Raw genomic sequence first — 57,671 nt, 5'->3', positions numbered from 1 at the left:
CGCCAATGGAATCCCAGAAACGGCGCAGCGCTTCGATACCCTCAAGACCCACCTCTTCATCGGATCTGCCGGCAGCATCAATGCCAAATACATTAACAGCCAGCTGACGGAACCGGGCAGGGTTCGTGCTGAGATTATATTTCATCCAGTGCGGGAAGAGAATCGCCAATCCGCCGCCATGTGGAATATCGTATACAGCCGATACGGCATGCTCAATATTGTGGGTTGCCCAGTCTCCCGCAAATCCCATGCTTACCATTCCGTTCAGTGCCATCGTGCCGCAATACATAATTGTCTCGCGCAGTTCGTAGTTGTTCAAGTCTTCAACCAGCTTCGGCGCAGTGGCAATTACTGTGCGAAGCAGCGCCTCACAGAACCCGTCCTGCACCAGTGTATTACCGTCAGTATGGAAATAATGCTCCAGTACGTGGGACATGATATCCACCATCCCGTAAACGGTCTGGTCACGCGGCAGAGTGAAGGTATTCTCCGGATCAAGAATCGAGAAAGCCGGGAAGGCGTGAATACTGCCCCAACCCATTTTTTCTTGGGTGACTTCATTGGTGATCACGGAACCATTGTTCATTTCCGAGCCTGTAGCAGCCATAGTGAGCACGGTTCCCAGCGGAAGCGCCCCCTGCGGAGCGGCCTTGCGCTCTACAAAGTCCCACATATCCCCGTCATATTTCGCACCCACTGCAACCGCCTTGGCACAGTCCAGCACGCTTCCTCCGCCTACGGCGAGGATCAGATCAATAGCATTCTCACGGCACAAGGCTACACCCTTATGTACAGTGGACAGACGCGGATTCGGTTCTACACCGGACAATTCCGTAACTACTGCACCAATGGCCTTCAGCTCGTTGAGTACATTCTCGTACAGACCGCTGCGCTTAATGCTGCCGCCGCCATACATTAGCAGTACATTCTTACCGTATTTGGGCACTTCCGTCTGAAGTGCACTTATAGTACCTTGTCCAAAAATCAACTTGGTAGGATTATAAAATTCAAACTTGCGCATAAGGATGAACCTCCGTTTAGTTCAGGAATGTGATGCAATATTCTATTATAGACCTCTGATCGGCAGCATTCAAATCAGCTCCTGGCGAACAGCCGCTCTGCGCAAATAAATGCCCCCTTGCCAAGCGGCAGGGGACACTCAAAGGGTAGAGCTATTGGATTAACAGGAGCCGTGCAGGATCACCGGAAGCCAAGGCTGTTGGCAAAGCGGTGGAACGCCGCCTGACCTTCCGCGGTACGTTTGTACACACCGGCATGCTCAAGAATATGGGTAAACTTGATGCCGACCTCATTTTGCACCATCTTGACTGCTTCTTCACGGTCCATGGCCGTGCCAAATCGGACGGCCAGTTCCTCAATCCATGAAGCATGCTGTGCCAGCGCATGATCTGCCTGGGACCGCACAGCTTCCAGCAGAGCCGTATCCCCCGCCAGGATACCGGCAATGGCATCGAGTTCTTCCTTCAGGCGGCCTGGAAGAATCGCGAGACCCATAACTTCGATCAGCCCGATATTTTCTTTTTTGATATGGTGCATTTCCCGGTGCGGGTGAAAAATCCCTTCAGGATATGCCTCACTGGTCCGGTTGTTGCGCAGCACCAGATCCATTTCAAAACCGCCGTCCTCTGCCCGGCGCACGATAGGTGTAACGGTATTATGCCGCGTCTGCTCCCCGTCCACCTCGCTTGAGGCCAGTATTTCAGCTGCAGGATCACTATAGGTTTGCCAGGCCTCATAGATCGAATTCCCGCATTCCAGCAGCACTGCCGGATCTGCACCCTGCAATCGCAGTACCGACATCGGCCATTTCACAATGCTGAGGCTTACACCCGGATAAGCATCATGAGTAAAGGTAGCCTCCTTCGGCGCCTTCTGGATCGGAAAGGTGTGGCGGCCGCCCTGGAAATGATCATGGGTCAGAATCGATCCGCCGACAATCGGCAGATCCGCATTGGAACCGATGAAGTAATGCGGGAAGGTTTCCACGAAGCTCAGTAGACGCTTAAGCGTATCCTTAGTCAGCTTCATCGGCACATGGTCGTGATGGAACACGATGCAGTGCTCGTTGTAGTAGACGTAAGGCGAATACTGGAGGAACCATTTCTCATTATTCAGCTTCAGCGGAATCACACGCAGATTCTGCCGGGGCGGATGATTGAGCCTTCCGGCGTAACCGACATTCTCGCGGCATAGCAGGCATTTTGGATAGACCGGAGGAGGAAGCAGCCGGGCCATGGCAATTTCCTTCGGGTTTTTCTCCGGCTTGGACAGATTAATCGTCATTTCGATGTCACCGTACGGAGATTCCTGCAGCCAGAACACATTTTTGGAGATCCGGTCCATGCGGATATAATTGGAATCTATGCTTAACTTGTAAAAACGGTCCGTCGCCGCCTGAATGCCCTTTTCAGCTGTGAGGCTGTAGAATTCGGCATTTACCTCGGAAGGACGGGCCATGAGGAGGCCCATGATCTTGGCATCCAACAGGTCGCGGTACGTATCCGAATTTTCAGGAATCAGGCCTACTTCAAAGCCATAGTCAATCAGAACATCCAGCGGGGCTTGCGGACTCTCCAGCGGAGCTTCTGCGAATTCGGCAGCATACGGCTCGCTGAAGCCAAACTGATCCAGCAGTTCATTGCGGCTGTAGTCCACATCTGCGGGCTGAATCAGCTGCTTGTGGATGGCAAACCCTACCAGCTGCTCGATCGCATATAGCGCTTTTTCCACAGATGGAGCGGAATTATTATCGTTATTCATTTCAATTCTCCTTCATGTGCTGTAGCTTATTCCCCGTACCCTTGCGGATTGGCCGAATGCCAGTTCCAGGCGCTTTGAATGATCCCCTCGACATCGGCATGCTGCGGGTTCCAGCCAAGCACAGAGCGGGCTTTGTCGGAGGAAGCTACCAGTACAGCCGGATCTCCGGCGCGGCGTTCCTGAATTACCACCGGAATATCAAGGCCGGTTACCTTTTTCGCAGTTTCAATGACCTGCTTGACGGAGAAGCCCAGCCCGTTGCCCAGGTTGAAAATATTGCTGGCGCTGCCGCTGCGCAGATAGTTGACGGCCCGTACATGGGCATCGGCCAGATCGCTGACATGGATATAGTCGCGCACACAGGTTCCGTCCTCAGTCGGGTAATCGTCACCGAATACCGCAATGCTCTCGCGCTGCTTCAGTGCGGTTTGCAGCACCAGCGGAATGAGGTGGCTCTCCGGACGGTGGTCTTCGCCGATCTTGCCGCTGGCATGTGCACCTGCAGCGTTGAAGTAGCGCAGCGCCACATATTTGATGCCCAGCACCTTGTCAAACCAGGACATCATCCGTTCCATGGTCAGCTTGGTTTCGCCGTATACATTGGCCGGCTCGGTGCGGTCGGTTTCCTCAATCGGCACTTTTTCCGGTTCGCCATAGGTTGCTGCAGTCGAAGAGAAGACGATTTTGTCCACACCGGCATGCTGCATCGCTTCCAGAAGGCACTGTGTACCGTAAACGTTGTTGTCGTAGTATTTAACCGGGTCCTTCATGCTCTCGCCAACCAGCGAGCTTGCAGCAAAGTGGATGACAGCATCGATCTTATTTTCCGAAAAGAGCTTGGAGAGTGTTACCTTGTCACGCAGGTCGCCCTCATACAGCTTGCCGCCCAGAAGCGCCTCACGGTGTCCTGTCAGCAGATTATCGATCACCACTACCTCTTCGCCACGGTCCAGCAGCTCTGCTACTGTATGGGAACCGATATACCCTGCTCCGCCTGTTACCAGAATCGCCATCTTACTTCACTCCTTTCAGTTCTTCTACGCCATTGCCGATTCCGCATACATAGAACTCGCCGGTCAAGCCGGTTCTGTTCTTGTAGGCTTCTCCTACTTCACGGATAAACCGTTCTACATCATCTTCATGCACCAGCGATACAGTACAGCCGCCAAAGCCTGCACCGGTCATGCGTGAGCCGAGCGTACCCGGAATCTTCTGTGCTTCTTCCACCATGACATCCAGCTCTTCGCAGCTGACTTCATAGAGGTCGCGGAGCGAGACATGGGAGTCATTCATATATAAACCGAACTGCTTCAGGTCGTTGTTCTTCAGCACTTCCACGGAATCGAGCACACGCTGATTCTCTTCCACTACATGGCGGGCGCGGCGTCTTACGGTTTCATCGGTGATTTTGTCCTTATGAATTTCGAATTGTTCAGGTTTCATCTCTGCCAGGTAAGACAGGGAAGGAACCTCCTGCTTCAAAATTGCCAAGGCCTCATCACACTGGCTGCGACGCTCATTGTATTTGGAGTCCACCAGGCCTCTCTTCTTGTTCGTGTTGCCAATCACCAGCTTGTAGGCGCCGGTTACAAAAGGAATCAGGCTGTATTCCAAGGTATCGCACATGAGCAGAATCGCCTGGTCACGCTTGCCGTTGGCAACGGCGAACTGATCCATAATTCCTGAATTCACACCTACGTACTGATTCTCCGCGCGTTGGGACAACAAAGCGATTTCTACAGTATCCGTATCTCCGCCAAGCAGCGTCAGGAAGGCAAACCCGGTGACCACTTCGATGGAAGCCGAAGAGGACAGGCCTGAGCCGTTCGGAATTTCGCCGTGGAACAGAAGGTCGTAGCCTGCGGATACCGGAAGATCTTTTTTGGCCAGCTCCACCATCACACCGACCGGGTAGTCTACCCATTGGCCAGTTTTAGCTTTGCCGATTTCACTGTAGTCAATCGAGGCCTCATATGGGAAATTCGTCGATGCGAACTGAACCTTGCCATCCTTGCGCGGACGCACAATCAGTGTGGTTCCGAAGTCCAGTGCTGCGGGAAACACGTAACCTCCATTGTAGTCCAAATGCTCACCGATGAGGTTTACACGCCCCGGAGCATAGAATACACGCGCCTCCTCTGTGCTCTCTCCATACTTCTCGATAAATTTGACTTTCAGATCCTGTATGCTCATTAATGCCACTCCATCCTTTCGCTGCTTCTTGTTTTAACTTTTGGAAATCGTATTGCTTCGTTTATGCTTACATTATAATAAAATCAGACTTGCCCTGATAATGCAATCATGTGTGTAATGTATGGACAAATGTGACTTCCCGTAAAAGAAGCGATATAATCAAAAGTATGATTATGCTTCTTATTCACCCGCCCTTAGGGCTATGATAGCGCTAACGGGGGAAAGGCGGTTCCAGTGTGGAACATACTTATTCCGTAGGATCAAATCCGGTGGTTTACGACAATCAGCACTTACATGTGCTTTTTGCCGGCGAGAGCCAGACGCTCCCGCTGCATCAGGCCGGCCCCAAAATCTATGATTACTTCCTGCTGCATTTCATCGAATCCGGCTTCGGAACCTTCCGGACGGAAGAGCGGAAATACGAGCTGGGACCGGGAGACTGCTTCCTGATTCATCCCGGACAGCTGGTCAGCTATCTCTCTGACGAAGATCAGCCCTGGCGTTACCGCTGGGCTGCATTCACCGGCACGGACGCAGACGCGCTCGTGCTGCAGGCCGGCTTCACTCCGCAGAAGCCGGTCCTGTCCACCGTCGAAGGCAGTACCTTTCCCGGCGCACTGGCCGGGATGATGCGCGCCTTCTATGCGGGCAAAGAGAGCGCCCATCTGACCTCGCTGGGCTATCTATACCTGATTGTCGGCGAAGCAGCCGGGCTGCATCTCTCCTCCTCCCGGCTTCCCGGCGCGGAATCCCAGGTGAAGCGCACCGTGAAGCAAATGATCCACTACATGGCCGCCCAGTACGCCCATCCCGTCTCCATAGAGCAGATGTGCGCCAGCCTTGGCTACAACCGCGCCTATCTCTCACGCATCTTCAAGCAGGAAACGGGCCTCTCGCCCGTTACTTATCTGCTCAAGCTGCGCATCGAGAAATCACGACAGCTCCTGCGCGAGCGCCCGGAGCTGTCCGTCGAGCAGGTTGCCGCCTCGGTCGGACTGACGGACGCTCTGTACTTCTCCCGCCAGTTCAAACGCCTCTGTGCCCAGTCGCCCACCTCTTACCGTATTACAACGGCAAGGCATGGAGAGAAGAAATAGGCTGTTAATATTCTGAACTTAGAACAACTATATGTCCTTTGGGTAAGGCCGGAGCTTGCAGACAAGAGCCTGCGAGATGGTAGGCCGCCGAATGGCGCACTGTTGGCCGCTGGGTGGCGCACTGTTAGGCCGCCGGGCCGCCGGATGGCGCACGTTAGGCCGCTGGGTGGCGCACGTTAGGCCGCTGGGTGGCGCACTGTTAGGCCGCTGGGTGGCACACTGTTAGGCCGCCGGGTGGGATGATGTAGGCTGCTGGATGGAACGCGGTAGGCACTGGATAGCGCACAGTAGCCCCCCGGATGGCGCGTAGTAGGCAATGATTGCGCACCAGTAATCCCCCCGATGGCGCGTAGTAGGCAATGATTGCGCACAGTAATCCCCCTGATGGCGCAACAGCAGGTACTGGATGCGCACAGTAATTCCCCAGATGGCGCGCAGCAGAAGTTTGAATCGATCCGGTGCTGGATTTCAGCACTCATCGGCTGCATCCTGCACCCGATGAGTGCTATGTTGGAATTTGTATCACTAATCTGCAGAATTCTAGCTCATACAGACGCTTAGTGGATTTTGTACACCTATTTTGAGCCAAATGAAGATGATTATCCGATATGGAGCAGATTAGGTCTACTTATTCCTACTAATGGCGCTTAAATCGCCAAATGTCTAGAATCAGGTCTACTTTTTCCACTTCACTCACGGATCATCAGCTGTTCTCCGAATGGGTAACCATCCCTTAGAATTGAATACGAGATGCTGTTATTCGAATCGGCAAGCCGCAGCAAGTGCCACTCATCCGCTTGCAGCAAAAGCCCGTTTCCAATCAGGAAGCGGGCTTTTGCTATGTGAGTGCAGATGATTATAAAAGCGGCTGTTCTCAGGACTCGCTGTCCGTCTTCAGGATCGTCTCGATCCGGTCCAGCTCCTCTTGTGAGAACTCGCCATGCGATAATGCGGCAATGTTCTCCTCGATCTGGCTGACCCGGCTTGCGCCGATCAGCGCGGAAGTGACTCTCCCGCCGCGCAGGGTCCAGAGCAGTGCGAACTGCGCCAGGGACAGGCCGCGCGAGACGGCAAGCTGATTGAGCGCGTGGATCTTGCGAAGCACTTCGGGTGTAATCCGGCTTTCGTTCAGAAATACGGACGGACCTGCTGCCCGGGAATCATCTGGAATGCCGTTCAGATATTTATTAGTCAAAAGGCCCTGTGCGAGCGGGGTGAAGGCGATGCTGCCGACACCGTGCTCCTCCAGCACGTCCTGCAGGCCGCCTTCGATCCAGCGGTCAAGCATAGAATAACGGGGCTGATGGATCAGCAGCGGTGTGCCGAGTTTTTTGAGAATACGGACGGCCTCCACGGTCTGCTCCGCTGTGTAGTTAGACAACCCCACATACAGCGCTTTGCCGGAACGGACAGCAGTATCCAGCGCACCCATCGTCTCTTCCATCGGCGTCTCCGGGTCAGGACGGTGCGAATAAAAAATATCCACATAATCCAGCCCCAGCCGCTTCAGGCTCTGATCGAGGCTCGCCAGCATATATTTGCGTGAACCCCAGTCCCCATAGGGACCCGGCCACATATAATACCCCGCTTTGGTTGAAATAATCAACTCATCGCGGTATGGCGCCAGATCGCGAGCGAGCACCCTGCCAAACATCTCCTCTGCGGACCCCGCAGGCGGGCCGTAGTTATTGGCCAGATCAAAGTGGGTAATTCCAAGATCGAACGACCGGGTGATCATGTCCCGGCCATTCTCATAGGCATTGATCCCGCCGAAGTTATGCCAGAGTCCCAGTGAAATTGCCGGAAGCTTGAGGCCGGTTTTGCCTGTACGGTTATAACGCATCACTTCATACCGTTCTTCGCTAGCCACATATACCATTATCCATCCCTGCCTCTCGTTTCGCTGATGTCGTGCTATACAAGATGAACTTGAGAATGGATAACGATCATTGCGGAATTGCCTTAAATAATAAGGCATTCCGCCGCAATGATAGGCCCAACATTCTCAAGTTCACGTTCTTTCCCTTATTTTAAACCTCCCGGGATCAATGTAATCTCCCAGGATCATGCAGCATGGATTACAGCGACCGTATTGCATTTGCTGAGAGCTACAGCAACTTCTGTAATCTGCCCATCACTTCGCCGATGCGATCGGTCAAGATCAGGTCTGCCTTATGATCATACGGGGTCGGCTCTCCGTTCAGCAGCACTGTGTGCCGGCCACGGAAATAAGTAATCAGGCTGGCAGCCGGCTGCACAGTAAGCGAAGTACCTCCGATGATAATCAGATCTGCAGCCGCGATGGCCGCGACAGATTCCATAAGGACATCATGATCCAGCTCCTCTTCATAGAGCACCACATCCGGCTTGATGATCCCGCCGCAGGCCGGGCAGCGCGGAACGGTGTCCGTTATTGCAAGCACCTGGTCCAGCCCATACGGAAGCGAGCAATCCATACAATGGTTGCGGTGAATGGAACCATGCAGCTCCAGCACGCGCCGGCTTCCGGCAAGCTGATGTAGACCGTCGATGTTTTGCGTGATGACAGCTTTAAGCTTCCCACCGCGCTCCAGTTCCGCCAGCAGCAGATGCGCACCGTTCGGCTTCGCTTCCGGATGAATCATTTTACTGCGGTAGAAGTCAAAAAAAATGTCCGGAGAGGACATAAAAAAGCTGCGGCTCAGCATCACCTCCGGCGGATAAGGCGAATTGTGCTGCTCCCTATACAGACCTGCCGCCGAGCGGAAGTCTGGAATCCCGCTTTCTGTGGATGTTCCGGCGCCCCCAAAAAAAACGATGTTACCGCTGTCCTTGATCCAGGAAACCAGTGTCTGCAATGAATCCATAAGTCTGCACGCATCCTTTCTATATAAAGCTCAGATTGTGAGGCGAAGCTGATGAAACCCGGAGATAACGGTATCTGCATCCAGTAAATGAGCGGTGCTCCCAGCTGGGGATATGCCAACGGACAGCCTCAGGCCTGCCCCTTTGCCGAGCTGCATGTCGGCATTGCTGTCACCGATAATTACCGTTTCCGCAGGCTTGAGGCCCAGCTCCCGGCAGGCGGTCTCCGCCATTTCAGGCGCAGGCTTACCGTGGGTCACACGGTCTCTCGTAACCACAGTGTCAAAATAACCCGTGATCCCCATCCATTCCAGCTGCTCTCCGGTGGTGGAAGAACCGTCGGAGGTGACTACGCCAAGCTTCAATGAAGCTGCCGCACATTGCTGCAGGAAAGGCAGCAGATCCGGCAGCGGCTGTGCCGACTTGCGGCGGCGCATCTCGTTCATCGCTTCCTTGCCGATGGCCGTTACACGGGCCAGGGCTTCATTCCAGGGCACTCCAGCTGAATACAGCTGCCACGCCAGAATGCCGCCCGTCTCCTCTGCGGTCGCCATTGACAACGGTCCGGCAGGATCATATCCGATCACTTTCCCCGCGGCGTCATGGACCGTGCCCAGCACCTTGGCGATGCCTGAGCCCAGGCGGTTTTCTTTTCCAATAAGTGCGAGTTGATTCTCCAGTCCTTCCAGCATCAGGTCTGCCCAGGTTCCCCAGGTAGCGAGTAGATCAAGCAGGGTACCATCCTTATCGAACAATATACCCTTGCAGGGTACAGCTAACTCATTTACATGCAGTATAGCCATTCTTCGGCTCCTTTCCTGTGGACAGGATATGGGTTAACGCAGATTGCCGAGCCAATCCAGCACTGACCGTGCGGTAAGCGTCTGCTGCTCATCCTCTGAGATGGTGGCTTCCCCGTCACCCTTCTGTTTGCCGTAGCTTCCGAATTGGGCATGATTTCCGCCTTTGACCGAATAATATACGGTATTGCTTGGCAGATAGGAACGTCCTTTATTGTAGCTAGCCTGATCGACCACTTGATCCTCGGTGCCCAGAACCGACAAAACGGATAACGTTGTATCTTTCAGACTGCCTTTCTCATCGGGATAGGAGGCCAGAAAATACACGCCCTTCAACTGGTCTGCATGCTCTGCCGCAAAACGTGAAGCCATAACCCCGCCCAGCGAATGCCCGCCCAGCACAAAGGACAGCTTCGGATGCACTCGGATGATCTCTTCGGCGGCATCGCTCTTGATCACTGCAAGATTCAGCGGCATTTTGGCGATGTAGAAGGGATGCCCTGCGGCGGCGATTTTTTGGGCCAGGGGAGCATAAGCCTCCGCTTTAACCAGCGCACCCGGATAGAAAATCACAGCCGTTCCAAGCGTGACGGAAGGCTCAAACGAAATCCAGTTATCATTTTGCTCCACGTTGACACCACCTGCGGAGATCAGTGCATTCTCAGCCCTTATGTCCGGTGTGTAAGGTGTCAGATATCTCCATACCCATATACCCGCCGCAACCAGAATGATAAGAATCCCTAATAGAACGCGGCGCTTGGTTATTTTTTTTCTCAATGGTGTTCACTCCCGATTACTGCATACAGAAAATTATAGTGGAATCAAGGAAATCAAACAACCTTCAAGACATCGCCACAATTATCCGCTATGATAACGCTTACTATAGATAGTATTGTGATGTATTTCACAATTGTTTTTACAAAAATCTTGTATTTTAAAATTAAAGTAATTTGCTAAACGCAACCATTGGAGGTTAGTTCATGGCAGGGGAAAGCTCGCTTGCAGCACGCGGAGAAACCTTTTTTCTCAACTTGCGCTTCATGCTTATTGTTACCGTATTTGCCGGCAATGCGATTGAGCCTCTGATTGGTACCCTTAGCGGAATGCACAGCCTGTATTTGTGGATTTTCAGCTTCCATATGCCGCTGTTCGTACTTGTAACAGGCTACTTTGCCGGAAAAAGCCTCACTGGAGCCGCTGGCCGCAAGGTTCTGCTTCAAATTGGACTACAATACCTCATTTTTCAGACTTTGTATTCAGCGCTGGATGTTTCCGTCTTCCGCGTATCCAATATTCACCACTCCTTCTTCGCTCCTTATCTGCTGCTCTGGTTTCTTGCTAGTCATGCCTGCTGGCGTCTCCTGATGCTCGGCATTGGCAGATGGAGCAAAGCCGCACAAATCATTTTCGCCGTTTCGGCTGGTGTCGCGGTCGGCTATTTGCAGCTTGACGGTGTCTGGTTCAGCATCAGCCGTACCTTTGTCTATCTGCCGTTTTTCGTCATTGGCTATCATTTCTCCTTCGAGGCGCTGGCCCGGATCTATACCAAAGCTGTCAAAATCGCTGCCGCTGCCGCATCTGTACTGCTGCTCCTGATTCTGGGCATGCTCGGTTCACAACTCCCGCTGGGCTGGCTGTACGGCAGCATGACCTATATGCAGCTTGATGCTCCTGAATGGTATGCGGGAGTGTACCGGCTGGGAATGTACGGACTGCAGCTTGCCGCTTCCCTCGCTTTTCTGGGATGGGTGCCTTACCGGCTGAGCCGGATGACGGACTGGGGCCGCCGCACCCTCTATGTCTTCCTGCTGCACGGTTTTGTGGTCCGGCTTGCTGCTGTGTCAGGGATTTACACGTATCTTGGCAATGCCGCCGGAGCTTCGGCCCTGCTGCTCTGTGCTGTCTCCTTCACGGTTCTTCTGGCCCAGCCAGCAGTCAGACGCGTGCTTCATCCCCTGGTCGAGCCTTCTGTAGACTGGATGATCACCCTGCAGCGTGCAGCCCTGCGCCGGTCACTGTAACATAATTCCAAATAAGCCTTTCCCCTCCGGGATGGGCTTTTTTTCACGTCCTGCAAGAGAGTCTCCTCTCGACAAACTTCACATTGTCCGGTAGAAAAATGAGGCCTTTTGTGATAGACTCTCTAATAACGTTCGTATTATATCCGCTGATATTTTATAGAAACGGCTTCGCCCTCCTTCTGTTTCCGCAAGAAGCTGGACCCCGTTCCTTCTATAAACCGCAGATACGCAGCTTTTGGGATTGTAATGCGTTAATGCGACACTATATCCGGTTTACATTTAATTAGGAGGGGAATATCATCATGGCAGACAAGAAAATGCGTTCAGACATGATCAAAAAGGGCTTTGACCGCGCTCCGCACCGTAGTCTTCTGCGGGCAGCAGGCGTAAAAGAGGAGGATTTCGGCAAGCCGTTTATCGCGGTCTGCAACTCCTATATCGATATCGTTCCCGGCCACGTGCATTTGCAGGAATTCGGCAAAATCGTCAAGGAAGCCATCCGTGAAGCCGGCGGTGTTCCTTTTGAATTTAATACAATCGGCGTCGATGACGGTATCGCGATGGGACATATCGGGATGCGTTATTCCCTGCCAAGCCGCGAGATCATCGCCGATTCCCTGGAAACTGTTGTTTCCGCACACTGGTTCGACGGCATGGTCTGCATTCCCAACTGTGATAAAATCACCCCGGGCATGATGATGGGCGCGCTGCGTGTGAATATCCCGACCATCTTTGTCAGTGGCGGTCCAATGAAGGCCGGCGTAGACAGCAAGGGTAAAAAGCTCTCCCTCACTTCCGTATTTGAAGGCGTCGGCGCTCACCAGGTCGGCAAAATCAACGATGCTGAGCTGCTTGAACTTGAACAATACGGCTGTCCGACCTGCGGCTCCTGTTCCGGGATGTTCACAGCGAACTCCATGAACTGTCTGGCTGAAGCGATGGGCCTCGCCCTTCCGGGTAACGGCACAATCCTCGCCGTAGCAGAAGAACGCAGAGCCTTCGTACGCAAATCAGCGACCCAACTGATGGAGCTGATCAAGCTGGATCTGAAACCGCGGGATATCGTAACCAAGGAATCTCTCGACAATGCCTTTGCACTGGATATGGCGATGGGCGGTTCCACCAATACTGTGCTTCACACGCTGGCACTCGCTCAGGAAGCTGAAATTGATTATCCGCTGGAACGTATCAATGAGGTTGCCAACCGCGTCCCTTACCTGGCCAAGCTGGCTCCGGCATCTGATATCTTCATCGAGGATGTGGACCGGGCAGGCGGCGTAAGCGCCGTGCTGAACGAGCTGCTCAAGAAACCGGGGGCAATCTTCGGAGATTGCATGACGGTTACCGGCAAAACACTGGCTGAAAATGTCACAGGGCATGAGATCCAGGATACGAGTGTCATTCATACGCTGGACAATCCTTATTCCGTAGTAGGCGGTCTGTCTGTCCTCTACGGCAATCTTGCTCCTGAAGGTTCGATCATCAAAGTCGGTGCTGTAGATGCTTCTGTTGGCGGCTACCATAAAGGTCCCGCTATCTGCTTCGATTCTCAGGAAGAGGCGCTCGAAGGTATCGCCAACGGTAAGGTCAAGGAAGGGCACGTGGTTGTTATCCGTTATGAAGGTCCTAAGGGCGGACCAGGCATGCCGGAAATGCTCGCTCCAACCTCACAGATCGTCGGTATGGGTCTTGGCGCTAAGGTAGGCCTGATCACCGATGGCCGCTTCTCAGGTGCTTCGCGCGGAATCAGCATCGGGCATATCTCGCCAGAAGCCGCTGAAGGCGGACCGATTGCCTTTGTTGAAGACGGCGACATCATCGAGCTGGACCTCAACAACCGCAAGATCGAGCTGCTGGTTGATGAAGAAGTGCTGGCTGTCCGCCGCACCGGCTGGAAAGGCTTTGAGCCGAAGGTGAAAACCGGATATCTGGCCCGCTACTCCAAGCTGGTTACCAATGCCAGCAAGGGCGGCGTACTGAAGATCTAATTGGCTGGGCAATCTTCACAGGCCGCTAATATTTCCGTGCGGAAGAACCAAGACTTGGGAGTTCAAGGGCTTCGAAGTTCTCCGGGCTGAGACACTGTCCAGGAGAATCGACGGTAGCGCTGCTTCCCCTGAAAGCTCCACAACAACGGCATTTCTGCCGTTGTTGTGGAGCTTTCTTGTTGTGGCGGGCCAAACAACGGCATTTCTGCCGTTGTTACGGCGCTTTCCCGCTGCGGCGGGCCAAACAACGGCATTTCTGCCGTTGTTACGGCGCTTTCCCGCTGCGGCGCTGCCGAACAGATTACTTATGCTGTCATCCATGCTTCTTCCAACAGCAGACAGCAAGCCGGCTATCCGTTGCGGCTGATGACCCCTCTCCTAAGCAAGCTATGGCTAATTCCATTCAGTATCGTGCCCAACAAATTCGCCTGGCACCACTCCCAGCCGCCTAACACTACTTAACCCCAGCTTAGCTAACCATAAAAAGAAATATCCATTGCAATAAATCACCAGAACTCAAATGACCGCGGTATATCATGTAGAAACGGCTACGCTGTCCTTTTAAAAGCTTATGCTTCCGAAGCAATGATACTGTGTTTCGCTTTCAGGTATCCGTTACTGCGAGATCATGTATAGCTTGAAGCATATCAATCCTGTATATTTATTAAAAAACTCCCGTGACTATATCAGTCACAGGAGCTTGTTATTGAATAATTGCTATTTCATTATATTACAAGTTGCTAATGTACAACCGTGGCTGCGGGAAGCTCGGCTTCCAGGGTCATCTCTTCTTCCCTTATCCGCTCTCGCGGCTTGGCTTGTTTCTGCGGACGCTGCTGATTCATCTGGTCCAGCAGCTGGGAGACGGGCATTAGCATCATTTTGGGAACCAGTACCTCGCTCCGTTCCTTAAGCCTTGCCCCGCCTGCAGGATGAATGACACTCAGCAGAATACTCAGGTAGAACTTGGTTGACCGGGCAAACCAGCCGTTTGGCAGATCCAGCACCATAAACCCGAATTTCTCCGGCCCGCGGTTAATCATACTGACACCATATAGCGCTTTCGCTTCAGCGAGGTCCACATCTGCAGCAATCCGCTGCGCAAGCACCGGCATATCCTTCTCCATACGGCGGATCATGCGGATCGCCAGCTGGGCCGAGGAACGGGAATGCATACCGAGCTCAAACAACTGCCTGTTGTCGATATGCAGCTCTATCACCTTATCGCCTTTACTTAGCCGCTCCCCGCCTTCCATCTGCACGGGTCCACCCTGATATTTGCGTATGCGATAATGCAGGAACGGATCCGCCGGAGAGATGGTCTTCAGCCGGAACATCAGTTGGAAAAGCTGTTCCCATGCCAGCCACAAGCCGACAATCAGTCTTTTGCCAAAGGAAATCCGCTGAATCGGAGAACTCTGTCCCCGCTTGATCATGTCGTCGATCCGAATGCTGCGCAGCCCGCGCCGTTCCGCCTCCTGAAGCATCCGTTCCAGGGCAATCAGCATGTGTTCAGGCGCTTTCGGATCCGCACCAAGCGTAGTGCCGCAATCATGCAGCAGCATGACTTCGCCCGGATTCAGCTTGCTGATCAGCTTCTCCGTCAACCGGTCCGCACCAAGCTTCTCTTTCCAATCACCGAACATGGCTGACCACAGCACGATCTGAACCTGGCGGCGTTTGGAAAAATCAAACAAATTGACAATTCCCCAAGGCGGACGGTAATAGGTGCTCCGTTCACCGGTAATGCTGTAAATGATATCGTCGGTGCGCTGGATTTGTCGCTTCACCGTAGGCGGACGCATGAGCCAGTTAGTCTTGTGCACGTAGTTATGAATTCCGATCAAATGCCCTTCCTCATGCATGCGCCTGATAATTTCCGGATTGCTCTCAGCATGGGAACCAACAACAAAAAATGTAGCTTTAGCCCCGTAACGCTTCAGCAAATCAAGCAAAACCGGGGTATACTGCGGGTCTGGCCCGTCATCAAAGGTAAGGGCAAATTCAGTGCGGCCGGTCCCTTTGCGAAAGACACGATATCCAAATATCCGGCTGATCATACCAGGGATAAATGCATAGAAGGATGAAATGTAAAATAACCAGAGCAGCAAAGTCTGCATGTAAATTCCCCGCTTTTCCAGAGTTGACTTTGGCTCGCCTACGTCTGCAAGCAGATTCTGTGATACGGCCAAGTAGAGTAAAGTATGCCTCACGGTTTTTAGGTGGGCAGAGCCCCACGAAAAAACGTTACCCCCTATTTTAACACAGGTATCAAAGAAATAGACGCTTTTTTGTTAAAATCGTGTACAATGAATTCAAGTTAAATTTGTAAATTTATCTAAAAAGGAGTCGTTTATACCTATGCTGCCTCTGTACAAAAAATATTGGCGCACCTTCTTCGACATCGGTCTGGTCGTACTGACAGTGTATCTTGTAATGCTGGCTTTCAGTATGCTTTACCGCTTAGCAGCGCCTGTATTCTTATCCTTTTTCGTATTTCTGCTGATCGAGCCGCTGGCCCGTTTCCTTAACCGCAGGGGAATAGCCAAATCGTTCGCCTCCGCCATTTCGGTGATCTTGTTCCTGATTGTACTGCTGGGCGTATTGTTCGGCGCCGGACTTCTCATTACGATGCAAGCGCTACAGTTCCAGGATGATCTGCCCCGATATACATATATAGTCCAGCAGCAGTTTGCTGAGACAACCACTTATTTGCAGCACAAGGTGGATGCGCTCCCACCAGATCTTACTAACAAAATCAACGGTTATTTCAAAGAGGCAACCAATGTTCTTTCGGGCTGGCTGGTGATCTTTCTTAAATATATGATCGGAGTTCTCGGCTCCTTCTCATCATTTATGGCTAATTTCGGCATTGCCATTATTTTAGCATTCTTTCTCAGCATGGAGATTAAAGACTGGCGCAAAATCGCACATGACAAAATGCCGAAGACCTTTAAGACCGCTTTCGCCTTTTTGCAGGGCAATGTCTTCAAAGCTATCGGCTCCTATCTCAAAGCACAGCTGATTCTGATCAGCATTACTTTCGTGATTGTTCTGGCCGGACTCTTTATTCTGAGGAGTGGCAATGAAATCACCATGGCACTGGTCTGTGCCGTGTTCGATGTGCTTCCGCTGCTAGGGGTATCAACGATTCTGATTCCCTGGATTGTATATTTGTTCATTGTCGGAAATACTTCGCTTGCCATTGGGCTGCTTGTGCTGCTTGTAGTAGTTCTGATTGTGCGGCAGCTGCTGGAGCCCAAGATCACAGGTAACTCCATTGGTGTATCTTCGGCGTTCCTGATGCTGTCGTTCGTGATTCTGTCCAGCTCTCTCTTCGGATTCGCGGGCTTGATCCTCTCACCGATCCTGCTCATTCTGCTCAAGGAGCTGTTACAGCAGGGGTATCTCCAGCGCTGGATCTTCCTGCCGCAGGAAGAGTTCATCGTCTCGCCATTTGCTGCTTCCGGTGAGCCATCGACACCGGGAGGAGCAACGGTTTCAGGGGAAGGAGCTCAGGCTCCCGCGGATTCCGACAGGAGCTCAAACACTTGACCGAACAGCCGGGTGGCGGCATGCGGACTCCCTGGAGCCACATCCTCTACCAGCGCGGATACAGCATATCTGGGATGGCCAACCGGGCCATAACCGATGAACCATTGGTTATTGCGGGCCACACCTTCCACCAATGTCTGGGCTGTCCCTGACTTGCCTGCTACGGGCCACTTCGTGCCCAGCAGGCTTTTACCCGTTCCATCTGTTACAACCTTGCGCATTAGGGAGAGAAGCACACGGGCTGTCGATGGTGAGATTCTGCCTTGCAGACCCGGAGACAGATGCGACGGCAGCTCCTGAAGCGTTTGTCCGTTGGCAAATGCTACCCGCTGCAAAATACGCGGTGCCCGCACTTCGCCACCATGCAGCAGCGTAACTAACAGGTTAGCTGCCTGCAGCGGTGTAACCCGGACATCGCGCTGGCCGATCGCTGTCTGCACCCTGGCACCCCCGTCATCCGGCAGCAGGGTGGTGAAGATGCTTCCGGGCTGCTCTCCGGACAATGGACGGAGGAGCGGCAGGCCGAGCGTATTCTCCGCTTGCCAGCTGATATCCCTGCCTAGTCCCAGGGCAAGGGCTGCGGACTCCAGCTGCGCCCCGTTCAGGCGCTCAGCCAGCGAAGCAAATACGGTATTGCAGGACACGGCGAACCCTTGCGCCAGAGTAAGGGAGCCATGTCCTTTGCCATTCCGGCAGGAGAGTCCATATTTCCCGTAATGTCCTGAGCAATAGAACCTCTCTTCGGGCGAGGTTACTCCAGCCTCGAGTGCCGCAGCAGCTGTAACTATTTTGAAGATTGAGCCAGGCACCGCCGCCTGCAGCGCACGGTTATTCCACTCTCCGCCCTCAGGCGAGATGTGCCCCGGATTATAGAAGGGGAACGACACCATAGCCTCAATATCCCCGTTTTTTGTATCCAGCACAACCACTGCGCCTTCCTTAATTCCGGATTTCACAACCAGCTTCTCAATGCCTTCCTGAAGCTGCTTATCTATCGTTGTATACAAGGACAATGGATAATACGGATTCCCCGGCGCCTTCACCTTCAGGGGACTACCCGGAAGACGGTTCCCCCGCGCATCCACCTGCGCATACACCTCGGTATGGCCCACTCCCTGCAGCAGGGGTTCCAGTGTCTTCTCCAGCCCGTCGGTCCCCGTCATTGGAATTCTTAACCCCGTTGTTGATTTTTCCAACTGGGCTGCCGAAGCTTCTGACATGTACCCCAGCCATTGGCGCCCTGTCTCTTCTCCTTCATACCTGCGGGCAAAGGGCAGCGCCCGTACACCTCCAATGGCAAGTGATTCCACGGTTTCAGCCTGTCCCGGGGTCAGCTCCAGCGGATTCTTACCGCTGCCGGACGGCCAGAGCAGCGGTTCTTTTAGCCCTCTGCGCCTTGCTTGAAGCTGCTCGTAGGTCACACCCAGTACAGTGGCAAGAAGCTTCAGTTGTTCCTTACCCGCGGCGCTGACCGCCGCTGCTTCGCCCTCTTCCTGCGGAAAAAAAGCTGCAGTCCATACGGTTTCACCCGCCAGCGGCTGCCCACTGCGGTCATACAGACGGCCACGGCCGCTGTCCAGCACCATCTCCCGTTCACTTTGAATGGCAGCCATTTGAGCCATAGTGTATTCCGCTCCCGGAACTTTACGGTCCTTAAGCAGCAGTTGGACCCATGCAAGCCTTAGAATCAACACCCCCAACAGAATACACAGGATGAGCGAACTCCAAATAATACGTTTATGAGCAAGCTTGTGCAAAGCCATTCCTCCTGATGTTTGTTGACTCACTAAGAACTTCATGGTATTTATTATGCCCATATGGCGGATATATTACCTGGAACGGTCACAATGCTTCAGCCAAATCTCTCCTTTCGTATAGACATACCTCTTCGGCCTCCTGCACGCGGAAAGACGCCTCTTCCCAATTGGAAAGAGGCGTCTTCTCCTTGATATATTCTGTTAAAGGCATCAGCCCCCGGCCTTTGCACCTTACCTACACATTAAACTTCGAGAGTCTTTCTTTCAGCATACTTGAGGCGAGCTCCAGCTTGCCGGAGAGGTCGACGAGATAATCGCTGACACTTTGCTGCTCCCCGCTAAGGGAAGCCACCTCCTGTGAGGCTGCTGAGGATTGCTCAGCAAAAGAGCTGACATTGCTAATCGTCTCCGACAGCACATGCTGGGATTGATTCAATCCATCAATGGATGCTCCTACAGATTCCAGCCGGGTAATGAAATGGTTCATCTGGCTTTGAACCGTTACAAAGATGTCGCTCGTGTTCCGGACTGAAATGGTCTGCTCCTCGAAGAGCGGCGCTACCTCCGATAGTGCAGCTACCGTCTCATTCATATCCGACATGATTTTGTCGGTAATTTCAGCTACCATGGCAATGGAGCGCTTGGACTGTTCCGACAGCTGGCGGATTTCATCGGCCACCACTGTGAATCCTTTGCCTGCTTCACCTGCACGAGCTGCTTCTATTGAAGCGTTCAGCGACAGAATATTGGTCTGCTGTGTGATGCTCTGCATGACATCCAGAACTCTAATGACCGAAGAAGCGGTATCCTTCAGTTCGTTGACCTTTACGACGAGCTTATCGGTCATATCGCCTGTTGTCTGCGTTTTGGTAAGCAGTTCCTGAAGCTTCCCAACACCTTCCTGACTGGATTGTCCCACATCATGTGCGGTGCTCCCCATCTCGTGGGCCGCAGATAACACCACATCCATCCGCCCGGAGATCTGTGCGGTCATCTCATTGCCGCGGTCTGCTTCCAGTGCAAGGCTTCCGGCTCCACCGGCAATCTGTTCCGTCGCCGCCGCAATGTCCCTGGCCGACGCAGCCGTCTTCCGCGAAGCGCTGCCCAGCGCATCCGCCGTTTCCAGCACCTCACGCGCCGTCTCGTTGGTATGCACTACCAGCTCAGTGATCCGCTCCATCATCAAATTAAAGGAGCCCGACAGTTGGCCGATTTCATCGCGGGAAGACACTGCCGTCCGGACCCGCAGATCACCTTCCGCACCTTTGAACATCAGGTCCTTAAGCCGGGATAGCGGAAGGGATACCATTCTGACCATCCACAATCCAATCAGAATTGCAATGAACGCAGCGGCTGCAACTGCGATGTAGGTCGTAGACAGAATACGGCCTGCATCCTTAACCAGATTCTCTGAAGGTACAACGCCGAGCACTCTCCATCCTGAGCTCTGCAGCGTGCCATAGACTGCCAGAATGGATTTGCCTTTTTCATCTTCAGTCGGCAAAGATCCTGAGGCTTCGGTCAGCCCCTTGAACAAAGTTCCTCCCAAGCGCAGATAGGAATCCGCCTGCTCCTGGGAAGAGGCGATCAGCTCGTCTTTGGTTGTCAGCAGTTGAATGTAGGAATCCATCCCAAGGTTAACCTTTTTCATATGCTTGTCCAATTCTCCAGTACTGATATCGGCAACCGCAATATAGCCCGTTCCTTCCGAATCCGCTGCGATGGACTTGGCTAAATGAAATACACCCGAAGTATCCCCCTGCTTCAACCCTTCCGTTACAAACAGGCTTTGGGGCTTCTCTTTCAACTGCTTGAACCAGGAAGCCTTCCTGATCCCATCCATAAATGTATTATCCTTAGTTCCGGTCGCAGATACAGGAAGTTCCTCATTAAGCGGGATCAGGTAGACCGCCTGGACTCCTTTGACCGAAGACATCCAGCGGTTCAACTCGTTATTGATCCGTTCCGTCGGATTCTGCTGCTCCGCACTGCTGTCCATGCTCGCACTTCCCTGGCTGACTGCATCCTGAATATCCCTGCTGTAAAAAAGCTGACCCAGACTGTCTTCAAATCGCATTAGGATAACATCCAGCTTCTCTGCCGTTTGCTCGACGGTCTGCTGATTGGATGCCAAGGCGTTGTTCTCTATGGTTCGTTTGGCTACAGAGTATGAGGTGTATCCAAGGGATAATACAATCCCCATCGTTGCAATGAAAAACACGAGAAAGAGCCGCACCCCTAGCGACTTGGAGGGGTGCAGCCGAGTCAGAAATCCTTTGCTGCCTGCTGCTGGTTTACTCAAAAAATCACCGCCAGATCTACGATATTCTTGCACGGATTCCCGTTACAAGGTCATGAAGGTCTGTAGCGTCCGATCGGCAAGATATGGAAGATACTCATGACCGTATTCATGATATACCATCAGGTCTTTTGTTGCTGTGATTTTATTGTATGCTGCGAATTGTGTAGAAGGTGGACAGATCGTATCCACCAGTCCGGTTACCCACAACACTTTGGCTTGAATGCGGCTTGCCAGATTCTGAATGTCGATGTACCCGAGCCGGTTGAAAACCTCTTCCTCCCGTTCATGATGCGGATCAAAAAAGCGGAAATAATAGTTAATCTCTTCATAGGCGGAAGTCGTAATATCCAGCTCCCATGCCCGTTTATAATCGGAAAGGAACGGATAGACCGGAACAGCCAGCTTAATCCGTGGTTCAAGGGCAGCACAGGCTACAGTAAGCCCGCCGCCTTGGGACAGGCCGAATGCACCAACCCGTGCCGGGTCTACTTCGGGCATATTCATTAGAATCCGTGCCGTCTGGGCGGTATCCAGGAACACGTTCCGGTAATAGAGCTTGTCCGGACTCGGATCATCGATTCCGCGGATGATATGGCCGCGGATGGTTGTGCCTTGGACCGTAAGGTTGTCCTCGGACAAGCCGCCTTGTCCGCGGCAATCCATAGCAAGTACACTAATGCCGTGTGCGGCGTAGGTAACCTTTTCCATCCAATCGCCACTATCGCAAGAATAGCCGTGGAACATGACCACGCCTGGTCCTTTCACTTGTTCCGATTTCTTCGGTCTCACGTATTTGCAATGCACTTTGGCACCGCCCACTCCGGTAAAATACAGATGGAAGCATTCCGCCAGCTCGCTGGTAAACTCCGCAGGTACCAGTTCGTAATCCAGCGTCTGAGCATCGAGATCAGCCAGGGCACGTTCCCAGAATGAATCGAAGTCGGCAGGCTTCGGGCTGGAGCCTTCGTAGGCTTTTAGTTGGGGCAGGGATCTTTCGGACATAAGAAATCCTCCTTAGGGTTGGATTGAATTGTGTTGGCAAAAAGTAAGCGGGGGGTGGGGGAGTGTACGGCGTAACTTCGGGGAATGTTGGTTCCGATCGCTGTTGTTCCCGGATTTCCTGATTTGTACCGCTAGGCGGTAGAAATCCGGGAACAAAGGCGAACGCTTGCGCTTCTCCACTCAACATTCCCCTCCGTTACTCCCCACTCCCCCCCCTTCTCCACCACAGGGTTTGCAAGAACAAGTTAAATCCAATAAGTCGGATTTAACAAAAAAGATTAAACCTTATAAAGACTAAACCTTTAAAACCAAATACGTTGAAAAACCCATTAAGCATGGGTTTTTGGATCGTGCAGCAACGTGGCGGCCACGGAGGTGGCCGCCACTGGCTGCAAAGGCGTAGCTGCAAAGGCAATGTTTAGATCTTGCCCAAACCGGCGTCGTCGCCGACTTCCTCATGGGTTTCGATCACGTAGTTGACGATTTCTTCAACAGTGGTGTAAGCAACGCCTACATAGGTGTCTGCTGCGCCATAATAGATGGCGATCCGGCCGGTTTCAGCATCATTCAGGGTGGCGCAAGGGAAGAGCACGTTGTTCACGAAGCCTCTTTCTTCATACCATTCCTCCGGTGTCAGCACAAAGTTCTTGGAGCGGTATTTGACCTTGGATGGCTCATCCTTGTCCAGGATGACTGCACCCATACTGTATACGAGACCGTTGCAGGTTCCAGTAACGCCGTGATAGAACATCAGCCAGCCTTCGGTGGTCTCGATAGGGGCAGGGCCGCCGCCGATTTTGGTACTCTGCCACCAGCCTTGACCGCCTTTGGTCATGACATGGCGGTGTTTACCCCAGTATACAAAGTCAGGGCTTTCGCTCAGGAACACATCGCCAAAAGGCGTATGACCGCTGTCGCTCGGACGGGACAGCATGACGAAGTTGCCGTTTATTTTTCTTGGGAACAGTACGCCATTGCGGTTGAACGGCAGGAACGGATTTTCCAGGCTGACGAAAGTTTTGAAATCCTGGGTTTTGGCCACACCGATCGCGGCACCGTAGAAATCCGTACACCAGATGATGTAATAGGTATCTTCGACTTTGACCAGACGCGGGTCGTATGCATAACGAGGCATGTACGGATTGCCTGCTTCATCTATAAACTGAATCGGTGCATCGTCGATTTTCCAGTCCAGGCCGTCTGCACTGTGACCCATGCGCAGATGAGGACGGGTAGTATTATCCTCTACACGGAATACCCCCAGAAAGCTGCCATCATAGGCAATAACCGCACTGTTGAAAATACGTGCCACGCCTTTTGCCGGGTTGCGTTTGATCACCGGATTATCACTGTGTCTCCATACCGGACTATCATTGCCTGCCGGTCTGTCCTGCCAAGGTATATTCGGAATATTCTGACTGGCGATCAACTTAACTTCTTTCATAAGTACAATTCCCTCCGTGAGCGCAGCGGTGCTGCGAATAATTTAAATGAAGAACCGATTTTATTTTACCGACCCTTGGGCAAAACCGTTGTAAATGTACTTCTGCAAAGCAATGAAGGCTATCAGTGTAGGGATAATGGCGATCATAATAGCGGCGCAGATAACCTCCCACTGTGAACCATATGGACCTTTAAATTTGAACAGCGCGGTGGAGACCACCTGCAGGCTGCTTTTTGGCATATACAGAAAAGGGGTATAGAAGTCGTTGTAGATGTTTACGCCCTTCACAATAATCACCGTTACAATGGCCGGACTCAGAAGCGGAAGAATAATTCTCCAGTAAATCGTCCAGTATGAAGCTCCATCCAGCATTGCCGATTCATCAAGCGATTCGGATATGGAGTCCAGGAACTGCATGAATATATAGACAGCGATAATATCCGTACCCAGGTACATCAGAATCGGTGCCCAGCGGGTGTTGAACAATTCCAGCGAGTTGATGATCTGGAAGGTGGCTACCTGAGTCGTAACTCCGGGAATCAGTGTCGCGAGCAGAAAAGCGCCCATCAGCAGCTTGCTGCCTCTGAACCGGAAACGTGCCAGAATGTATGCCATCATTGATCCGGTAAGTGTAGCACCGGCAATAGAAATGACTACAATAATAAGAGTATTCAAGAAGCCCAGGAGCATATTCCCGTCCACAAAAGCTTTGGTATAGTTGGCAAAATTCAGCCAGTTCTCCGGCAGGGTAAGCGGACCCGTTGTCGCATACTCTTCATTCGTTTTTAATGAAGCGAAAAAGACGACAGCAATCGGAATTAGAGCCATCAGCGCTCCCAAAATCAAACTGAGGTATTTGAAGAAAGAGGCTACGTTGTATTTTAAAGTATGCATAGTTCTTACTTCTCCTCCTTAATCAGAACACGCTGCAGAATGGTGACGAGAACAACAATACCCAGTAGCACTACGGCCATTGCCGAAGCAAGACCCAGCTTGCTGTATTTGAAGGCCACATCGACGGTCTGGATGACAAAGGTGCCGCTGCCGTTGGAACCGCCGGTCATGACATACGGAATTTCGAATACACCGATCGCTCCGCTTACCGCGAGGATCAGATTGAGCTGCAGAATCCGTTTGATGCTCGGAATAATAATGTGTCGGAACTGGTGCCAGCGGTTGGCTCCGTCAATTTCAGAAGCTTCATAGATATCACTCCCGATGGAGGAAATCGCTCCAAGGAAGATGATAAAGTTCATTCCCATGTATCTCCATACCGATGCAAAGGCGAGGGAGATATTGATCAGATGGGGGTTAAGCAGCCACTTCTGCTGCCAGGCTCCAAGTCCAACGAGATCAAGGATGGTGTTCAGGGTGCCTTCCGGCTTGAAGAAAAACAGGAAAATAAATCCGATGGCCACACCGTTCAAGAGTGTCGGAAAGAATAGAATTCCTTTGAACCAGTTCTTCATACGGACATTAAAGCTTAAGATCGTGGCAAAATACAGCGCCAGCCCCATTTGGACGAAGGTGGCGAAGAAATAATACAAGCTCACCTTGAACACGGCGAAATACTCCGGTTTGGTGAAAATGGTCTTGTAGTTGTCAAAGCCGATATATTCCATATTTTTGCTTAGACCATTCCAGCTTGTGAAACTGTATTGGAACATTTTGAATACAGGCAAATATGAGAACGTCAGCAACAGAACTACCGGAACTAATGAGAATAAAACAATGATCAATATCCGCTGATTTTTATAACTTAAGTTGGACAATCTCTCCACACCTCCTAAGAAGACTGCTTATCACTCCAAATCCTTCTCCACACCGCAAAAGTGAAGGGGAAAACGCCGCTTCCGGCGCCCCCCCGTTCTCTTCAATCTGTCTTCACTCCTGCGTTTTATCAAAACTTACTTAGCTGCCGTTACTTTGGCTCTTGCAGCTTTCCACTTATCGTTCAGGTCTTTCATAATGTCATCATAGGAATCTTTTCTGTTGCCAATCGCCGCTTCGATGATCACTTTCTTAAAGTCAGGCTGCCAGAGGCCGATTTCAGCTTCTTTGTCGATAGCATCAACCCAGCCTTCTTCACCGGCTTTTGCAGGGGCAATCGTATCAAACGTTACATCTGTGCCATCAAATTGTTTCAGGATTTCCGGAAGCTCAGCGCCTTTAACCGGGCTCATGCCGCCGCCTTCAGTGGTAGGATAGCCGGATTCGTTGATGAACCAGTCCACCCAAGCTCTTGCAGCTTCTTTGTTTTTACTGTGGATGCTTACACCCAGGTTATAGTCGTCAGACAGCGGAACCAGAATCTTGTCGGCGTTGGTCGGGAAAGGCATGAAGCCTACATCATCAGGGTTGGTTGCCAGGCCTTTGATTTGACCGATTGCCCAAGATCCCAGCATCATGGTACCGATTTTGCCGTTAGCCAGGTCAGCCTTGGAGGATTCCCAGTCCGTAGTCGTAGGGTCTTCTTCAATCAGGCCATTCTTCGCAGCGTCATACAATACTTTGTACAAGTCATAGTGCGGCTGGCCTTTAACGAAGTTATCATCCGATGCCACTTGGCCGATATTCACATAATCACGATTTCCGGCTACGGTAGCCAGATCCGCTTCCCATTGCGTCAGTGTCCAGCCGGCAGCATAGTTCGTGTAGAGAGGAACCGCGTCCGTCTTGTCCTTGATACTCTTCAGTGCAGCAGAGAACTGGTCAAAAGTTCTTGGAACCTCAGTAATTCCGGCATCCTTGAATACTTGTTTGTTGTAGATGACACCGGAGAAGTTAACCGTAATCGGAATCCCGTAAGAAATACCGTCTACAGTACGTTCTTCCAGGCCGGTATATTGCTTCTCCAGATCTGACATTTTACCCAGCGGTTCAAAAAAGTCCGGCAGATCTTTAATGGCTACACTTGTAGGCAACAGCAGAACATCGCCGTAATCATTTGTGCTCATGCGGATTTTAATCTGATCTTCGTAGCTGGACAGTGCTTCGAAGTTTACTTTGACATTCGGATATTTCTCATTGAATTTGGCTGCATAGTCTTTGAATACGGTATCAACAATATCCGTTCTTTGTGTGATGACCGTGATATCCCCTTTGATATCCTTGGCTGCGTCACCTTCAGGCGCTGCTGTCGCCTCGGTATTTGTTCCCGTATTCCCTGCATTGGTTGCTGCAGCATTGTCTGTGTTATTGTTGTTCGATGAACAACCCGCAAACAAACCCGCCATCAGTGTTAGTGCTGCCAGACTTGTAACTGCTTTGGTATTCTTCATTGTTTTTTTGACCCCTCTCTTCATTTTGAACCTTGAACCAAATAATAACAAAACACTAACAATAATCATCACAAATTAACGATTATACTCCAGAAAAATCAGTTGATTCTCTATTTCGTTTGAAAAGTGATGATGTTATCGCTTACAAACACATTATAAATCGTTTCTAATCCCAAAACGATGGTTTCAATTGTTTTTTCTGGTCTTCAATTTGTTATTTTTGTTTTTTATATATCCAATTTGTTATCTACTATTATATGAAGAAAAAGGAAATCCTCTCATTTCAGAGAATACGCCTTCACTCGTTGCACGCACAAAAGCCCCGCAGCAAAGCGGGGCTTTTGTGTAATATGAGGTTTTCTCGACCATGATAATCTCGGCCGCTCCTCCTCCACCTATCTGCAACGACTCTTATAATCCTTAGGCGTCATGCCGCACATTTTTTTGAACAGCTTATTAAAATATACCGGATCACTGTAGCCAACCCGTTCAGCTATTTCGTAATTCTTCAAATCCGGCTGACCGGTCAGCAGTTCCTTGGCCTTGGCGATGCGGATGCCAATCAGATAATCAGTAATCGTCTGGCCTGTCTTGTATTTGAACAAACGGCTGATATAGCTCGCGTTCATTCCCACCGTCTCTGCCAGCCGTTCGAGTTCAAAGTTATGGGCGTATTCCTTCTCCAGGATGCTTTTGGTCTGTTCAACCACATAATGCTCCCCACCCTCGGGGGCCAGTTGCGCTGCACCTTCCGGCTCTGCCTCTGCAAGTTGAAGCTTTTTGTTCTCTTCCACACTTTTCAGCAAATCGTACAACTGGGCCTTCTCAATGGGCTTAAGCAAATAATCGAGCACTCCATGCCGCATAGCCCGGCGGGCATATTCGAATTCACTGAACCCGCTCAATACCGCTATGGGGAGTTGCTTCAGATGTCCTCTGACCTCTTCAATCAGCTTGAAGCCATCCATTCTAGGCATCTTAATGTCTGTAATAAGAAGATCTATATCATTGGGGCTAAGATCCCGGAGATGATTCCAGGCCTCCAGCCCGTTGCCGTAGGAACCGATAACTTCAACTTCCAAATCCATTCTGGAAGTAATCTTCACAAGCCCACGGCGAATCACTTCCTCATCGTCCGCAATCATGACCCTGATCACCACAAATCGCCTCCAGTCTAGTTGCAGCCACAAATGTTTGCGCTATCATTATTAATTATAAGCTCCATTTTCTCATTAGCATATGTGCTCTATTGTACTTTTCTAGTCTTGAATTTACTTTGCCCATTTTGCCCTTGAAATCACTGCCGAAAAGGGTTATAACTAAATTATATTGTTGTTATTGTTAAATAACAAATTAATAATAACAACATAACAAAATACTCAAATGTTTCGATCCCTTTATCCTACTATTCTGACAAAGCGAGGTTACTGAGATGTCACTGCAGAATGAATATGTCGGAGGCGTTACCTGGGGTTTCATGGGCACGCGCGGGACCTGGGCAAATGAAGAAGCTGAAGCTTCAATGGAGCTTATGAAGTCGGTCACTGGAGCGAACTGGACGGCTATCGCTTTCAGTGCGGTTCAGGCTACTCCGCAATCCACGGAAATTCCTTATGGGGAGAACCCCACAGTTACCGACGATGAGGTCTTATGGGCAATCCGCAAGGCGCAGTCGCTTGGTCTGAAGGTATGCCTGAAACCGATTGTGAACTGTGCAGACGGCACTTGGCGCGCTCACATCAATTTCTTCGATAAGGATGTTCCCTGCGAGCCCAAATGGTCGGACTGGTTCAGTTCTTACACTGCCTTTATTTTGCATTTTGCCGCGATTGCAGAAGAAAGCGGTTGCGAGATGTTCTGCATCGGCTGCGAGCTGGTCATGTCTGACAGACGGGCTGCGGAGTGGCGGGCCTTGATTGCAGAAGTCCGCATCGTATACAGCGGAATCCTTACTTATAATTGCGACAAGTATCAAGAGGACAATGTGACCTGGTGGGATGCCCTGGATGTAATTTCCTCCAGTGGCTATTACCCTGAGTCGGACTGGGAAGCGCAGCTTGACCGGATTGAGGCAGTGGTGAAACGCATTGGCAAGCCATTCTTCTTCATGGAAGCGGGCTGCCCAAGCCGCATCGGCAGTGCCGCCATTCCAAACGACTGGTCACTGAAGGGCGAACCGAGCGAGGAGGAACAAAAGCGCTTTTATGAGGCCATGTTCCGCAGCTGTGAGGGCCGGGAATGGGTCCAGGGCTTTATGCTCTGGGATTGGCCGGCACGTCTGTATCCACTGGAGGCTGCAGCAGAGAACGATGACTACTGCATGTACGGGAAATCGGCGGCAGGCGTCATTAAGGGGTACTACAGCTCCAAGACTAATGCTTAAGTTTGTGCTTCCGAGGCAAGTTTTGTACGAAGTAATACTGTAAGCACCTGCTTACAAAACTTAAAGGAGTGAACAACAAAATGAAGAATTCACCTCAGGTATGGCTGAACGAGCTGGAGGAAGAGCTGAAGGGTAATATTTTGCGCTTCTGGATGGAACACACACTGGATGAAGCACATGGCGGCTTTGTGGGCGAGATCGACAACCAGATGAATGTCATTGCCGGTGCTGAGAAAAGCCTTGTGCTCAATGCGCGGATTCTATGGACATTTGCGAGCGCTTACCGCCTGTATGGCACAGCTGAATACTTAAAGATGGCTGAACGTGCCTTCGACTATCTGAACCAGCATTTCATAGATGAAGAGCATGGCGGTTTGTTCTGGATGGTGGATGCGCATGGAGTCCCTTCCCAGCCGAAGAAACAAATCTACGGCCATTCTTTTGCCATATATGCGCTTGCTGAATTCCACCATGCTACGGGACGTGCTGATGCGCTGCAGCAAGCGGTTGACCTGTTCCATCTGGTAGAGAAGTACGGCTATGATCCCATTTATAAAGGTTATATTGAAGCATTGTCCCGTGAATGGCAAATGACAGATAATCTGAGTCTCAGCTCGAAGGATATGAACGAGAAGAAATCCATGAATACCCATCTGCATGTGCTGGAGGGCTATACCGGCCTGTACCGGGTATGGAAATCGGAAGAGCTGAAGAGCAAGCTGGCCGAACTGATTGAAACGATGCTGGAGCATATTATTGATGCTGAAGGCAAACACTTCCACCTGTTCCTGGACGAAGAATGGCATGTCAAATCTGAGAGCATATCTTTTGGCCACGACATCGAAGGGAGCTGGCTGCTGGTTGAAGCCGCAGAAGTGCTTGGAGATGAAGATCTGCTTGAGCGTGTGCGTAAGGTGGCTATTTCCATGGCCGACGCCGTGCTTGCCGAAGGCATTGCTGAGGATGGCGGAATCTGGAATGAAGCGGACAAGAACGGATTCATTGACACGTCTGAAGAGTCCAGAGACTGGTGGCCGCAGGCTGAAGCCATTGTGGGCTTTTACAATGCGTACCAGTTGACGGATGACCAACGCTTCCTGGAAGCTGCCGAGAACGCCTGGGCGTTCACTGACAAATATATCGTCGACCACAAATATGGCGAATGGTACTGGGGGATTGACGAAGCCCTGCAGCCGCTGGCCCATGCACCCAAGGTCAGCGCCTGGAAATGTCCATATCATAACAGCAGAGCCTGCTTCGAAATGATCGGACGCCTTACCTCAACATCCACTATAAAGGAGACAAAATAAAATGACTGCAAACTTTCAAGAACGTAAACAGAAGCTTACGGAGCGCTACGAGGCATTGATTGGCCGCAAAAATGAGAAGGTTCCTTACGGCAACGGCATCTATGACCGCTACCAGTACCCGCTGCTCACTGCTGAACACGCTCCACTGATCTGGCGCTACGACTTCAATCCGGAGACCAACCCCTATTTCGCAGAAAGAATCGGGGTTAACGGTATTTTCAATCCCGGAGCCATTGAGCTCAACGGCAAATTTTATATTGTTGCCCGTGTAGAAGGCAATGACCGCAAATCCTTCTTCGCTGTAGCCGAAAGCGACAGTGGTGTGGACGGCTTCCGCTTCTGGGATCACCCGGTAGTGCTGCCTGAAACGGAAGACCCGGATATCAACGTCTATGACATGCGCCTCGTGAAGCATGCAGACGGATGGATTTACGGCCTGTTCTGCACCGAACGCAAAGACCCGGATGCCCCTCATGGCGATCTGTCCAGCGCAGTTGCCCAATGCGGTATTACCCGTACCAAGGATCTGAAGACCTGGGAACGCCTTGCTGACCTGAAGACCGGCTCTGCACAGCAGCGCAATGTGGTGCTGCACCCTGAGTTTGTTGACGGCAAGTATGCCTTCTACACCCGTCCGCAGGATGGATTCATCGACGCCGGTTCCGGCGGTGGTATTGGCTGGGGATTGTCGGATACCATCGAGAACGCTGTAATTACCAGCGAATCTATCATGGACCAGCGTTACTACCATACGATCAAAGAAGTGAAGAACGGCCAAGGCCCGGCGCCAATCAAAACAGCACGCGGCTGGCTGCACATTGCACATGGTGTCCGTAACACCGCCGCAGGGCTGCGCTATGTGCTGTATGCCTTCCTGTCCGATCTGGAAGAGCCTAATAAAGTCACGCATGCACCAGGCGGACATTTCATCGCGCCCGATGGCGAAGAACGTGTTGGCGATGTATCCAACGTAGTATTCTGCAACGGCGTGATCGCACGGGATAACGGAGACATCTACATCTATTATGCATCCTCCGACACCCGCATCCACGTGGCTACCACAACGGTTGACCAGATGCTGGATTATGTGCTGAATACACCTGAAGACCCGCTTCGCTCCTATGCGTGCGTGCAGCAGCGGATTGCGATGATTGACCGGAATGTTAAAATGAACCTGAAAGCCTAGCATATCGGGTGTTGACGTAACTGCGGGAAATGTTTGGACTTCCGGCCGCTATCGCTCCTTCAGTTCCAAACTTCCCCTCCGTTACTTCACCCTTAATGTTGTTTTCTGAAGTTCTTTTATAAGAGAGTAAGAAGAGGTAAAAGGCGGCCCCTGTGGAATTCCACTGGGCCGCCTTTGTTATAAGTTAGTGAAATATTCTAATACAATCTCCACTAAAATTTGCTTATCTAAACTGTAGCCCGCACGATGTAATATTCTACCGTGGTCGGCAGGCCATGGGTAGTCTGATGCTGAGCGAAGATCCGGCTGATCTCTGGCAGACTGCTCTCCATAACCATTTCATGTACGGCAGACGTTTGCCCAAAGCAGCGAAGACGTACAATGTCTAAAGGCCCATGCAGGTACTGTGTACCGAGCACCGTCTCTATTTCAGCTTCAGCAAATCCGCTCGCATCAAGTCGCTGCTTAATCTTGTCCAACACGGGAGTCCCTTCCTGCTGTGGACCATACAACCCAGGGAACAGGATTGACAATTCAGGAGACAACCGGTCACCAGGGTGGAGAGCGATCAGCCGCCCTCCTTTTTTAATAATTCTGGTTAGCTCAGGGTATGCGGATGTGGGTCCTTTACGGTTATAAGCACAATCGAACTCATTCTGCTCAAAAGGGAGCCTGTCCTTGGTATTAGCCGTTACAAAGGACACATTGGCAGGGGCAGTGCTGTAAGCGGTATGTATAAAATCGGCTGTAATATCAAGGCCGACTATGTGCTGGACAACAGGACTCCACCCAATCGTAAAATCGCCATGGCCGCACCCAACGTCGAGCACTTTTTTCCCCGGAACCATTCCGGCGACCTCCTGCGCAAATATCCGCTCTGCATCCGGCCCCGTGATCGTTGAATTCCAAGGATAGGCGTATTTCCCGGTGAGACTTCCCAGCCCGGCATACCACTGGAACGAATGCGGCATCATCCAGTCTTTGTGTGTTGTCGGGTCTATAAGTGCTGCTGTCAATCTATCAACCTCCCTGTTCATGAACGATAAATAGCAAGCTTGCACCCTACAGGCGCACCAAGTGATGCTTAAGCAACTTCTGCAATATTTCTTACAATAGATTTCGGAATAAATGTAAAGAATACAATAGATTCACATTTAGCGGAAAAATGGGGCGGTTCTATTGTACTTTCTGCAGCAGATGGACTATTCAATATCCTAATTAGTATAGTTCCCCCTCATCACCCTGAACGATCGCATCCAGCTCTTGTGCCACCTGCTTCATTCTACCGATAATAAAATCATCTGCTCCTGAAACCGTAATTCGTCCCTCATAGTACCTAAATGGAACCTTCACATCCTTATCATTCCAGACGAAAAACTCTCCGCCCATAGTCAAAGTTCCGAAGGGGGTCTGGTGCGAGAGCTTATTCATATACTCGAAATCCGCTTTTGCGGCAAAATAGTCTTTGGATTCTTCTATAGAAATCGGCTTAGCCTCACTATTGGTCCAGTGATCCGCCCTAGTGATATGTACATTATAACTCATAACCAACCCTCCTTTATTTCTTGAATTTCCTTTTCTGCAACTGACTACTCCCGCGGTCCTGCGACCGATTCCCGGTGGACAATATCAGCCGAGATCAGAATTTTTTCCAGCGGCGCAGAAGGGTTGTGGATACGGTTCAGCAGCTTCTCCACCGCGGCCCGGCCCATAGCTTCCTTTGGCACATGTACCGTTGTGAGCGGCGGAACGCCGCGCATGGCATCCTCAATATTATCAAAACCCGTAACTGAAATATCAGCGGGGATGGATATCCCTTCTTCTCTAAGGACTTCACACACGGCCAGGGCCGTGGAGTCATTGGCACAGATAAGTGCAGTCGGCAGGTTTTTGGCTTTTTTGCGTTTGGTGATCCAGAGCTTGAATTCATCACGGAACGAGCCGTCATCCATACCCTCCAGCAGCAGCATCTCGTCGTCACCGGCTGGTGTTCTCATATCATTCTCCTCAAGGGCACTGCGGAAGCCGATCCAGCGGTCACGGAAACTCCGGGAATAACGGATATTGCCGATAAAATGAAACAGTGTATGTCCGATGCCCATCAGATGGTTGCTGAGCCGGGTCATTGAATCAATGTTGTTGGCGAACACAGTATCGCTGGGAATGAGCGGGTCCTCATGGTCAATCAGCACCATTGGAAGACCGATGCGGTGCACCTCCAGCAGGAGTGAAGTGGACATCTGCCCCACCCCCACCAGACCGAGCAGACCCCCCGGATTGAGAATATGGATAAAGTTATCGGCGCGGTGCTCCGAGACAATGACCATGCCGAGACCCTCCTGATCGAGAGCTAGCGCGATGCCATCGATAATTTTCCCCCAATAAAGGGAGTCCTGGGTCTGCGCCCGGATATTCGGCATCAGCACGAGCACAGATTGCTTGCCCCGGTCAGTACCGGACGCAGGAGACGGGCGTTTTACGTTCTGTACATATGCATTCTTCTGGGTAAAATACCCCAGCTGTGATGCGGCTTGAATGACCCGCTCCCGGGTGGTCTCATTAACGCCGCCTTTGCCGGAGAGCGATTTGGAGACTACGAACTTGGATACACCGAGGTGATCGGCGATTTTTTGCATGGTCACTTTTTTTGCCATAGGAAAATACCTCCAGATTATCTTTATTGTACAGCCGCCGCCTGCGGTCCGGGAGAAGCCTGCTGGCCTGCCCGCGCTTCTGTCCATTTCTCATTTAATTCGTCAAAAGCTTTCTGTAAATCCGGTGCAGCCAGCAGCTCCTGGATATAATCTCCTGACCAGAAGGACAGCTTCGCCCGGTTCGACATGTCGATGAAGGCGTCTGACTGCACAGTAGCCTCGATCAGCTTGGGATGATAGGAGAGAAACTCGCTATATTGCGGCATCGAGGGCTCCTCCGTGTCATCAGCCGGCAGAAACCCCGAGTTTGTGGTATACGAGGTTTCCGTTACAAAAAATTTCACCCAGGCCATCGCAAGCTCTTTGTTGTTGCTATACCTGCTTACTCCTATGAACCAATCGGGATTCAACAGGGCGTTATGGCTGGTATTATTATCATAAGGAAAGGGGAAGAAGCCAATATCCTCAGACTTCGCACCGGCATCCAGAATCTGGCGGATCGTCCAGTTACCCTGAAGATACATCCCTGCCTCCCCCTTGGCCAGCATGGTCTTGGAGATCTCCCAGTTATTCGAGAACAGCTGATCCTCCACATAACCTTTGGCAAGCATCGTCCTGGCAATCTCAAGCGCCCGTCCCCATACATTGCCGATCTTCCAGGGACTGTCCTCATGTACCATACTGTTCAGGTAATCAGGATTGCCTGACATATAATTAACCAGGTTGTCGCCCCAATCCCGCAGCGGCCAGACAGCACCGTAATTCATATAGAGCGGGATAATGCCTGCCTGCTTCAGCTTGGCGCTGGCTGCATAGAATTCATTAAGTGTTTGAGGCACCTTCTCAATCCCTGCTTTTTTAAAAGCCTGCTTGTTGTAGACAATTCCGCTCGTAGTGGTACCTGTGGACAACCCATATCTTTTGCCGTCATACGTGGCGAAGGTGGTGAACTTCTCCTGTGCAGCCAATTCATCGGTCAGGGGTTCAAAAAAAAGTCCCAGCTCTTTAGCCGGCAGGTTCACCGGAAGCAGCAGCACATCCCCCGCATCCTTGGTGGACAGACGGACCAGAATGTCAGTGGCATAATTGGACAAACCCTCAAATTCCACATTAGCTCCCGGATATTTCTTTTTGAACTTATCGGCGTAGCCCTTGAACGTCCCATTCTCAATCAAATCAATCCGGTTCGTCAGCATTACGATGGTACCGGACAATTCCGATGGTCTATCAACTCCGGCCGGGGTTGGCGAGGGCAGGGCCTGTGAATTGCCTCGGCCGTCACAGCCGGCAGACAGCAGGAATAGCAGCAGAATGGTGTGCATGGGCCAACGTATTTTCATCCGTTTCAAGCGGACTCCTCCTCTATTCTCTTCCCTTCATTTCCTGGTCGAGCGGGCTTAGAAGCGGCAGGGATAAAATCACATCCGTCCCTTCCCCCAGCTTGCTAAAGACCTCAATGCCATAGGCTGCTCCATAATGAAGCTGAATCCGCTGATGAACATTTTTCATCCCTATGCCCCCATTGATGCTTTTCTTCGGAGGCATTTCACGCTTCAGACTGTCGCTCAGCTTATGAAGTGTAGCCTCTTCCATCCCGCAGCCATCATCCCGGATATGGAACATAAGCATTTGTTCTGTGACCTCACACTTAATGCTCAGATGCATCTGGTCCTTGGTATCATCCAATCCATGGTAGGCGGCATTCTCAATGATCGGCTGAAAAACCAGCTTAATCATGGAGTAGTTGTCCAGCGTCTCGGGAACATCAATCTGCAATACGAACCTTCCGGGATACCGGCACCCCAGCAGCTCGACATAATTGCGGACATACAGCAGCTCCTGCTTCATCGTCGTTATACCAGACAACTCACTGGTACTGTAACGCAGGAGCTTGCCCAGAATGGAGATCATATCCGCGGCTTCCACGTCATCATTGATCTCTGCAGTCATACGGATGGATTCCAATGTATTGTATATAAAATGCGGATTAATCTGGCTCTGCAGCGCCTGCAGCTCTGCCTCTTTCTTCTGTTCCTCAATCCGGTATATATCCTGAATCAGCTGCCGGATACGGGCGAGCATCCGGTTGAATTGATGGCCGAGCAGGCCAATCTCATCCCGGCGTCTGACGCGGAAAGTCACATCCAGATCGCCGTTCTGCACCTTTTTCATCAGCTGGATCATTTGGGTCAACGGTTTGGTTAACGCAAACGATAGAATAATCGAAATGATCAGCGCCAGTACGATAATAATCAGGGTAGCGGCAAAGGTAGCGTTACGGGTCAGCTTCACCCCGCGCGTTAGCTCATCCACAGGAATAGAAATGATAACCTTCCAGTTGGTCTTGGAAGAGCTTGAATAAATATTAAGCCGTTCCTTGCCTGACACGGTATCATAAAAACTCCCGGCATTGCCTGAAGCCTGACGGAATAGGCTGGTATGGGAAATATCGGTCGTGAGAAGTCTCTGTTCGCTGTCAAAAATCACTTTGCCGTCTTCATCCACAATGATTGACTTGCCGTGGGTTACGGTATCCAGTTCGGCCACCTGATTTTCCAGATTGCTGATGTTGGCTTCAACTGCTATCAGTCCAATCGGATTCCACAGCCCGTCGACAATTTTGCGGACCACAGTGAAAGCATAGCGGGTGCTCTGCAGATTGCTCGTATACGCCTGTGTGCCAAAGAGCAACGCTTCGCCACTGGAATTCTTGGCCTTCTCGCTCCAAAATTTGTAACTCTGTTTCAGGTCCAGACGTACACCGCCATCCTTGGCGGAATAATAACCATTGCCGTAGCCGTCGAAAATATATACCGAGTTGGTTCCCCGCTTAATATTGTTAATAAAAGAGATATTCCCTTCAATGCCCCGCTGAATGGAGAGCAGCAAATCAAAGTCGCCAGGAGCAACCTGTGTGCTGCTTCCCTTGCTCTCCATCATCTGTTGTTGTTCATAATAGCGGTTCGAACGGATCAAGTTCTGCTTGATATCGTTTACATAGGCAGGCATGGACGAAATCCGTTTCATATCCTCTATATAGTCATCAATAGAATCCATCATCTGGTCAATCAGCTTCTCTGAATAGGCAACAGTGTTCGCTTGAATCGATTCGGAGTAGCTCTTGAAGCTGATCACACTGATGAACGAAAGCGGAAGTGTAATAATAATCAGGAAGACCAGGAGCAGCTTGCGTTCCATGCTCATGTCCCCTACATAGGACCACCAGGTGTGACTACGTTTAACTTTCATTCGGTCCTTCTCCTTGTTCCAGCTTCACCTAACATTTTCAGAAAAAATAACAATCCCCTAACAAAATAATTATACGTGTTAGTTCCCTGATGTACAAGGAAATTACATTACCAAGCGTTGAATATCTCGCAAAAAAAAAGCGCCCCGCTGCCGATTGCCGGCTTGCGGAACGCTTGTTCACTAGAGATTGGAAAATCTTAATCTTTATTAAATCGTAAACAGTGAGAGCTTATCTTTCAGCTGGGTTGAGACGCTTTCCAGTTTGCCGGAGAGTGCAACGAGCTGATCGCTGACATTCTGCTGTTCATTGCTCAGGGATGCGACCTCTTCCGAAGTAGCCGAGGATTGCTGGGCCACTGCGCTTACATTACCCATGGCATCCGACAAGACGCCCTGCGAATGATTCAGACTGTCTATGGCTCCGGTAACCGACTCCAGACTGGAAATGAAAACTTCCATTTGCCCTTTTACGGATACGAAGATATCACTGGTGCTCTTCACCGAACTCATCTGCTGTTTAAAGAGCGGTGCAACTTCGGACAACACTGCCACCGTCTCATTCATTTCCGTAATAATCTTATCGGTAATACCGGCTACAACGGCGATGGACTGTTTGGATTGGTCGGCCAGCTGCCGGACCTCATCCGCTACGACCATAAATCCGCGTCCTGCTTCACCAGCTCTAGCTGCCTCGATCGTCGCATTGAGCGAGAGGATGTTCGTCTGCTGTGTGATATTCTTCATCACATCCAGCACCTTGATGACCGAGAATACCGTTTCTTTCAAATTGTTGACCCGATCCACCAGCGCAGTAGTCATCTCACCGGTACGGCTAGTCTGCGTCAGCAGCTCTTCCAGCTGTTTCGCACCTTGACCGCTGGCTTCTCCCACTCCGCGGGCCGCTTCATCCATCTCGGCGTTCGCTGCGATGACGCTCTGCATCTGAGTTCCGATCAGATCCGTAAGCTCATTGCCACGTTCAGCCTCCTGTGCAAGGCTTCCTGCGCCACCGGCAATCTCTTCGGTAGCTGCCGCAATTTCCTTCGCGGAAACCGCCGTCTTGCGTGAAGCATCTCCAAGCTCTCCGGCGGTTTCCAGTACTTCACGTGCGGTATCCGTTGTCTGCGCAACCAGTTCGGTGATCCGCTCCATCATCGTATTAAAGGACGCCGACAACTCACCGATTTCATCCTTGGATACATATTCGGTGCGTACGCTCAGGTCTCCCTTTGCACCTTCAACCATAAGGTCCTTCAACCGGGCCAGCGGCCGGGCAATCATCCGCACCATCCCAATACCGACCAGAATGGCCAGTACCGCAGCCGCAGCCGCAGCCAGAAAGGTCGTGAATAGAATTGGAGTTGCCGCCTTCACAAGTTCACCAGTAGGGACAATACCTGTCAGCTTCCAGTCCGCTTTAGCCATAGGATTGTAGACAGCCAGAACATCTTCGCCTTTTGCGTCCGTGGCATCCTCGCTCTTACTGCTAGTCTTGCTCTCTTTAATAAATCCAAGCTCCGATACCTTACCATCCTCTTCAGGAATGGAGGAGGCCACAACAGTACCGTCTGGTGCAACGAGCTGAATCCGTGAGCCATCTCCGAGTGTTACACTCTTGAAGGCTTCCTCCAGCAGTGTATTCTTCAGTTCGAGCATAATCACATATCCTGAATTGGCTCCAAGATTTTTCAGTGCTCTGACCATCGCAATATTCTTCCCGTTTTCTCCTGCTACGGATGTAGGGAACCAATAGTTCTGTGCAGATTTTTCCTCACCGGAATAATAGCTCTTGTAGCTCTCGGCATTGGCAACCACTGTTTTGAACCATGCCTGATCTCTGACACTGTCCAGCTTCATGCTGGAGCTTCCACTTGAAACAATATCAAAATCTTTGGAAGTCGGAATCAGTGTAATCGCTACAATATTAGAGTCTGTAGTCGTCTGGCTGGAAAGCTTTTTATTCATCGCATCCGTAGCCACGAATTTATCATAACTGGATTCTGCAGAGGCCAGATCTGTCAGATTGTTCTGCATTTGCGGATCAAAAAAGAGCTGCATGGCCAAATTTTCATATTGCTTCAGTGTAATATCGAGCTTCTCCGAGGTCTGGATAATCGTCTGGCGGTTAGCTTCCGACACATTATTCTTAATCGTGTTCTTAGCTTTATTATAGGACAATAGCCCCAGAGCCAGTACAACTACCACAATGGAGGATAAAAAGATCAAGAACAGCTTGACCCCAACCGACTTATTTGGATTGACCCTCTTGATCTGACTTACCGAACCATGCAGCATTCCCTTAGCAGAAAGACCTGAGCCTATACGTTTTTTAGTTGGCGCAGCTTTCTTGACAGTTTCCTGTACTGCATCTGTAAGGTTTGTCTCAGATTTCTGGACGTTCGACGGTTGTTTCTTGTTGGTCTTATTCTTCTTTGTCAATTTCATCCTTCTCTCTTTCCGCTCTTCCCCATTGCTCTCCCGTTTAGGAGCAACCATCTCAATCACCTGCCAGTTAGATTAGAAGATATATGTAAGCGTTCGCTCTTATTTATATCGGCAGTTTAGGTATAATTTCTTAGTTTTCTTTAGAAATTACCACAGAATCTTTATATATTTTAGTCATTTTCCATTTTATTCTATATGCCAAAAAGGAATGCCCCTCAATACGAGGTGCATTCCTGTAAAGAACTCCAAACGAACTAACAAACACACTATTTTTTCTTACGCATCATATCGAAATAAGCCACAGGCTGATCGACCTTCATACGCACCCGCTGCAGCGGGTGGCGTGCGGCATCAAGCAGCTGACCTGCCTCGTCCCACAGCTCGCCTACCGTTTGTTTGAAGAACGTATTGTCAGGCCCGAAGAACTCCACTTCCTGTCCCGGCTTGAAGTGATTGCGCTGCTGAATCAGCGCTGTTCCGCTGGCCGCATCGTACTCCAGCACCAGTCCGGCGAAGTCATAAGGCGCTGCCTTTTCTTCCGGCTCATAAATATGATCCTCATGATCCGGGGTATCGTAGAAAAATCCGGTATTCAGCGGACGGTTCGCCGCCTTTTGCAGTTCTTCCAGCCATTCCGGCTTCAGCACGTACCCTTCCGGGTCGGCCATGTAGGCATCGATGGCTTTGCGGTAAGCATTGACAACCGTCGCCACGTAGTGGATGGACTTCATCCGCCCTTCAATCTTGAAGCTGTCTATGCCGACTTCGATCAGCTCAGGTATACTCTCCAGCATACACAAATCCTTGGAACCCATCGAGAACGGGTTATCCTCCGGCTGATGCAGAGGAAGCTGCGTTACTCCCGGCTGCAGCGGCAGAGGAGACTGCTGTGCCTGGGCCTGCTCCTCCTCGGATACCCAAGTCCCTTCTGGGCGGGCATCCTCGAACAGGTCGTATTTCCAGCGGCAGGACTGGCAGCAGCCCCCACGGTTTGAATCGCGGTCCGTGAAGTGGTTAGACAGCACGCAACGGCCGGAGTACGAGGAGCACATCGCTCCATGGATGAAGCTCTCAATTTCAATATCGACATGCTGCTTGATTTCGGCGATTTCCTCAAGACTCGTTTCGCGGCCGAGGACGACACGCGGAAGTCCTTCTTCCTTCCAGAAAGATACAGCTTGCCAGTTGAGCGTGGACTGCTGGGTGCTCAGATGAACCTCAAGGCCTGGCACCAGGCGGCGGGCGGTATCGACGATGGCAGGGTCGGCCACGATAATGGCAGCGATCCCCGCTTCATATAGGTTACGCAGGTATTCTTCAATCCCCGCGATATCTTCATTGTGGGCATAAATATTCGTAGCGACAAAAACCTTCGCACCGTATTTTTTGGCAAATTCCACACCCTCGCGCATCTCCTCAAAGCTGAAGTTATCCGCTCCCGAGCGCAGGCCGTATTTCTGTCCCCCAATATATACTGCATCCGCACCATAATGCACGGCGAATTTCAATTTCTCCAGATTGCCCGCCGGAGCAAGGAGCTCCGGTTTGTCCAGACGGTAACGTTTGCCCTTGTATTGCGGCTTGGTCATGGTTCCCATTCCTGTTCTCCCCTCCATTGTCTCACCAGTTAAAATAGCTAAAATCCTTACATTTTGGTGTTGAACGCAGCTGCGGGGAATGTTTGGACCTCCGGCCGCTGTTAGATTTGGATTTCCTGAATTTAACCGCTGGCCGCAGTAGAAATCCAAACCTAAAGGCGGGCGCTGACGCTCCTACAGTTCCAAACTTCCCCTCCGCTGCTACACCTGAATGTTGCTTATAGATCTATTTTAAAAAGCTGAGTCATTGACTTTTTTATTATTTTTCAATATACCTGTTCCTTGTAGAAAAAGCCGAAGGACAGCTCGCGCTCAGGATCCTGCAGCGCACGTATGGCATCCATCCAATCCTCTTGGAAGGCATAGCCTTCAGGATTAGCAGCGTAGAGGTCAATAGCATGGCGATAAGCCTTAACGACAGCTGCGTTATAAGCAACCGGCTTCAGCAGTCCTTCAATCTTCAGACTCTGCACTCCTGCCTTCAGCAGAAAATGAAGGTCCTCCAGGATGCAAATATCATCAGAGCTCATAATATGCGTGCCATTCTCATCCTCGTATATCGGAAACTTTTCATTGGGGCGCTCTGCTTCGATCAGAAACAGTCCGCGCTCCTTGCCAAGGCTTCCGCCGTCGCTCGGACGGCCCTGGTGGGACATGTAGCTTGCGACCAGCTTGCGCTTGGAGTGATAAATATTCGTCATGCCGTGTACCTGTACCTGGGCTTCAACTTCCAGCAGAGGCACCATTTCTGTCATTTCATCCATATTCAGCTCACGGGCCAGAACGACCCGCGAAGCGCCCTTGCGGCCCCAGTAATTGGCGGTTGCATAGTTGGTTGAAGTCATTTCTGCATTCCAGTGCAGCTTCAATCCCGGCGCTTCCGTCTTCACTGCGGCAAGCACAGCCGGATCACCAAATTCGATCCCATCTACACCCAGTTCTCCAATGGCTTTTACATAAGCGGGAAGCTCGTCCAGCAGCCGGTTCGACATTAGGCCACCCAGGCCTGCGTAGACCTTACAGCCGTTGGCGTGAGCCAGCTTGACGACCTTCGCGGTATCCTCCAGCGAGAAATGGCCTGCCAGACGCATGCCAAAGCGGTCATCGCCAATCAACAACGCATCTGCCCCGGCCTCCAGCAGCACAGCCGCTTCTTCCAAGGAAGCGGCTGTCGCCAGCAGCTCCGGTTTGTTATTCATGTTGCACCCTCCTACTTCGCGGTTCAATCCGCATCACACTCTATTTTAATAGGTTACCGCGAATTTTGTTCACTTTTTTTGATATTGGCTAAATGTTCCTTATAGGTCCTGCCGAATAAATGGCCCTGTGAGCCATCCTTTTTGGTTACATAGAAATAATAATCCGAAGCTTCCGGTGTCAGGGCCGCCTCAATGGATGCAAGACCGGGGCTGCTGATCGGCCCGGGCGGCAGACCTTCGTTTTTATAGGTATTATAAGGACTGTCGACCTTCAGATCCTTCTCATACAGCCGTTCCTTCTGCTTGTCCAGCAGGTATTGAACAGTCGCATCGATCTCCAGCTTCTGCCCTTTATCCAGCCTGTTGTAGATCACTCCGGCGACAATCGGACGTTCACTGTCCACTACAACCTCACGCTCTACAAGCGAGGCCACAGTCAGCAGTTCATGCAGGGAGAGTCCGCGGTTCTTCAGCTTGCCTTGCCAGCCTTCAATACTGTCCAGCTTCTTCTCAAGCTGCTCCAGCATCGCTTCAACAACCTGCTCCGGTGTACTCTCCTTCACAAGCTCGTACGTCTCCGGAAACAAATATCCCTCCAGACGGTGGCGAAGCTTGTTGTCATCAGGAATACCCAGTCTGCCCACGGCTTCAAGACCCGCTCCAGAATCTATAATTTTCAGGAATACTTCGGGTTTCTGATTCCAGGCTGCAGCAAGCTTATCAGCAACCTGCCTGGCCGTATATCCCTCCGGAATCGTAAATGAAACGGTATCCTTCTTCACCACATCCCCTGCATTCAGGCGGGCAATGAGTGAATCATAGGTGTCGCCCGGACTGGCGGTATAGGTGCCTGCCTTGAAACTGGACCCTTCCTTGACCCATTTCAAGTAGCCTTTAAAAAATAATCCTTTGCGTATAATGCCGTTTTGTTCGAGCAGGTCGGCAATTTGCGCGCTGCCCATCCCCTTCTCTATCGTAAAGGTTACCGGCAGGCCTGCCGGCTTCACCGGCTGCATGCCATTCCAGATGTACCAGACTCCTCCCCCGCCAATTGCAGCCAACAAAAGGATAATAAGAGCCAAGGTGCGGATTGCGGCTTTCAAATGTCACTCCTCACTTTCCGACTATAAAGTATAAAATTGTATTGTCTCAAATTCAACATATATTTTTGCGGACATATAGATTGCATAAGTGGAAACGATTTCGCCGTCCTCCCAAGAGGCGGCTTCTTATTCTCCAAAACTTCTATTTCAAGCAAAAAGAGCGCGGAAAAATCTCCGCCCTCTTCCGTGCCACTCCTTGCTATAGCGTACATATGGAAGCTTATTCGCTCTCGTCAGCGGGAAAAGTCAGCTCGTCATACAGCTCGTTGACATTTTCCCATTCCTCGTCATCCACGATGCTCTCCAGTTCGGGAAGCCCGTCAGGCGAAACCACAATCCGCAGAATCTCCTGTTCGGCACCTCTCCCGGAACCGGTAAGCACCGCATACGCTCGGTCACCAACTTCAAATTCGGCAATAATATCGTAAACGGAAGATTTGCCCTGCTCGTCTTCCAGTTCCACTGTTTCTCCATATACTTCTTTAAGCTTTGAAGTCCAAACTACCTGATCGGCGGAAAAATCAGTCATTCTCCGCTCCTCCGTCCAGCTCATCTACCAAGGTATTGAAGGTCTCTTCAACAATGGCCCATTCCTCATCATTCTCGATCATAAAGAGTTGAAGATCATCACCGTCTTCTTCATAACGGAACGCATACACCTCATCGCTCTCTTCATCCTCGGAATCCAGCGGAACCACCATCATATACTTGGCATCCGAACCATCGACTTCAAATTTCATAATGACCTCAAATTCCTCTTCATTACCTTCCTCATCAGGAATGTAGATAATTTCCGGTTCTTCTTCTTGGCCAATCTGCTCGTTTGTCAATCTAACACACCCCTCACCTTTTACTGTTAGCATCCAAAAAATTTTGCAAAATCAGGGCTGCAGCCATTTTATCTACAATCCCTTTGCGTTTCTTCCGGCTGACGTCCCCTTCAATCAGCATCCGCTCAGCAGATACCGTCGTCAGACGCTCATCCCAAAGGTGTACGGGCATTTCGAGTTCTTCCCGAAGCCTATCGGCAAATTCGATGCAGATTTCACCACGGGGGCCTACTGAGCCGTTCATATTCTTCGGAAGGCCAACTACAATCTCTCCAATCTCATGTTCCTTGACCAGTTCGCGGATACGCTGGAACTCATTTCCGTTGCCGCGCCGCTCAATCGTCTCCAGAGCTTGTGCTGTCCATCCAAAAATATCACTTGTGGCAACTCCGATTCTGCGGTCGCCGTAATCCAGACCCAGCTTCTTCATCATTTCGGATGATCCACCCGATGATTGGCGAGGTAGAAACGAACCAGTTCCTCAATCAGCTCATCACGTTCTTTCCTCCGGACCAAACTTCTCGCATTGTTGTGGCGCGGAATGTAAGCCGGATCTCCAGAAATAAGATACCCTACGATCTGGTTGATGGGATGGTATTCCTTCTCCACCAGCGCATCGTATACTGCGAGCAGTATTTCCTGGGAGGAGGCTTCCTTCTCATCGCCCTTTACATTGAATTTGACCGTTTTGTCCATGGAGTCCATTTGTGACACCTTCCTTCTGCAAAATCACCCGCTTATTGGGCGGCTTCGCAAAGTTGCTGCTGTACAGCTGACTTGCTGCCCTCATCATAACATATTCATGGCCCAACGAGGAAATCCTGCCATCGTGATAACGCTTTTTTTGGTATTTCGTCTACAAAAATAGAGATTTTTTTGGGTTTTAAGCTATTGCAGATGTTCGCTAAAAGTGAATATTGACAAAAAATATACATTTTCCAGCTTCGCGTGAATAAAGCAGCGGTACTGATATATTGCTCTCAGTACCGCTGCGGCAACCCTCATTTCCGATTTGCATATCCATCTGTCTGCAGCTGCATAATCCAGCAATCCCTGGCGTTATGCAGCAGCTCCGAAACCTGCTCCGTTACTTTTACCGCTTAACCCTGAGCGGCTACAAGCTCCTCGGCTTTCAAAAGAGCTTCGCCCAGCTTGGAAGCATCCTTGCCTCCGGCTTGCGCCATATCCGGACGTCCACCGCCCCCGCCGCCGCATACTGCTGCGATTTCCTTCACCAGCTTACCGGCGTGGAAGCCTTTTTTGACGAGGTCCTGCGGTACCGATACAACAAAGTTGACTTTGTCGTCCATAGCCGCGCCCAGCACAAGTACAGCATCCGGCAGCTTGGTTTTTAATTCATCCGCAGTCGAACGAAGTGCGTCCATATTACCAGCCTGAACGGCAACCGCGAGCAGCTGTGTACCGCCGCCTACCGTTTTCACACTGCTGGTCAGTTCGGCAGCAAAGGTTGCGCTCAGCTTAGATTGCAGGGATTCATTCTCACGGGACAGCTCACGGACCTGGGCATGCAGCGCTTCAATCCGTTTTGGCACATCGTTCAGCGAAGACTTCAGCAATCCTGCCGATTGCTTCAGCAGATCCAGCTGGCTTTCGGTGAACTGGTACGCATAACGCCCGGTTACCGCTTCGATCCGGCGCACCCCGGAGCCAATGCCGCTCTCGCTGACCAGCTTGAAGATCCCGATCTGCGAGGTGTTAGTCACATGGATACCGCCGCACAGCTCAAGGCTGTAATCGCCAACCTGAACCACGCGCACGATGTTGCCGTATTTTTCGCCGAAGAGTGCCATGGCCCCCATAGCCTTGGCCTCGTCAATCGGCTTATTCTCAATCACTACATCCAGGCCGCGCCAGATTTGCGCGTTCACCCGGTGTTCGATATCGCTCAGCTCTTCCGGCGTAATTGCGCCGAAGTGGGAGAAGTCAAAACGTAAACGTGCGCCTTCTACTAAAGAGCCGGCTTGATTCACGTGACCGCCAAGCACTTCTTTGAGTGCTTTATGCAGCAGGTGGGTTGCCGTATGGTTCTTAACAATGTCTTCACGCTGCTCCCGGTTCACCTCGGCGCGGACACTGTCGCCCACTCTCAGCTCCCCGGCTTCCACAGTAACCAGATGAACATGCTGGCCATGCGGAGCTTTGAACAGTCCTGTTACCTTGGCGGTCACCGAACCGCCGGTCAGAAGACCGGTGTCGCTAACCTGGCCGCCGCTTTCAGCATAGAATGGCGTCGATTCCAGGATAACCTGGCAATCGGTACCTTCGCCTGCGATGTCCACCAATGTACCGCCTGCAACAATAGCCAATATCTTAGACTCTGCTACGGAGTCAGTATAACCAACAAATTCACTTTTAACCGTCAGCTCAGCCAGCGGTCCGCCTTGAACCTTCATGCTGCCGCCGTCCTGACGGGCGGCTCTGGCACGGTCGCGCTGCTCCTGCATGGCTGCGTCGAAGCCTTCACGGTCCACGGTGAGGCCCTGCTCGGAGGCGAAATCCTCAGTCAGGTCAAACGGGAAGCCATACGTGTCATACAGTTTGAACGCATCTGCACCGGCAATGGCACTGAGCCCGTCAGCCTTAGCTTTGGCACTGATCTCACCCAGGATAGCCAGACCGTCAGACAGCGTTTCATGGAAACGTTCTTCCTCGGTACGGATGATTTTGGCGATATACTCGCGGTTCTCGACAACGGATGGATAGTAGACGCCCATCACTTCGCCCACAGTCTCCGTAAGGTCGAACAGGAACGGACGGTCCAGACCCAAGGTCTTGCCATAGCGCACCGCGCGGCGGAGCAGACGGCGGATAATGTAGCCGCGGCCTTCATTGGAAGGAAGCACGCCATCCCCTACAGCAAACGTTACAGTCCGGATGTGGTCGGCGATTACTTTTAGAGCAATATCCTGTTCCAGGTTATCCTTGTAGGTTACACCTGCAAGCTTGGCCGTCTTCTGGATGATCGGCTGGAACAGATCGGTATCGAAGTTGGAATCCACATCCTGCAGAATGGACGCGAAGCGTTCCAGACCCGCACCGGTATCAATGTTCTTGTTCGGAAGCGGCGTATAGCTGCCGTCCTTGTTATGGTTGAACTGCGAGAATACGAGGTTCCACACTTCGAGCCAGCGTTCATTTTCCCCGCCCGGATACATTTCTGGATCGGACATGTCGCTGCCGTAGGCTTCGCCGCGGTCATAGAAGATTTCCGAGCAAGGGCCGCAAGGACCTTCGCCGATATCCCAGAAGTTGTCGTCACCCAGCTTAATGATGCGCTCTGCGGGCAGGCCGACCTTTTCATTCCACAGCTTGAAGGCTTCTTCATCCTCAGCATATACCGTTACGGAAATACGTTCCGGATCAAAACCAATCCATTCCTTGCCGGTCAGAAACTCCCAAGCCCAGGTTATAGCCTCTTCCTTGAAATAATCTCCAATGGAGAAGTTACCCAGCATTTCAAAGAACGTATGGTGGCGTCGCGTTTTGCCTACATTCTCAATATCGTTAGTACGAATGCATTTCTGCGAATTGGTCAGACGCGGATTCTCCGGGATTTCCCGGCCGTCAAAATACGCCTTCAGCGGAGCCATCCCGGCGTTGATCCATAACAGCGACGGGTCATTATGCGGCACGAGCGATGCGCTCGGCTCGATACGGTGGCCTTTGCTCTCAAAAAACTGCAGCCATTTGGAACGGATTTCACTTGCTTTCATCATGTACAGCCCCTGTCTCATAGTTATTAAAAACAAAAAAACGCCCCTGAATAAATTCAGGGACGATGATTATCGCGGTACCACCCTGGTTATCGCCAATATCCGTGAAGTCACGGACCATGATCAGACGATCGCCTTGTGCGGCTGTTAACGGGCGCCCCCGGCGGGATTGTCCCCGCACTCCGAAATCAGCTTTCCGCCGGCCTGTCTTCAAGGTTCTCACAGCCAATTACGAAGACTATCGTAAAGGAACCTCTTCTCTGATCCAAGCCAATCTCCGGCGTACTTCATTTCATCAACGTTTTTTCCGATTTGCATTTTAACATTTCAAGTATAGCCAGCGCCCCTATTTCTGTCAATCTCGGGTAGAGAAAAGGGCGAAATGAAGCAGCAAAATGATTATTTACAGCGCTTACTTGCAGGCGTATAATGTGGATTATTCAGAGCAATCCTGCGGTTAACAACGGGTTAACCTGTAATGACGAGACGTAGCTCAGCTTGGTAGAGCGCTTGCTTCGGGAGCAAGAGGCCGCAGGTTCAAATCCTGTCGTCTCGACCATGCTAAAATGCTAAAACCCTTGATTAATAAGGGTTTTTTTGTTCGAATTATTTAAACTAGGCTTTAACTTCATTTATATAGAAGGAACGAATGACCGTTCAATAACTGAAAAAAGAAATTGTCAGTCAAACGTAATCCCAGAATGCAGAAAGCCTTTATTCCTCTAAATAATGATCCCCCCTATTTTGAATTAATTCCTCTCCAAGTATACAAAATTCCATCCCTCAAATGCGTAGCCAATAAGTGCTCAAGCGTGTGTACCGCCGCTGCTGTCGGAATGATATCGGCATTGGGCTGCAAAAAACTCAAATCATATTTTGAATCGCACTCCCTCTTTCGTCATGCTCCAAACCTGCTCCCCTAACCCCCTAACAAAGGCACCTTGACAAGGGTGTGATCCAGTTAAAGCTGAGCTTTGTGTTCATGGTGGTGCACGTACTTCTACGGACTATGCAATTCAATATTTATGCCTTGATTCTGTCTACGAAGTGGACGATTGCATCAACAAGATGAAGAGAATATTATTTATACCAGATTGTCAATTCAATTCCATACGGCTCTTGTGTTATAAATGCAGTCCATTTAAAAAGGTTGGGAGGTAGAAAAATGTCAAAAACGATATTAGTTGTAGACGACGATGAAGAAATCGTAAAACTCATCACAAAGAGTTTAAGGTACGAGCAATTTGCAGTAATCACGGCAAGTTCCGGGAAAGAAGCCTTATCTGCATTGGCTGAAAACCACATTGATTTTATCGTTCTGGATATAGTGATGCCGGATATGGATGGACATGATGTCTGCAGAAGTATCCGAAAATCTTATAATGTTCCCATCCTGTTTCTAAGTGCGCGTGATCAGGACATTGATAAAATCGTTGGTCTCGAAATAGGAGCTGACGATTACATGACCAAACCTTTCAGTATTCAGGAGCTTGCCTCCAGGATAAAGGCTCACTTCAGAAAAGTGGACAGGCTGTTTAAAGAGTGGGATGAACTTAGTCCCAGCAGCGAAAAGGCGGATGCTCCGCTCATTTTGAACGATAAAACGTTTGAAGCCTTCCTGCATAGCAGGAAGCTCGACTTATCAACGAAAGAATTTCAAATTTTGTCTATTCTTATGCGTCACCCCAATCAGGTATTGAGTCGTGAGCAGATCTATGAGAATGTCTGGGGAGACGAATACGGAGAAATAAATACCGTAACGGTCCATATCAAAAATATCCGTAAAAAACTGGGTCCTGATCATAACTTTATTAAAACCATATGGGGCATAGGATATAAATATACGGAAAGAGAGCAATAGTATGAAACTGAAAATAAAACTTCCCCTCTTATTCCTGCTAATGCTTCTAATTCTTATGTTTTCCATTGGAATGTACTTGAAGTTTGTCTTTGCAGTATATTCCCCTATACGCGGTACATTGTTGGACTCACGATATATAGCATTGCTTCTGCCCATATTTGCCATCGCTTGTTGTATATTTATTATTCTGATTATCTATATTTATTTGTGCATAGAGAAGCCCATTCGGCTTCTAAATACCAGGCTGGAAGAAGTAAATATTGTACATCCCATGCCTCCGTTAGCTTTGAGGAGTAATGACGAGATCGGAGAACTGTATAAGCACTTCAATAAGATGGAGCACAGGCTTCAACTCGCCCACAGTGAGCAAACCGATATGATTGCGGCAATCGCCCACGATTTAAAAACACCCCTGACATCTATTAACGGTTTTACTGAACTGCTGGCTACACACAAGGACCTATCAGAAACTGAAAAGCAGGAATATTATGATTTGATTCAAAGGAAGTCAGAATATATGGTCGAACTCATCAATGATTTCTCCAGCTTCACCAAAGAAAAACTGGAGTTGGAATCCATGGTAGCTAAACCTGTACAAGCATCAATATTATTTGAAAAAATCGCTCTTGAATATGAGTACGAGTTGGCGGGACTTGACTACGAGCTTACTTGCCGTCATTCATTCACGGAAAATATATTGCTAATGGTCAATGAACCGATGATCCGCCGGGTTTTCGGCAACCTCTTTAGCAATGCTGTAAGATATGGAGGGAAGAATACGCTGAAAGTGTATATGACCGGATACCTGCTAGAACGTTATGCCTATTTCCAAATCGAGGATAATGGAATTGGAGTGCCGGATAAGGATATTTCTTCTCTGTTCCTCAAATTTTTCACTGTGAACAAATCGCGGCAAATCCAAAAGGGCGGACTGGGGCTGGGGCTTGCAAGCTGTAAATCTATTATTGAACATCACGGGGGCGAAATTGTTGCCTACCCTTCCGAATATGGCGGTTTGGGGATAAGATTCAGCATTCCCCTGGCGGCACAACGCTAACTTTATTTTTGCATATCTTCTTTTACAACAAAGTTAAAGGCTGCTGCCGGGTGTCAACACCCAGGCAATAGCCTTTAACTTTGTTTTTTAGCGGTTTATAGTTTTTTATATTCTCTTTATAAACATTTATTTTTCTTTTAAGGAAGCTTTATCTTTGGATGTAAAAATTACTTGTAGTAAAAAACTACAATCACTGGAACTTGACAAGGAGGATGTCGAAATGTCAATTGAGTTCAGCCGCTGGCCCAATAACTACATGATGTCATACCAAGTTACCAAAGCTTTGGGTATGGCAAGCCTCGGTGCTACAGACGTCACCGAAATCTACGAGGCCTGCAAAAAAATCAATCCCGATGACAAGGATACGTGGCACAGGGAATGGCTCATCACCGCTCAGGCATTGGAAAGACACGGCAAGGAGGCTGAAACGGCTGGAAACTGGTATACCGCACGAAACTGCTACATTCGTGCCTGCAATTACTACAGAATCGCAGAGTATGCGGTAATGGATGATGACACCGAGAAAATCCGTATTTTTAAAAAGGTTAATGAACTCTTCGAAGCTGCCGGAAAGTACTTCGATGTCCGCCCGGAGAAAATTGAGGTCGATTACGAGGATGTCAAGCTGGAGGGATACTTCTTCTCCCCTTCCTGGATCAAAGGCCCAAAGCCGACCGTGTTTGCGCTTAACGGTGGTGACGAGTGGTCCATTGAAAATTATTTCTGGCTGGGTCCTGCCTTCATTTCATGTGGATATAACTTTTTGGTCTATGACCAGCCTGGCACCGGCCTCTCGCTGTACGAAAAGGGAAAGGGGAGACGGGCGGACAGTGAGGCTTTCCATTCCCGGGCCATCGACTTTCTTCTAACACGGCCGGAAGTCGATCCCGATAAGATTATCGTGCACGGGGAGAGTTTTGCGGCTTACGACTCGCTGCGTTTCGCTTCGTTCGATCACAGGATTGCTGCCGTCATCTCCGATGGCGGTACGCATGCCTTCGACTGGAAAGCCATGCTTACATGGATGCCGCCAAGTCTGGCCGCACACGGTATGAGAATTCTGGGGGCAGAAAGCCTGGAGGATTTTGCGGGGAATCCGCGTTTTGCCTATGATCTTGAGGGCGTGCTCCACCAGATCGAATGTCCGCTGCTTGTCATGCATGGAGCGGAAGAGATATTGGTTCAGCCCAATCCGCTGACACAAGCTATGAAGAATTACGAGCAGGCGGGTTCGAAAAACAAGACATTCTACGCGATAGAGGATAGACGACTTGGCGGATTAGAACACTGTCAGGTAGACAACATCAACGTGCTGCATGAGGTAGCGCTGAATTGGCTCTGCTCCATTGGGCTTGGGCCAGCCTCGCCCCGCCAATCTTAGGGATTCTCATAACATCATAAAGCAGTAAATTTATTGAAACATTTCCGATAGAGCTTGTTCAGGAGTGTCGTCCTTCGAATCCTGTACAAGCTCTCTCTTTATGGAGGAGTTAAAGAAGCATATCGCTTACTCTGGTAGAAGGAAATTAAGCTATACGCCATAGCTTTGCCACCCATTTACTTAATAAAGGGGCCAAATTCCGTTTGTTTAGATTTTTAGTCGGTTAACAGCCATTCCCTTCACTAGATTTATACGAGTTATACAGTTTGCGCTCAGGGACTATCACAAAGTGAATTCACTCGAATTCATCTTTTTATTCTCGGCAGAAATGCCGCTGGAATTAGCGCCAATGTTGAGAAGGCAATCGACCAGATAAACGTATGATCGAATGCAACAGCCACAGCTGCCGGATCATGTGACATGACTGAATTAAGCTCGTTCTGCAAAATAATAGCGATAACCGATACACCAAAGGCGCCGCCGATTTGCTGCATAATACGAGTGGTGCTGCTGGCATGCGGGATTTGCTTCGAAGACAGGCCAATATAGGCGGAAGCCATGACCGGCAGAAACACAGCGCCTAATCCTGCTCCCCGTACAATCAATGCCGCGCTCAAATAATAATAGCTCGTATCTCCACTAAGCTGCGTAAGCGGCCATGTTCCAAGCATGGTAAGCAGGGTTCCGGCAAGAACGACTGGCCTCGAACCGATCTGATCCGTTAGTTTGCCGGCAAGCGATCTTGTCAACAACATCCCGACCCCTTGCGGAACGAGCAGCAGACCGGATAGAAGCACCGATTCGCCGCGGACTTGCTGGAAGTACAGCGGCAGCAACAGCATTGCCCCGTAGGAAGTCAGGCCGGATAGAAAAAGCAGTGCCGCGGATACGGTAAAGGAACGCACCCGGAACAGCCTAACATCAAGCAAGGCTTCGTTTCCTTTTCGAACGGCATAAACAACAAATCCAGCCAAAAGCGTTAACCCTGCTATAACGGGAACGAGAACCGCAGCATGACCGAAGCCGTGACTCAAGCTCACTTCCCCAAGACCGTAAATAATGAGCACGATGGCTGGGGAGAGCAGCATCAGTCCCAACAGATCCAGCCGCAACGTTCGGGTTCGGCGCTGTTCATTAGGCAGCCCCTTCCACGCCATAATGATGGCTGCGATGCAGAGCGGAATATTTACAAAGAAAATCCATCTCCAGCTCAGATGATTGATGATAAGGCCTCCCAGCACTGGCCCGAGTATCGGCCCAAGCAGCGCCGGCAAGGCCACCGTGGCCATCTTTTTACCCATATTTCGTCCTCCAGAGGCGCGCACTGCCAAGGTCTGCATAATGGGCATCAGCAATCCCCCGCCGATCCCTTGAATGGTACGGAAAAAAATTAGGCTGTCCACGTTCCATGCCAAGCTGCATAGTACAGAACCGAGCAAGAACATGCCCAGCGAAAATAGCCACATAGGCTTACCCCCGAATCGCTCCACCGCCCAGCCGCTGAAGGGAATGACCATAGCAAGCGCAAGCAGATAAGCGGTCATAACCCATTGAATGGTTGACACCGAGGTATTGAATTCCCGAACCAGCGTATTAATAGCCACATTCGTTATCGTCGTGTCGAATAGCGGAGCCAGAATGCCAACCATTAGAATCCACATCAATTTCTTCTCGGCTGCCTGCTGTTCAGCCGATTCAAGCGCTGTAGAACCTTGTTTTTGCATGTTGATTGCCTCCCTTTGATCGAAAAATAAGAAACTTTTAGTTTCTTATTTGCGTTTATGATATACTATTTCTATATGAAACGCAACGAATTTATTAAAGGAGTGCGAGAACAACATGTCCAATTCTCAACACCCGGATAAATTGAAAAACAGACGCAGAGGCAAAGAGCTTGAAGCGGCTATCCTGCAAGCCGTGCGGGAAGAGTTGATAGAACAAGGCTATTCTAATCTTACGATGGATGGAGTGGCGGAACGGGCGGGGACAAGCAAAGCCGTGCTGTACCGTCGATGGGCCAACCGCGCTGAGATTGTACTCGCGGCGATCCGGGAACGCGTACCTCTCCCGCTGGAGGAGGTACCCGATTACGGGAATTTGAGGGACGATGTTTGCGGCGTGCTTCGATCGATGAATCAGAACAACATTGAAGTGATGATCAAGGCCTTTTATGGGCTCGTAACGGAAATCGGCGCCATGCCGCTCGCATCCTTATTATTCCCCCAAGGGCGTCATAACAGGACAATGACGATTGTACTGCAGCGGGCCGTTGACCGGGGAGAGGTGTCGGCCGAAGCCGTTACCCCCCGGATGCTTACTTTGCCGGCAGATCTGGCCCGCCATGAGTTAATGCTGTATAACAAACCAATGTCCGAGCAGACGATTGCTAGTCTTGTGGACGAAGTGTTCTTGCCACTTGTATTGAAGCGGTGATTACCAACGCCTGTCCCTCCTCACATATTCCATATGCAATGGGTGTCACAGCTGGTGTCAGAAAACAAAAAAACACTCCGGATTAGGGAGTGCTAAGAACCCCTCATAACTCATACTCATTAGCTGAGGGGCTCCGTTCATAGATTCATTCCTATTCTCAAATCCAAGCCCCATAAACACTAAAAGCCCCCCGCCCCATTATATCGGGAGCAAGAAGCCGCAGGTTCAAATCCTGCCGTCGCGATTATGCCTTAATATTACCGCCCTGCTACTGTTCATTGTTGCTATTCCTCAATCTCCAACGGGTACTCCTTCATATATTTAAGCAACTCATCCACGGTGGTAAAGGCAAGGCCCGTAACCGTATCCGCGCACCCGTAGTAGATGGCAATCCGTCCTGTCGCGGAATCGGTCAAGGCCGCGCAAGGGAAGGTCACATTAGGCACATCACCCACACATTCGTACATCATTTCCGGTCCCAGAATATAATTGCGCGAACGGGCTTTTACTTTCCAGGGCTGATCCAGATCCAGAAGCGCACAGCCCATGCGGTAGACAAATCCATTACATGTGTTGATTACACCGTGATAGATGAGCAGCCAGCCCTCGCTCGTTTCGATCGGAATCGGACCGGGGCCAATCTTCTTGGACTGCCAGGCGGAGGCATCTCCATTCACCGTGCCCATCACATAGCGGTGCTTGCCCCAGAAGGTAAGGTCCGGGCTTTCGCTGTAGAAAATATCTCCAAACGGAGTATGCCCGGTATCACTTGGACGGCTAAGCATGGCATAATGCCCGTTGATCTTCCGCGGGAATAGCACGCCATTGCGGTTATACGGCAGGAAGGCGTTCTCCAGTTGATGGAAGGTTTGAAAATCGGTGGTGTACGCGAGTCCGATGGTCGGCCCGTGATAGCCGTTGCACCAGGAAATATAGTAACGGTCATCGATCTTGCAGACCCGGGGATCATAGCGGTATTCCCGTGTAATGACCTCTTCGTCCCCTTGGAAGACAATCGGTTCATGCTGGATACTCCAGTTCACGCCGTCCTCGCTGAAGCCTGCAAAGATATCCATGCTGACCGATTTCGAATCGCAGCGGAAAACGCCGGCGAACCCCTCCCCAAAAGGGACGACCGCCGAATTAAACACACTGTTGGAATTCGGGATGGCATCCCGGTGAATGATCGGATTGGCCGAATATCTCCATACCGGTGCGCTGGTGGCTGCCGGCTTCTCCTCCCAAGGGATATTTGACAGATTTTCTCCAATAATCGTACTCATGTTCATGTCTCCTTTTCATCTAAAAAAGTACTTTACTCCATCTTGTCATCCGTACCTGAAATCACTTAGAGAATTCCTTCCTGCATCGCCCGCCAGATCAGTTGGGAGAACAGGCTGTTCGACCAGGCGAACCAGCTGCGGGTGAACACGGAGGGGTCATCCGCATGGAAGCCTTCGTGCATGAAGCCGGTATCGGCGTCCGTGGCTTCCAGCATGCTAATCACCGCCAGCTTCTCTTCCGTGGTGTCTGCCGTAATCCCTTGCATCGACAAGGCCATGTGCCAGATATAGTTCTTCGGTGTATGCGGACTGCCGATGCCTTTGGCTGCTGTTCCTTCATAATAGAACGGATTTTCTGTACTGAGCGCAAACCGTCTCGTGTTCTGATACACCGGATCATCGTTCTTCAAATAGCCCAGGTACGGAATGGAGATCAGCCCCGGAGTGCCGGCATCATCCATCAGGCAGTAATTGCCGAAGCCGTCGGTCTCGTAGGCATAGATCGGCCCGAATTCGGGATGACGGTAAATCCCGTACAGCTTGATGCCGTGATCCACCTCGAACTCCAGCGCCTTCAGCTCGGCCAGCAGATCCATGTCCTGGAAGACCCACTCGGCGAATTCCTGCATCTGCCGCAGGGCGACAACGGCAAACATATTGCCGGGAATGTTGTAGTGGAAATCGCAGGCATCGTCACTGGAACGGAACCCGGACCAGATCATCCCGGTATAGTTCACCGGCATGCCAAGTCCGTTATTTCGCAACGAGTCTTCTGGAATGCCGTTGTTGCGGGTGAAGCGGTACGGCGACTGCTCGAAGTGATGCTGCTCTTTTTTGAACACCTCGATAATGGTACGCAGGGCAGACTTGAACTCCGCATCGAAGAAGTCGGTAAGCCCA

At 50.7% G+C, this 57,671-nt stretch carries 47 protein-coding genes, 1 tRNA gene and 1 pseudogene (1 of these 49 running past the window's edge); 12 read left to right on the top strand and 37 right to left on the bottom strand.

The window, feature by feature from the left end:
* The 4 genes from A3849_RS00250 to A3849_RS00235 form a co-directional block, all read right to left on the bottom strand.
* Positions 1–1,021, bottom strand: partial view of an iron-containing alcohol dehydrogenase gene (locus tag A3849_RS00250; protein WP_074109628.1) — the 5' portion only. Its footprint begins 143 nt before the window's first position; 1,021 of the gene's 1,164 nt are visible here — the first part of the coding sequence; its start codon is at positions 1,019–1,021; the stop codon falls past the left edge of the window.
* A 179-nt stretch (positions 1,022–1,200) separates the two neighbouring features.
* Positions 1,201–2,781, bottom strand: a complete 1,581-nt coding sequence (locus tag A3849_RS00245) for a UDP-glucose--hexose-1-phosphate uridylyltransferase (RefSeq protein WP_074109627.1) — start codon at positions 2,779–2,781, stop codon at positions 1,201–1,203.
* A 26-nt stretch (positions 2,782–2,807) separates the two neighbouring features.
* Positions 2,808–3,794, bottom strand: a complete 987-nt coding sequence (gene galE / locus A3849_RS00240; protein ID WP_074084689.1) for a UDP-glucose 4-epimerase GalE — start codon at positions 3,792–3,794, stop codon at positions 2,808–2,810.
* Position 3,795: 1 nt separating this feature from the next.
* The gene (locus tag A3849_RS00235; protein ID WP_074109626.1) at positions 3,796–4,974 is read right to left on the bottom strand and encodes a galactokinase; all 1,179 of its coding nucleotides are present in this window, start codon (positions 4,972–4,974) and stop codon (positions 3,796–3,798) included.
* 236 nt (positions 4,975–5,210) lie between these two features.
* Between A3849_RS00235 and A3849_RS00230 the strand changes: the two genes are divergently transcribed.
* Positions 5,211–6,071: an AraC family transcriptional regulator gene (locus tag A3849_RS00230; RefSeq protein ID WP_074109625.1), complete on the top strand. Its 861-nt coding sequence runs from the start codon at positions 5,211–5,213 to the stop codon at positions 6,069–6,071.
* Positions 6,072–6,945: 874 nt separating this feature from the next.
* On the opposite strand, the gene mgrA is transcribed toward A3849_RS00230, so the two are convergent.
* From mgrA to A3849_RS00210, 4 genes are all read right to left on the bottom strand, one after another.
* Positions 6,946–7,950, bottom strand: coding sequence for an L-glyceraldehyde 3-phosphate reductase (mgrA, locus tag A3849_RS00225; protein WP_074109624.1), 1,005 nt, complete (start codon positions 7,948–7,950; stop codon positions 6,946–6,948).
* Between the two features lie 229 nt (positions 7,951–8,179).
* On the bottom strand, positions 8,180–8,917 hold the full coding sequence (locus A3849_RS00220) for an NAD-dependent protein deacylase (protein ID WP_074109623.1): 738 nt from the start codon (positions 8,915–8,917) through the stop codon (positions 8,180–8,182).
* Positions 8,918–8,947: 30 nt separating this feature from the next.
* Entirely contained in the window at positions 8,948–9,718 is a 771-nt protein-coding gene (locus A3849_RS00215) for an HAD family hydrolase (RefSeq protein WP_074109622.1), read from the bottom strand.
* Positions 9,719–9,751: 33 nt separating this feature from the next.
* Positions 9,752–10,492 (bottom strand): alpha/beta hydrolase, encoded by a 741-nt coding sequence (locus tag A3849_RS00210; RefSeq protein ID WP_074109621.1) that lies wholly within the window; start codon positions 10,490–10,492, stop codon positions 9,752–9,754.
* Positions 10,493–10,695: 203 nt separating this feature from the next.
* Here A3849_RS00210 and A3849_RS00205 point away from each other — a divergent pair, with 203 nt between their 5' ends.
* Together A3849_RS00205 and ilvD are read left to right on the top strand one after the other, a co-directional pair.
* Positions 10,696–11,736 carry an acyltransferase family protein gene (locus tag A3849_RS00205; RefSeq protein ID WP_074109620.1) on the top strand — a complete coding sequence of 347 codons (1,041 nt, stop codon included), beginning with the start codon at positions 10,696–10,698 and terminating at the stop codon, positions 11,734–11,736.
* Positions 11,737–12,038: 302 nt separating this feature from the next.
* Positions 12,039–13,724 (top strand): dihydroxy-acid dehydratase, encoded by a 1,686-nt coding sequence (gene ilvD / locus A3849_RS00200; RefSeq protein ID WP_074109619.1) that lies wholly within the window; start codon positions 12,039–12,041, stop codon positions 13,722–13,724.
* A gap of 15 nt (positions 13,725–13,739) precedes the next feature.
* Here ilvD and A3849_RS00195 read toward each other — a convergent pair whose 3' ends face one another.
* Together A3849_RS00195 and A3849_RS00190 are read right to left on the bottom strand one after the other, a co-directional pair.
* Entirely contained in the window at positions 13,740–14,045 is a 306-nt protein-coding gene (locus tag A3849_RS00195; RefSeq protein WP_143191694.1) for a hypothetical protein, read from the bottom strand.
* Positions 14,046–14,464: 419 nt separating this feature from the next.
* Positions 14,465–15,844 (bottom strand): polysaccharide deacetylase family protein, encoded by a 1,380-nt coding sequence (locus A3849_RS00190; RefSeq protein ID WP_074109617.1) that lies wholly within the window; start codon positions 15,842–15,844, stop codon positions 14,465–14,467.
* 241 nt (positions 15,845–16,085) lie between these two features.
* Between A3849_RS00190 and A3849_RS00185 the strand changes: the two genes are divergently transcribed.
* The gene (locus A3849_RS00185) at positions 16,086–17,279 is read left to right on the top strand and encodes an AI-2E family transporter (RefSeq protein ID WP_074109616.1); all 1,194 of its coding nucleotides are present in this window, start codon (positions 16,086–16,088) and stop codon (positions 17,277–17,279) included.
* On the opposite strand, the gene A3849_RS00180 is transcribed toward A3849_RS00185, so the two are convergent.
* From A3849_RS00180 to A3849_RS00145, 8 genes are all read right to left on the bottom strand, one after another.
* Complete coding sequence (locus tag A3849_RS00180) at positions 17,240–19,036, bottom strand: peptidoglycan D,D-transpeptidase FtsI family protein (RefSeq protein ID WP_256700599.1); 1,797 nt, start codon at positions 19,034–19,036, stop codon at positions 17,240–17,242. The genes A3849_RS00185 and A3849_RS00180 overlap by 40 nt on opposite strands.
* Positions 19,037–19,271: 235 nt before the next feature.
* On the bottom strand, positions 19,272–21,338 hold the full coding sequence (locus tag A3849_RS00175; protein ID WP_083613299.1) for a methyl-accepting chemotaxis protein: 2,067 nt from the start codon (positions 21,336–21,338) through the stop codon (positions 19,272–19,274).
* 42 nt (positions 21,339–21,380) lie between these two features.
* Positions 21,381–22,340 (bottom strand): acetylxylan esterase, encoded by a 960-nt coding sequence (locus A3849_RS00170; RefSeq protein WP_074109613.1) that lies wholly within the window; start codon positions 22,338–22,340, stop codon positions 21,381–21,383.
* A gap of 418 nt (positions 22,341–22,758) precedes the next feature.
* The gene (locus A3849_RS00165) at positions 22,759–23,784 is read right to left on the bottom strand and encodes a glycoside hydrolase family 130 protein (RefSeq protein ID WP_074109612.1); all 1,026 of its coding nucleotides are present in this window, start codon (positions 23,782–23,784) and stop codon (positions 22,759–22,761) included.
* A gap of 60 nt (positions 23,785–23,844) precedes the next feature.
* Complete coding sequence (locus tag A3849_RS00160; protein WP_074084707.1) at positions 23,845–24,678, bottom strand: carbohydrate ABC transporter permease; 834 nt, start codon at positions 24,676–24,678, stop codon at positions 23,845–23,847.
* Positions 24,679–24,683: 5 nt separating this feature from the next.
* Positions 24,684–25,565, bottom strand: a complete 882-nt coding sequence (locus A3849_RS00155; protein WP_074084708.1) for a carbohydrate ABC transporter permease — start codon at positions 25,563–25,565, stop codon at positions 24,684–24,686.
* A 126-nt stretch (positions 25,566–25,691) separates the two neighbouring features.
* Positions 25,692–27,065: an ABC transporter substrate-binding protein gene (locus A3849_RS00150; RefSeq protein ID WP_074109611.1), complete on the bottom strand. Its 1,374-nt coding sequence runs from the start codon at positions 27,063–27,065 to the stop codon at positions 25,692–25,694.
* A gap of 395 nt (positions 27,066–27,460) precedes the next feature.
* Positions 27,461–28,222: a response regulator transcription factor gene (locus tag A3849_RS00145; RefSeq protein ID WP_074109813.1), complete on the bottom strand. Its 762-nt coding sequence runs from the start codon at positions 28,220–28,222 to the stop codon at positions 27,461–27,463.
* 275 nt (positions 28,223–28,497) lie between these two features.
* On the opposite strand from A3849_RS00145, the gene A3849_RS00140 reads away from it, so the two are divergent.
* The 3 genes from A3849_RS00140 (at position 28,498) to A3849_RS00130 (ending at position 31,944) form a co-directional block, all read left to right on the top strand.
* A complete protein-coding gene (locus A3849_RS00140; RefSeq protein ID WP_074109610.1) occupies positions 28,498–29,448 on the top strand; it encodes a glycoside hydrolase family 113 in 951 nt (316 codons plus the stop codon).
* Between the two features lie 80 nt (positions 29,449–29,528).
* Complete coding sequence (locus tag A3849_RS00135) at positions 29,529–30,758, top strand: AGE family epimerase/isomerase (protein ID WP_074109609.1); 1,230 nt, start codon at positions 29,529–29,531, stop codon at positions 30,756–30,758.
* A 1-nt stretch (position 30,759) separates the two neighbouring features.
* Positions 30,760–31,944 (top strand): glycoside hydrolase family 130 protein, encoded by a 1,185-nt coding sequence (locus tag A3849_RS00130; RefSeq protein WP_074109608.1) that lies wholly within the window; start codon positions 30,760–30,762, stop codon positions 31,942–31,944.
* A gap of 227 nt (positions 31,945–32,171) precedes the next feature.
* Here the strand turns inward: A3849_RS00130 and A3849_RS00125 are convergent, their stop codons facing one another.
* The 15 genes from A3849_RS00125 to A3849_RS00050 form a co-directional block, all read right to left on the bottom strand.
* Positions 32,172–32,960 carry a class I SAM-dependent methyltransferase gene (locus A3849_RS00125; RefSeq protein ID WP_083613298.1) on the bottom strand — a complete coding sequence of 263 codons (789 nt, stop codon included), beginning with the start codon at positions 32,958–32,960 and terminating at the stop codon, positions 32,172–32,174.
* A gap of 202 nt (positions 32,961–33,162) precedes the next feature.
* Positions 33,163–33,489, bottom strand: a complete 327-nt coding sequence (locus A3849_RS00120) for a hypothetical protein (protein ID WP_074109606.1) — start codon at positions 33,487–33,489, stop codon at positions 33,163–33,165.
* A 44-nt stretch (positions 33,490–33,533) separates the two neighbouring features.
* Complete coding sequence (locus tag A3849_RS00115; RefSeq protein ID WP_074109605.1) at positions 33,534–34,598, bottom strand: LacI family DNA-binding transcriptional regulator; 1,065 nt, start codon at positions 34,596–34,598, stop codon at positions 33,534–33,536.
* 23 nt (positions 34,599–34,621) lie between these two features.
* A complete protein-coding gene (locus tag A3849_RS00110) occupies positions 34,622–35,938 on the bottom strand; it encodes an ABC transporter substrate-binding protein (protein ID WP_074109812.1) in 1,317 nt (438 codons plus the stop codon).
* A gap of 22 nt (positions 35,939–35,960) precedes the next feature.
* Positions 35,961–37,847 (bottom strand): sensor histidine kinase, encoded by a 1,887-nt coding sequence (locus tag A3849_RS00105; protein ID WP_074109604.1) that lies wholly within the window; start codon positions 37,845–37,847, stop codon positions 35,961–35,963.
* Positions 37,848–38,054: 207 nt separating this feature from the next.
* Positions 38,055–40,292, bottom strand: coding sequence for a methyl-accepting chemotaxis protein (locus tag A3849_RS00100; protein ID WP_074109811.1), 2,238 nt, complete (start codon positions 40,290–40,292; stop codon positions 38,055–38,057).
* A gap of 266 nt (positions 40,293–40,558) precedes the next feature.
* Entirely contained in the window at positions 40,559–41,890 is a 1,332-nt protein-coding gene (locus A3849_RS00095; RefSeq protein WP_074109603.1) for a peptidase U32 family protein, read from the bottom strand.
* A gap of 266 nt (positions 41,891–42,156) precedes the next feature.
* Complete coding sequence (locus A3849_RS00090) at positions 42,157–43,089, bottom strand: peptidase U32 family protein (RefSeq protein ID WP_074109602.1); 933 nt, start codon at positions 43,087–43,089, stop codon at positions 42,157–42,159.
* Positions 43,090–43,142: 53 nt separating this feature from the next.
* Complete coding sequence (mltG, locus tag A3849_RS00085) at positions 43,143–44,192, bottom strand: endolytic transglycosylase MltG (protein ID WP_074109601.1); 1,050 nt, start codon at positions 44,190–44,192, stop codon at positions 43,143–43,145.
* 220 nt (positions 44,193–44,412) lie between these two features.
* Positions 44,413–44,721, bottom strand: a complete 309-nt coding sequence (locus A3849_RS00075) for a DUF1292 domain-containing protein (RefSeq protein ID WP_074109599.1) — start codon at positions 44,719–44,721, stop codon at positions 44,413–44,415.
* Positions 44,714–45,022, bottom strand: coding sequence for a DUF1292 domain-containing protein (locus tag A3849_RS00070; protein ID WP_038588104.1), 309 nt, complete (start codon positions 45,020–45,022; stop codon positions 44,714–44,716). Before A3849_RS00070 ends, A3849_RS00075 begins: the two co-directional genes overlap by 8 nt.
* 13 nt (positions 45,023–45,035) lie before the next feature.
* Complete coding sequence (ruvX, locus tag A3849_RS00065) at positions 45,036–45,452, bottom strand: Holliday junction resolvase RuvX (RefSeq protein ID WP_178382570.1); 417 nt, start codon at positions 45,450–45,452, stop codon at positions 45,036–45,038.
* Positions 45,452–45,727 (bottom strand): IreB family regulatory phosphoprotein, encoded by a 276-nt coding sequence (locus A3849_RS00060; protein WP_074102099.1) that lies wholly within the window; start codon positions 45,725–45,727, stop codon positions 45,452–45,454. Before A3849_RS00060 ends, ruvX begins: the two co-directional genes overlap by 1 nt.
* A gap of 395 nt (positions 45,728–46,122) precedes the next feature.
* Complete coding sequence (gene alaS, locus A3849_RS00055) at positions 46,123–48,756, bottom strand: alanine--tRNA ligase (protein WP_074109597.1); 2,634 nt, start codon at positions 48,754–48,756, stop codon at positions 46,123–46,125.
* Entirely contained in the window at positions 48,743–48,970 is a 228-nt protein-coding gene (locus tag A3849_RS00050; RefSeq protein WP_143191693.1) for a hypothetical protein, read from the bottom strand. The genes alaS and A3849_RS00050 overlap by 14 nt, the downstream gene beginning before the upstream one ends.
* Positions 48,971–49,238: 268 nt before the next feature.
* On the opposite strand from A3849_RS00050, the gene A3849_RS00045 reads away from it, so the two are divergent.
* Positions 49,239–49,315: transfer RNA gene (locus A3849_RS00045), tRNA-Pro, on the top strand.
* 213 nt (positions 49,316–49,528) lie between these two features.
* Here the strand turns inward: A3849_RS00045 and A3849_RS33280 are convergent.
* A pseudogene (locus A3849_RS33280) lies at positions 49,529–49,717 on the bottom strand (S-ribosylhomocysteine lyase); the annotation flags it as partial.
* Positions 49,718–49,921: 204 nt separating this feature from the next.
* Between A3849_RS33280 and A3849_RS00035 the strand changes: the two are divergent.
* The 3 genes from A3849_RS00035 to A3849_RS00025 all read left to right on the top strand — a co-directional run bounded on the left by A3849_RS00035 (position 49,922) and on the right by A3849_RS00025 (position 53,055).
* On the top strand, positions 49,922–50,617 hold the full coding sequence (locus tag A3849_RS00035) for a response regulator transcription factor (protein ID WP_074109595.1): 696 nt from the start codon (positions 49,922–49,924) through the stop codon (positions 50,615–50,617).
* 1 nt (position 50,618) lies between these two features.
* Positions 50,619–51,674: a HAMP domain-containing sensor histidine kinase gene (locus A3849_RS00030; protein ID WP_074109594.1), complete on the top strand. Its 1,056-nt coding sequence runs from the start codon at positions 50,619–50,621 to the stop codon at positions 51,672–51,674.
* Between the two features lie 220 nt (positions 51,675–51,894).
* Complete coding sequence (locus A3849_RS00025) at positions 51,895–53,055, top strand: alpha/beta hydrolase (RefSeq protein ID WP_074109593.1); 1,161 nt, start codon at positions 51,895–51,897, stop codon at positions 53,053–53,055.
* A gap of 305 nt (positions 53,056–53,360) precedes the next feature.
* Here the strand turns inward: A3849_RS00025 and A3849_RS00020 are convergent, their stop codons facing one another.
* Positions 53,361–54,779, bottom strand: a complete 1,419-nt coding sequence (locus A3849_RS00020; protein WP_074109592.1) for an MDR family MFS transporter — start codon at positions 54,777–54,779, stop codon at positions 53,361–53,363.
* Positions 54,780–54,894: 115 nt separating this feature from the next.
* On the opposite strand from A3849_RS00020, the gene A3849_RS00015 reads away from it, so the two are divergent.
* Positions 54,895–55,488: a TetR/AcrR family transcriptional regulator gene (locus A3849_RS00015; protein WP_074109591.1), complete on the top strand. Its 594-nt coding sequence runs from the start codon at positions 54,895–54,897 to the stop codon at positions 55,486–55,488.
* Positions 55,489–55,772: 284 nt separating this feature from the next.
* Here the strand turns inward: A3849_RS00015 and A3849_RS00010 are convergent, their stop codons facing one another.
* Both A3849_RS00010 and A3849_RS00005 read right to left on the bottom strand, forming a co-directional pair.
* On the bottom strand, positions 55,773–56,771 hold the full coding sequence (locus A3849_RS00010; RefSeq protein ID WP_074109590.1) for a glycoside hydrolase family 130 protein: 999 nt from the start codon (positions 56,769–56,771) through the stop codon (positions 55,773–55,775).
* A gap of 65 nt (positions 56,772–56,836) precedes the next feature.
* On the bottom strand, positions 56,837–57,671 hold an 835-nt coding region (locus A3849_RS00005), incomplete at its 5' end, for a glycoside hydrolase family 125 protein (protein WP_143191691.1).

Origin of the sequence: Paenibacillus sp. P46E (assembly GCF_001909095.1) — a bacterium.
GTDB lineage: Bacteria > Bacillota > Bacilli > Paenibacillales > Paenibacillaceae > Paenibacillus_AQ > Paenibacillus_AQ helianthi.
The sequence above is the reverse complement of the archived record's forward strand: the minus strand, read 5'-3'. Positions and strand labels throughout refer to the sequence as shown.

Coding starts and splice junctions, on each gene's coding strand:
- A3849_RS00245 (WP_074109627.1), bottom strand. CDS start 2,781: ATGAATAACGATAATAATTCCGCTCCATCTGTGGAAAAAGCGCTATAT.
- galE (WP_074084689.1), bottom strand. CDS start 3,794: ATGGCGATTCTGGTAACAGGCGGAGCAGGGTATATCGGTTCCCATACA.
- A3849_RS00235 (WP_074109626.1), bottom strand. CDS start 4,974: ATGAGCATACAGGATCTGAAAGTCAAATTTATCGAGAAGTATGGAGAG.
- mgrA (WP_074109624.1), bottom strand. CDS start 7,950: ATGGTATATGTGGCTAGCGAAGAACGGTATGAAGTGATGCGTTATAAC.
- A3849_RS00220 (WP_074109623.1), bottom strand. CDS start 8,917: ATGGATTCATTGCAGACACTGGTTTCCTGGATCAAGGACAGCGGTAAC.
- A3849_RS00215 (WP_074109622.1), bottom strand. CDS start 9,718: ATGGCTATACTGCATGTAAATGAGTTAGCTGTACCCTGCAAGGGTATA.
- A3849_RS00205 (WP_074109620.1), top strand. CDS start 10,696: ATGGCAGGGGAAAGCTCGCTTGCAGCACGCGGAGAAACCTTTTTTCTC.
- ilvD (WP_074109619.1), top strand. CDS start 12,039: ATGGCAGACAAGAAAATGCGTTCAGACATGATCAAAAAGGGCTTTGAC.
- A3849_RS00195 (WP_143191694.1), bottom strand. CDS start 14,045: ATGGATGACAGCATAAGTAATCTGTTCGGCAGCGCCGCAGCGGGAAAG.
- A3849_RS00190 (WP_074109617.1), bottom strand. CDS start 15,844: ATGCAGACTTTGCTGCTCTGGTTATTTTACATTTCATCCTTCTATGCA.
- A3849_RS00185 (WP_074109616.1), top strand. CDS start 16,086: ATGCTGCCTCTGTACAAAAAATATTGGCGCACCTTCTTCGACATCGGT.
- A3849_RS00170 (WP_074109613.1), bottom strand. CDS start 22,340: ATGTCCGAAAGATCCCTGCCCCAACTAAAAGCCTACGAAGGCTCCAGC.
- A3849_RS00165 (WP_074109612.1), bottom strand. CDS start 23,784: ATGAAAGAAGTTAAGTTGATCGCCAGTCAGAATATTCCGAATATACCT.
- A3849_RS00160 (WP_074084707.1), bottom strand. CDS start 24,678: ATGCATACTTTAAAATACAACGTAGCCTCTTTCTTCAAATACCTCAGT.
- A3849_RS00150 (WP_074109611.1), bottom strand. CDS start 27,065: ATGAAGAATACCAAAGCAGTTACAAGTCTGGCAGCACTAACACTGATG.
- A3849_RS00140 (WP_074109610.1), top strand. CDS start 28,498: ATGTCACTGCAGAATGAATATGTCGGAGGCGTTACCTGGGGTTTCATG.
- A3849_RS00135 (WP_074109609.1), top strand. CDS start 29,529: ATGAAGAATTCACCTCAGGTATGGCTGAACGAGCTGGAGGAAGAGCTG.
- A3849_RS00130 (WP_074109608.1), top strand. CDS start 30,760: ATGACTGCAAACTTTCAAGAACGTAAACAGAAGCTTACGGAGCGCTAC.
- A3849_RS00120 (WP_074109606.1), bottom strand. CDS start 33,489: ATGAGTTATAATGTACATATCACTAGGGCGGATCACTGGACCAATAGT.
- A3849_RS00115 (WP_074109605.1), bottom strand. CDS start 34,598: ATGGCAAAAAAAGTGACCATGCAAAAAATCGCCGATCACCTCGGTGTA.
- A3849_RS00110 (WP_074109812.1), bottom strand. CDS start 35,938: ATGAAAATACGTTGGCCCATGCACACCATTCTGCTGCTATTCCTGCTG.
- A3849_RS00105 (WP_074109604.1), bottom strand. CDS start 37,847: ATGAAAGTTAAACGTAGTCACACCTGGTGGTCCTATGTAGGGGACATG.
- A3849_RS00100 (WP_074109811.1), bottom strand. CDS start 40,292: ATGAAATTGACAAAGAAGAATAAGACCAACAAGAAACAACCGTCGAAC.
- A3849_RS00095 (WP_074109603.1), bottom strand. CDS start 41,890: ATGGGAACCATGACCAAGCCGCAATACAAGGGCAAACGTTACCGTCTG.
- A3849_RS00090 (WP_074109602.1), bottom strand. CDS start 43,089: ATGAATAACAAACCGGAGCTGCTGGCGACAGCCGCTTCCTTGGAAGAA.
- A3849_RS00075 (WP_074109599.1), bottom strand. CDS start 44,721: ATGACTGATTTTTCCGCCGATCAGGTAGTTTGGACTTCAAAGCTTAAA.
- ruvX (WP_178382570.1), bottom strand. CDS start 45,452: ATGAAGAAGCTGGGTCTGGATTACGGCGACCGCAGAATCGGAGTTGCC.
- A3849_RS00060 (WP_074102099.1), bottom strand. CDS start 45,727: ATGGACTCCATGGACAAAACGGTCAAATTCAATGTAAAGGGCGATGAG.
- alaS (WP_074109597.1), bottom strand. CDS start 48,756: ATGAAAGCAAGTGAAATCCGTTCCAAATGGCTGCAGTTTTTTGAGAGC.
- A3849_RS00035 (WP_074109595.1), top strand. CDS start 49,922: ATGTCAAAAACGATATTAGTTGTAGACGACGATGAAGAAATCGTAAAA.
- A3849_RS00030 (WP_074109594.1), top strand. CDS start 50,619: ATGAAACTGAAAATAAAACTTCCCCTCTTATTCCTGCTAATGCTTCTA.
- A3849_RS00025 (WP_074109593.1), top strand. CDS start 51,895: ATGTCAATTGAGTTCAGCCGCTGGCCCAATAACTACATGATGTCATAC.
- A3849_RS00020 (WP_074109592.1), bottom strand. CDS start 54,779: ATGCAAAAACAAGGTTCTACAGCGCTTGAATCGGCTGAACAGCAGGCA.
- A3849_RS00015 (WP_074109591.1), top strand. CDS start 54,895: ATGTCCAATTCTCAACACCCGGATAAATTGAAAAACAGACGCAGAGGC.
- A3849_RS00010 (WP_074109590.1), bottom strand. CDS start 56,771: ATGAGTACGATTATTGGAGAAAATCTGTCAAATATCCCTTGGGAGGAG.